We start from the raw sequence: 55,238 nt of genomic DNA on the forward strand, positions 1-55,238 counted from the left end.
AACTGCTCCTCGGGGCCGAACAGGATCGCGCGCGTGCGCGAGTGCACGCCGTCCGCTCCGACGACGAGGTCGAACGTCCGCCGACCGCCCCCGCGGAAGGTGACGTCGACCCCGTGGCCGGACTCGTCGAGCGTGTCGACGGAGTCGTGGAACAGGAACTCCACGTCGTCACGGACCACCGCGTGGAGAGCGGCGGTCAGATCCCCGCGCCTCACCTCCAGGTCCCGGCCCGTGCTGCCGCCGGTGACGGTGTGCGGGCTGAGCGAGGCCACCTCTCCCCCGTCCTCGTCGAGGAAGGTGATCCGGCGCAGGTCGATGTGCGCCTCTCGCAGTCGCGGCAGGATCCCCATGCGCCGGACGACCTCCAGTGCGGGGCCGCGCACGTCGACGGGGTAGCCGCCGTCACGCAGCGACCTCGCCTTCTCCACCACCGTGACCGTGTGTCCGCAGCGGTTCAGCCAGTACGCGAGGGCGGGCCCGGCGACGCCTGCCCCGGATATCAGGACCTTGCGCCCCGGTGGGGTGCGCACGCCCCTCGGCGGATCGGTGCGGGTCGTGGTCATTCCTCGACTCCTTTGCTCATGGTGCGGGTGACGAGCAGGGACAGTGCCGTGACGGCGCCGGCTGCGACGAAGCCGGTGACGAAGGCCGACTCGGCCGGGGCCTGTGATCCGGAGGGGGTTCCGGCGGTCAGCAGGGCGCCGCCGGCCTGCGCGCCCACGGCGTAGCCGATCACGCGCGTGACCAGGACCAGGCTGGTGGCGATGCCGGTGTCCGCCTGGTCGACGGACGTGGCGGTGCTGGTGACCAGCGCCGTGACGCACAGACCGCTGGCGAGCGAGATCAGCACCTTGCCGACGACCAGGTGCCAGACCTCGGTGTGCACGGCGGCCAGGGCGGTCAGCGCGACGGCCATGAGGACGATCCCCGCGGTGACCACGGCGCGCGATCCCAGACGCCGCGCCCCGATCCCGCTGACCGGCCCGGCCAGTGCGGCGGCAGCGGCGCCGGGCAGCAGGTAGAGGCCGATCTCGGTGGCACTGGCGCCGAAACCGTAGTCACCGGCGGACACCGCGAACAGCTGCGGGACGAGGTAGACCGCCAGCGAAGTCCCGACGCACGTCGTGAACGTCAGCACGCACGACTTCCACATCGCGGGCCGCGCCAGCATCCGCAGATCGACCATCGGTGAGGTCGCGCGGCGTTCGACGGCCGTCCATCCGGCCACGAAGCCGGCCAGGACCACGACGAGCGCGCCGACCACGACTGGCCGCGAGGCGATGTCGGGCGCCAGAGCCAGCACGAGCATGAGCGTGACGAGGGCGCCGCTCAGCAGGATCAGGCCGGGCCAGTCGATCCCGGTGCCGTCCGGCCGGCCCGGCGGGTCGTGGGGAAACAGCCGGTTCACCAGCACGGTGCCGGCGACGACCGCGATCGTCGGCAGCGCGAACATCCAGTGCCGGGACAGCCCTTCCGCCACGGGCCCGGCCGACAGCGTGCCCGCCATACCGCCCGCGACGAACATCCCGCTGACCACGCCGATGGCCACCTTCGACGCACCGGCGGGGAGGTGCTTGCGCACCAGGATGAACGACAGGGGCAGTGCGCCGACCATCGCCCCCTGCAACACCTGTCCGAGCAGCAGCACCGGCAGGTTCGGCGCCAGGGAGGACACCAGTCCCCCGGCCGAGACGACCGCCATCAGCCGGATCATGACTCGTTTCCCGCCGTAGCGGTCGCCCAGCTTGCCCGCGATCGGTGTGACGAGTGCGCCGGTGATGAGCAGCACGATGCTGAGCAACGCGCCTTCGGCCGGGCTCATGCCGAGTTCGCGCTGGAGGAGCGGGAGCGTCGGCGTCACCACCGACTCGAGGGCACCGGTGGCGACTGCCAACGTGCCCAGGGCGGCGATGGCGGCCTTCCCGATACGGGCCGGCGGAGCCAGGGTTGCGGTCATGGACGTCCTTCCGAGACGGCCGAGCAGATGAGGAGTGCGACCGGTTCGGGAACTACACTACACCGTGCAGTGTAGAACGGTTAGGATGTGGCCATGCCGACCACGAAGACACTGCGCGAGGGCTCCGCGCGGAAGCGGACCGCCATCCTCCAGGCGGCCCGGGAACTGTTCCTCGCCGACGGCTTCGACCGGACCAGCGTCGACGCGATCGCCGCCCGGGCCGACGTGTCCAAGCGGACGGTCTACGACTACTTCGGCGACAAGCAGACGCTGTTGCGGGCCGTCGTCGACGCCATCGCCCAGTCCATGATCAGCACGATCCGGCACACCCTCGACGACACCCTCACCGGGCTCACCGACGCCGCCGAACTCGAGGACGCGCTGGTCGGGTTCTCGCTGCGCATCGCCACCGACATGCTCGGCTCGGCGGAGTACGCCACGCTGCAGCGACTGGTCCGGGCGGAGTCCGGCCACCTGCCGCGGCACGGCTACAACTCCATGGCCGACACGCCCGACGAGGCGATCGCCGAGCGCCTGGCCGCCTTCGCCGCCGCCGGACTGCTCGACGTTCCCGACCCCCGGCTCGCGGCCGACCAGTTCATCGCGCTGACCTTCGGTGTCGCCCTGGACAGGCTCGGTTCGGCGAACGCCGCGGAGGACACCCGCGTCCGGCACCTCATCGTCGAGGGGGTCCGGACCTTCCTGCGGGCCTACCGCAGCAGGTGAGGCGGGCGCGGCGCGCTCTCGCGCCGCCGGTGTCCGGCCGTTGCGCGATGCCGGCCCCGCGGCTGCGACCCGGCCCGCGACCACCTGCGCCGGGCCTGTGCCCACGTGACACGGCAGCGGTGGTGCTCCGAACCCGGAGCACCACCGCTGCCGTGTCCGGGGCCTGACCGCCCGTCAGGGGCGGCCCCGGTCTGACGTCATGGAGCCGCTCGGCTCAGTGGAACTCGTGGATCAGCTCGATCCTGCCGGCGATGTGGGCGTTGAACTCGTCGAGCTCCTCGGCCGGCACCCACAGCTCCTGGATCGTCCGTCCGCCCGCCTGCTGGACCGGATACCTGCGCAGGAAGGCGGACTCGACCTCGAAGCGGGTGACGAAGCCGGCACCGTCGTGCTTGACGTTCCAGTCCCGGGCGATCCTGACCGCGTACTCCTCGTTGAGGACCGGGTAGAAGATCGGCTGCTCGGGAAGGCGGGGCGGCCACGCGCGCCAGTCCAGTGAACGGCCAGTGCTTATGGCCGGTCACCCTCACGCCGTCCGGCAGCGGTCGTCGGCGCTCAGCACTGTGCGCAGCCGCTGGTAGCGGTCGAGGTCCGCCCAGATGTCGTGGTCGGGCGGGGCGGGTGTACGGCGTCCGGTACGCCAGGCCCAGACGCTTGCGGCGATGCCGACGAGCAACGGGATGAGCAGCCACAGCAGTGCGCTCACGGTCCAACCTCCTTCGGACACGGCGCGGGCAGGGCGGCGGGAGCAGACGTCCGTCACGCGGTGACCTGCTTGGGACCCCCACCCGAGATGGCGATCTTGCGGGGCTTGGCGTGTGCGGCCAGCGGGATGCGCAAGGTGAGCACGCCGTTGTCGTAGACCGCCTGGGCGGCGTCGGCGTCCAGGGCGTCGGACAGGGTCAGACGGCGGCTGAACCGGCCGGTGGGACGCTCGGTGAGCACGGGCCTGGCCCCGCCCGGGACCGGGGAAGGACGTTCGGCGCTCAGCAGGAGCGTGCCCCGCTCCACGGTCACCTCGATGCTGGAGCGGTCCATGCCCGGCAGATCGAACTGGACGAAGAGCGCCTCGTCGTCGCGCCAGACGTCCGCCGGGATGACGGTGCCCGCCGTGGCGTTCTGTGCGAGCTGACGCGTGAGCCGGTCCAGATCCCCCAGAGCGCCGGTACGCACAAGCATTCCCCACTTCTCCCTTCGCTCCTGCACGGCGGCCGTTCCGACCGCGGCCGCGACACGCTAGATCCGCCCTTTCCATATAGCCGAAACGCAGGATGATTGACAAGTGGCGACTGGAGCAACTTGATAGGGAACGACTCAAGTTGGGCGGTCGGCCGCGTAGTGCGGCCGGACAGGGACCCCGGGCGGGCGGGGGATCGCGGCCGGTGCCGCACCGGGGCCCTGTCCCACTGCGACGCCCTACGGTTCCGCGGACGGCTGGGGCGTCCGCGCGGCGGTCTGCGGCTGCGGGTGACCGGCGCCGCGCAGCATCGGCGCCGCGTGCCGCTCGGCCCGGTGGCCGCCCTCGGCCGGGACACGGCTGCGGGGTGCCTCGGCGTCGTCCCCGGCCAGCGGAACGGGACGGCGGGCCATGAGGCGTCCGACCCAGCGTCGGCCGCAGTGCTCGCAGGGGGGCGCTCCCTCGGGGGTGTAAGGGGAGGGAACCGGCACGTTGTCGCGGTAGAAGTACTCCCACTCGGCGTCGAGGGCGTCCCGGTAGCGCTGCACGTCGTAGTCGACGCTCCAGCGGTGCCAGCACGAGCCGCAGGTGAACTCGACACGTTCGACAGCGAGCTCGGTGATCACTGCGCAACACCTCCTGTCCGTCTGGTGGGCCACACCACTGCTATACCCACCCCGTACTTGACAACGCAAGGCTCAAGTCTTGGTGCGGGGCCCGGCCGGGCCGAGGCGGAAACCCCAGCTCAGCGTGGGTGCCGCCACGCGGTCCTGCCGACTCCTTCAGGCGATGCGGGCCGTTCCGAACCAGCGGGTGGGGGTGGTCGTCCAGGTGCCTTGCGGCCGCCGGTTGAGTGACTTGCGGCCGACCGGGCGGCGTCGGCTGGGCCGCCGCTCCGGGTCACCCCGCGGGCTCGATGCGGAGAGCGGCCGTGGTGGCGCGGATGTCGACGACCCGCAGGCTCATTGCGTCGTTGACGGTCGCCGCGGGTCCCTCGCCGCGGCGCAGCGTCACGCCGCCGCCGTCCGAGGACACGCCGCCGCCACCGGAGCAGCCCGAGACGCCGAGGCCCGGCCCTGTCAGCGGCGCGACCCTTCCGAACCTCACCGACGGCCGCCACCGCCACGACCGGGCGCCCGGATGCGACCGCTCGGCGGCCCAGGCGCCACGGTGGTGTCACAGCCACCCGTTGCGGCGGAAGGCCCGGTACAGCAGTCCCGCTCCGAGGGCCATCACGGCCAGCGCGCACGGATAGCCGTAGCGCCAGCTCAGCTCGGGCATGTCCGAGAAGTTCATGCCGTAGATGCCGGCGACCATGGTCGGTACGGCCAGGATGGCCGCCCAGGCGCTGATGCGGCGCATGTCGTCGTTCTGCCAGGTGCCGACCTTCGCCAGGTGGGCGTCCAGGACGGAGCCGAGCAGGTCGTCCAGTGCGCGGACCTCGGTGTCGGTGCGGGTGAGGTGGTCGGCGACATCGCGGAAGTACGGCACCAGTTGCTGCGGCCAGGCCTCGGCGGGCCGGGTGAAGTCGTGCAGGACGGGGACCAGGGGCTGGACGGCGTCGCGGAACTCCACCACCTCCCGCTTGAGCGAGTAGATCTGCTCGGTCAGGTCGTCCCGGGCGGGCGAGAACACGCACCGTTCCAGTTCGGTGAGGTCCGCGCGGACCTGCTGGGCGGCCCGCGCGTAGGCGTCGACGATCACGTCGGTGACCGCGTGGAGGACGCTGGCCGGTCCGAGTCGTGCCATCTGCGGGCTCTCCGCCAGCCGCCGTGCCGCCTCCACGGTCGGGTCGAGCGTGCCGTGCCGGACGGTCAGGGCGAAGGACGGCCCGAGGAAGATCATCACCTCGCCGGTCTCCACGTCCGCGGTCCGCTCGACGAACCACAGGGTCTTCAGCGCGACCGCCAGCACGTCACCGTAGCGCTCCTGCTTCGGCCGCTGGTGTGCTGTCGCGGCGTCCTCGATCGCCAGGGGATGCAGCTTCAGGTACTCCCCCAGCCGCTGCAGTTCGCCCTGGTCCGGTTCGTCCATCCGGATCCAGGCGAACTCGTCCGGCTTCAGCACGGCCAGGCGGTCGAGCGTGACGCGGCACCCGTCCTCCTCCTGACGGCAGTCGAGGATCTCGCAGTCGCCTGTCTGCTCTTGGTAGATCGCGCACTCCATGCCCTCTCGGATGCGCCGGCCACCGCGTTCCATGCACCGACGGCGCACCGGCCCGCGGCTCGTGCGCCGTCTGCACCCGGTGGTCACCAGACCCTCACATCCGCGCGTCTCCGGCCGGGCCAGGGTGGGAACCCGGGCGCGGACACCGACCGGAGGGAACGGGGCTGTGATCGCTGTCGCCGTGCTGCTGCTGCCGGCCCTGGGTGTGCTGCTGTACGCCATGGACCGCATCGAGGACCGGTTGCCGGCCCGACCGCGCGTGCCCCGGCACGCCCGCGGGCGCCACCTGCGCCTGGTCCACGACGCCGGCCCGCCCGACACCGGCGGCGGCCCGGCGCGGCGCCCGGCCCGCCGCTCGCGGCACGCGGCACGGCGGCGCGCGGCGGCGTGACAACGGCTCAGAACCCGCGGTTGAGCGGGGATCCGAGGGTACTCGTCGTCCATGAAGCTGCATCTTCCCGGGCGCAACGAGGACCACGGCAGCCGTGAGACCGCGGAACGTGCGATCCCGCCGCCCGAGGAGGTGGGGCCCGGTCCCGCGGTGGAGCGGCGCGCACCGGACGCGCCGACGAAGCTGCCGAAGCGGGCGTGGGCGGCGGTGCTGAAGGGCAGTCTGCGCGAGTTCCAGGACGACGAACTCACCGACCGGGCGGCCGCGCTGACGTACTACGGCCTGCTGTCGCTGTTCCCGGCCCTGCTGGTCCTGGTGTCGCTGCTCGGCCTCACCGGCCGCTCCGCCACGGACACGGTGGTGGACAACCTGGAACAGCTCGCACCGGGCTCCGTCCGCGACATCATCGCCGACGCTGTCACGCAGTTGCAGGACAACGCCGGCGTGGGATCCGTCATGGCCCTCGTCGGCATCGTCCTGGCGGTGTGGTCGGCCTCCGGGTACGTGGCCGCGTTCATGCGCGCGGCCAACCGGGTGTTCGACATGCCGGAGGGACGCCCGGTGTGGAAGATCCTCCCCGTGCGGGTCGGGCTGACGGTCGCCCTGATGGTGCTCGCGGTGGCCAGCGCCCTGATCGTGGTCTTCACCGGCGCCCTGGCGCGGCAGGCGGGGACGGCCCTCGGCATCGGCGACACGGCGCTGACCGTCTGGTCGATCGCCAAGTGGCCCGTGCTGGTGGTCCTGGTGACGGTCATGATCGCGCTGCTGTACTGGGCCAGCCCGAACGCCAAGGTCAAGGGGTTCCGGTGGATCACGCCCGGCAGCTTCCTGGCCCTGGTCATCTGGATGGCCGCGTCCGCGGCCTTCGCCTTCTACGTGGCCAACTTCGCCTCCTACAACAAGACGTACGGCACGATGGCGGGTGTCATCGTCTTCCTGGTCTGGCTGTGGATCAGCAACCTCGCGATCCTCCTCGGCCTGCAGTTCGACGCGGAGATCGTCCGGCAGCGGTCGATCGCGGGCGGCCTGCCCCCGGACAAGGAGCCCTACACCGAGCCGCGCGACACCAGGGCGTGGACCGAGAAGGACGTGCGCCGGCTGGACGAGGCGTGAGCGGCGCCGCCGACGACGACCCCGCCCGCGACGATCCGGCCGCTTCAGGAGCCGCGTTCGGGATAACCGCATTCCATGAAGGTGCTGACCGGATTGTTCGAAGCTGATCGGGTTCTGACCCAGCGGGCGGCGTCCCGCATCCCGCGTGGATGCGCGAAGGTGCTGTCGGCGGTGGAGGAGTCCGCGGAGAGTACGAAACTGTGGTGCGGAGCCGCCGTCGTGATGGCCTCGTTCGGCGGATGGCGGGGCCGCAAGGCGGCCGCGGCCGGGCTGGGGGCGGTGGTGGTGGCGCAGTTGACGTCGAACGGCCTGTGCAAGCAGCTCGCGGACCGCCCGAGGCCGCCCGTGGAATGGATCCCGCACGACGAGGTGGCCGACCGGCCCGACTCCTCCTCCTTTCCCTCCGGGCACACCGCGGCCGCGGTCGCCTTCACCGCCGCGGTCGCCCCGATCTGGCCCGTGGCGGGCGCGGTGTGCGCCGTTCCGGCGGCCGCGGTGGCCCTGGAGCGGGTGCAGTCGGGCGCCCACTATCCCAGCGACGTCGTCGCGGGCGCCGCGATCGGGCTGGCCGGGGCCTGGCTCGTACGCCGCGCCCCGCGCCTGGCCGTGCGGAACCTGTTGTAGCGGTCCCTGTCAGAGGGCACGCGAAGTCCTGACAGGGACCGTGGGAAGGTCCCTGTCAGGGGAGGTGGAGCGGTACCGAGGTGCGCTGCCGGGGCAGCGTCACCAATAGTGCCGGCGGCCCGCGACCGCGTGTCCCATGGAGCCCATGATCCACAGGACGGCGCCGACGACCGCGAGGATGAGCCCGATCGTCCACAGGACCGATATGCCGGTGACCAAGCCGATTACCAAGAGGATGATGCCGAGGAGGAGCATGACCGCCTCCAGTGCGTAGGAATGGCTCTCTCATCGTGTACCCCGACGTCGCCGCGGGGAACGGCCTTGTCCGCACATTCCCGAACCGGGCCCCGGCGGATGCCGGGGTCCGGGTGGCGCGAGGCCCGCGGCGCCGCCCGGTCAGTGCCCGGCGGCCGCTTTCACCAGGGCCACCGCCACACCGATCACCGCGTCCGCGAGGCCGGCCGCCACCGCCGTCAGGGTGCCGCCGCCCATGCGCAGCCCACCCAGGCAGCCCCACAGGAAGAGGGAGACCACGCCGACACCGGCCGCGGTCAGCAGGGCGGCGTGCAGGGACAGGACGTCCAGTGCTGCGAGAGCGATCAGCACGGCCGGGCCCACGGCGCAGGACAGCAGGGGACTGCTGACGTACAGCATGCGGCGCAGTTCGCGGCCGGTGGCGAAGCGGCGACGGACGGTGCGGTGGGCCTGCTGGTCGGCGACGAACGCCGCGAGCCACAGCCCGAGAGCCGTCGTCACCACCGTGGCGACGGCGCCGAGGGCACCCACTTCGCCGAGAGACAGACCGACCACCACGGCGATCATCGTGATCGTCGCGTAGATCCGTTCCTTGAGGCGGTCCGCCAGCACACCGGCCCGCGCGCCGGGCACCGGATCCGCTCGCCGGTCGTCCGCCACCTGGTTGCCCCTCACGTGTCCCGGGACGCGCCGCCGGGCGTCCCGGCTCGGTCGTCACGGCGCACGCCGTGCGCCACCCCGGTCAGGACTACCAGCATGCACCGGGCCGCCGCCCGGAACCGGCACCCGCGGCCTCGCGGCGGCCGGCTACCTCGCCGTCCGGGAGGCGGTGTCGCTGCGGGGGGCCTCGGTCAGGGCGATGCGGGCGGTGATGCGCTTGCCGACCGCCTCCTGCTCCATGACGAGGTTCTCGGTGACCGCCTTGACGATCTCCAGGCCGTGCTGGCCGATTCTGCCGGGGTCGGCCGCCCGGGCCGTGGGGACCGTGGGATCACTGTCCCAGACGACGATCTCCACCGCGCGGGTGGTGAGGCGCAGCTCCATCTGGACGGGGCCGGGGGCGTACTTGCGGGCGTTGGTGACGAGCTCGCTGACCACGAGCTGGGTGAGGTCCTTCGCGCGTGCCGGCACGGGCACGCGGTGGTCGTCGCCCGCCTGGTCGAGGAAGGCGGCCGCGTGATGCCGGGCGTCCGCGATGGAGCGGTCCTCCGCGCCCAGGGCGTAACCGGCCCGCATCACGTGCTCGTCCGGCGTCGTACAGTCGTCACCGTCGCCATCAGATCCCATCGGTCTCGTCCTCACTGCCCGTCATGCGCGCGCCAGTACCCCACCGCGGCCGGTGCATGCAGCACGGAGGGGGCACGAAATCGCCACCCGGGTGCATCCGACCGCGTCCGTGGGGCAGAATCACCCGCGCGTCCTGCCCCGAGGGGGCAAGCCTAGATTGCAGTCGAGGAGACCGTGGCCCACACCGAGCAAGCCGACCGGCCCAGCCGGCTCTCCGCGGACCATCGCGTGGTCGAGGGGGTCCGTGTCGTCACCCTGCGGGGCGAGATCGACCACGACGTCCAGGACGTGCTCAGGGGAGCCCTGCTGGGTGCGGACGGGGCCGCACCGGCCCGGATCGTCGCCGACCTCAGCGGTGTGACGTTCATGGACTCCAGCGGCATCAACGTCTTCGTCGCCGCCCACCAGCAGGTGAGCAACGAGGACGGATGGGTGCGCATCGCCGGCGCCCAGCAGTCCGTGCTGCGTGTGCTGCAGCTGGTTGGTGTGGACACGCTGATCCCCTGCCACCCCACCACCGAGCAGGCCCTGACCGCCTGACCGCTCCCCCGGCCCCACGAGTGAGGTTTCTCTCATGAACGGGACGGGCCGGGGGCCGGGATCGCCACGTCGGCCAGGCCCCGCGGGTTCGAGGTGTGTCACCGAGGCGTGTCACCGACGAGAGGGTCGTGCCGCCGCCCGGTGGCCCCGCCCCGCGCGGTCCGGCGCCGAGGCCACTGATCGCTGTTCCGCAGCGCCCCGGACCAGCCCGCTGCCGGGGACCCCGGCAGCCGGTGGCGGGCGCCGCCCTGGGGGCGATGGCGCCAAGGGGGCGGCGGGCATACTGAGTTCATGTCAGACGCTCAGGAAGAGCACCCGAGGAAGAACGCGGTGCGGGTCAACGAGTCCGGCGTGCTCGAGTACTTCGACGGCGAGCGTTGGGCACCGTACCGGGACCTGCCCGACGACGACCCCGGTCCGCTCGGCGTCGTCTTCCGCGGAGAGGACCGGTGAGCCCCGTCCCACCGGCCGGACCCCCCGACGCGGGCGTGCTGGAGGCTCTGCCCTCTCCCCTGGACTCCGTCGCTGACAGCCGGGAGGCCGCGCGGTGGACCCTCGCGGCCAGTGGTGCCGTCGGCGCCCTGCTGCTCGGCGGCGGGCCCCTGCTCGCCGTCGGGAGGATCACGGACTGGGTGCACGCGGCCTGGGCCGGAGGCGGACTGGTCCTGGCACTGCTCGGTGTCGCCTGGGCGGTGTGGCAGACCAGCGAGGTCCTCGTGCCGCCGCTGACCACGCCCGACGTCCTCACCTCCCCCGCCCTGCGCGGGCTGCGCGAGCGGTTCGAGGCCGCGCCCGGCTACTACTTCGGCGCGCTGGCCGACGACGTCGAGGACCTCCTGCGCCACCGTCAGCTCGCCACCGAGATCAGCCGGCGGCTGGCGACGGCCGAACCCGCCGAGCGCCTGGCGCTGGAACGCGGTCTGGCCACGGCCCGGCGCAACATCGCACGCACCGATCCCTACCTGCGGTGGCTGCTGGCGACCGCGCACGCCTGGCTCGTCCGGGAGAAGCTCCGCACGGCACGGCGGCACACGTTCGCGTCCGCCCTGCTCGTGATCACGGGTGCCGTCGTGTTCCTCGGCGCGACGGCCCGCTGACCTCACCGCGCCGCGGGCGCCCGTGCCGGACAGGCGCCCGCGGCGGGCATCCGCACCCACCGTGGGCAGCCGCGCCCACCGGCGCCTGCGCCCGAGCCGCCCACGACGGCGCGCGGGGCGACCGGACAGCGGGCCGCGCCGCCCTCGTCGTCCTGGTGGGCCGATGGCGGCCGCTCGGGCCGTGCGCGCCTCGTCGAGGGCGCCGGTCCGTCTGCTCGGCCGGACTGTCCGGCGGGGCGGCAGGCACCGGCCGGGTGTCCGCCCGATCCGTATCGCGCCAATGTCATTCCCGGCGCGGGGTGAGGCCGTCGCCGGGCCGCGGCCCGGGCAACGCCCTCTGGCCGCGCGAACCACCTGGGCCGACGCCCGTTCCCCCACTCCCGCACACCCTCGCCACACCGCCTTCACGCCGGGGACACATCCGGCCGCACGGTGAACGGCGCCCGCCGCGCGGGGCAGACGCCGCGGCCGCCCCCTGCCTAGCCTCCCTGGCCATGCGATCACCCCTGATGAGACGCTTCGGCCTCGGTGCCGTCCTCGCCCTCTTCCTCGCCGTCTTCGGCCTGGCTCCCAGCGCGAGCGCGGCCCCCGCATCCGCCGAGCTCACCTTCTCCACCGACAGCGCCACCACCACGCCCGGCGGCACGGTCAACCTGTCGATGACCCTCACCAACAACAACACCTACGACGTCTGGTTCGTGTACCAGACGATCGAACCGACCTGGCTGACCACGCAGCGCCCGGACCTGAAGTACGCCTTCTCCGGCTGCACCCTGGCGACCGCGAACGGCGCCACGCCGTGCTCCGGGACCGGCCCGGCCAACCTGGGCGCCAACTACGGCGCCACCATCCCGCCCGGGCAGAGCCGTACGGTCACCCTGAAGCTGGACATCGCCGCGGACTCCGGCTGCAACGGCAACATCGGCTTCTACTCCTACTTCTACGCCGAGTTCAGCGACTCCACGAACGTCAGCGGCGGTCCCGTCTACACGCCCGTGACGCGAGTGCTCTGCTCCTGACACCGGCCCCCGGAGCCGGCGGCGGTGACCTGAAAGGTGCCCTGCCCAGGTATCCGCCCTGGACTGGACCACTGGAACGACGACCGGCGGGCCCGCGGGGCCCGCCGGTGCGCCGCGAGGGCCCGGACCAGCGGTCCCGGGCCCTGGCGGTCACCGCAGCCGGCTCTCCCCGGCGACCGGACGGCACCGATTCGCCTTCGGCGGCACCCCGTTCGACACCTGCGCTTTTTCGTCATGTTGCGCAACATGACCGCGAAATCTCCACACAGACCTCACTATGTGACGCGAACGGATGCGTGACGAACCGGCTTCTGAGGGGGACGCCGGCGGCACGCGAGGGGGTGCGTCCGCTCCACGGGAGCCGTGCTCACCCCTGCCCGGGGAGGGGAATTCACCGCATGAAGCGGACCATACGCACCACCGTGGTCACGGTGGGCGCGCTCATCGCCGCACTGGGCCTGCCGGCCGGCGCGGCACACGCCGACACCGCGCCCCGTGTCGACCTGCGGGTCCTGGTGGTGAGCGACGGCGGCCCGTCCACCGACGCGATAGCCGCCGAACTGGCCGCGGCCGGCACGCCGTACACCCGGATCGACCTCACCCGGTCCGACCGGACCGTGATCGACGCCGACTTCCTCGCGGACACCGCCGACGGGCGGCCACGCGCCAGGTTCCAGGCCGTCGTCCTGCCCAACGACAACCCGTTCCCGGCCGGTTCCGCCGAGATGGCGGCCCTCGCCGCCTACGAGCGGACGTACGACATCCCCCAGGTCGACGCCTACACCTACGCGCGCCCCGAGGCCGGCCTGCAGTACCCCGTGCACGGCGGCTACTCCGGCAGCATCGACGGCAGGCGGGCCGAGGTGACCGCCGCGGGCAAGGCGGGACCCTTCGGCTACCTCGACGGGACGGTGCCCTTCGAGGACAACGACCCCGCGATCGGCGAGAGTTACGCCTACCTGTCGAAGCCGGTGGCGGGGGCCGACTTCACCCCGTACGTCGAGGCGGCGATCCCCGGACGGCCGGACAAGGGCACGCTGGTGGGCGAGTACCGGCACGACGGGCGGCGCGAGCTGGTCGTGACCTTCGTCTACAACCAGTACCAGCAGCAGTTCCGGCTCCTGGCCCGCGGCATCGTGGAGTGGATGACCGGCGGCGTGCACCTGGGCGCCTCACGCAACTACTTCTCCGTGCACGTGGACGACGTCTTCGCCGCCGACGACCGGTGGAACAGCACGCTCAACTGCACACCCGGCGACGTCGACTGCACGGACCCGAACGCCACCCCCGACCCGATCCGGATGACACCCGCCGACGTCGACCACGCCGTCGCATGGCAGCGCGACAGGGACTTCACCCTCGACTTCGCCTACAACGGCGCCGGCAGCGTCGACCACCGCCAGGACAACAACGGCGCCGACCCCACCGCCGACCGGCTGATCGCGCGGCGGGGCGAGTTCCGGTGGATCAACCACACCTACTCGCACCCCTTCCTCGGCTGCGTGCAGGACACCACCGTGGTGCCCTGGAAGTGCGCGACCAACGCCGACGGCAGCACCAAGTGGATGAGCCGCGACGAGATCTCGGACGAGATCGCCACCAACCGCGTCTGGGGCCAAAGCGCCGGACTGCCGCTGCACGACGACGAGTTGGTCACCGGCGAGCACTCGGGCATGAAGGTGCTGCCGCAGCAGCCCGAGGACAACCCCAACCTGGCGCTCGCCCTCGACGACAACGACATCGCCTGGCTCGGTTCCGACAACTCCCGTGAGCCCGCCCAGCGCCGGGTCGGCCCGGCCACGACCGTCCCCCGCTACCCGATGAACGTCTTCTACAACGCCGGACGGGCCGCCGAACAGGTCGACGAGTACAACTGGATCTACACCAGCCGCGCCCAGGGAGGCAGCGGCATCTGCGAGGACAACCCGCAGACCACCACCTGCCTGCCGGCGCCCCTGGACACCGCCACCGGCTACACGGACCACATCGTGCCGCTGGAGACCCGGATCGCCCTCGGGCACGCCCTGTCCAACGACCCCAGGCCGCACTTCATCCACCAGTCGAACCTCGCCGAGGACCGCATCGCCTATCCCGTCCTCGACGGCGTCCTGGACGGTTACGCGGCCCTGTTCGCCGAGAACACCCCCCTCGTCAATCCGCGGATGCGCGACGTCGGCGCCGAACTGCGGCGCCGGGCCGCCTGGCAGGCCGCAGTCCGGGCCGGGGAGGTCACCGCCCACCGCGTCGGCGGCACGGTGACCGTCGACGCCCCGGACGGTCTCGCCGTCCCCGCGACCCTGCCCGCCGGCACCACCCGGTCGGGCGCCGCGTTCGGCGAGGCGTACGCGGGGGCCGTGTCCGGCTGGACACCCTCCACGGGCACTCCGCTCGCCCTCACGCTCCCGGCCTCCACCCCGGCTCCGGCCGGCGACACCGCCGGACCCGCCCCGGCCACCGCCCCCGCTCCACGGACCCGGGTCCCCGCGGGCGTCAGCGACCCCGTGGGCCACACCGCAGACGGCTGAACGGCGCCGCGCGCGCCCCGCACCGACCGGACGTCCCGGCCGCCCCGCGGCGGCCGGGACCGGCCCGAACCACCCCACACCTCAGCCGTGGAGCACAACGATGGCCGTTCCCCACGGCGCGCGACGCACCGCAGCGACGCGCGTCACCCTGCTCACCGAAGGCACCTACCCGCACAGCCACGGCGGCGTCAGCGTCTGGTGCGATCAGCTCGTCCAGGGCATGCCCGACCTCGCCTTCGACGTCATCGCCGTGACCGGCACCGGACGTGAGCCGGTCGTGTGGGACCTGCCCGCGCACGTCACCGGTGTGCTGTCCGTCCCCATGTGGGGCGCCCCGCCCGAGGGCCGCCCGCCGCGGGGCCGGGCCCGCAACCGACTCGCCGCCGCCTACGAGCGGTTCCTGACCGCCCTGCTCGACCCGCGCGCCGAGGACGGTTTCGCACCCGCCCTGTACGCGCTGGCGCGGGCCGCCTCGGAGGGGACCCTGAGCCCCTTCCTGCGCGGGGACCGGGCCATCGCGATCCTGACCGCGCTGTGGAACCGCCCCGGTCTCGCCGTCCGCGAGGCACGGCCGACCCTGCACGACGCGCTCACCGCGACCGCCCTGCTGGAGCACGCCCTGCGCCCGCTGGCCGCCCCGCCGCCCGTCAGCGGTGTCGCGCACGCGGTCAGCGGCGGGGTCGCCGTGCTGCCGGGCCTCGCGGCCCTGCAGGACCACGGTGTTCCCCTGCTGCTGACCGAGCACGGGGTCTACCTGCGCGAGCGCTACCTCGGTTACCGCACGGCGCCCTACCGCTGGCCGGTGAAGGCGGTCGTCCTCGGGTTCTTCCGGCTGCTCGCGCGGGAGAGCTACCGCCGGGCCGCCCTGATCACCCCGGGCAACCGCTACAACCGGCTCTGGGAGGAGGAGGGCGGCGCCGACCCGGAGTCGATCCGCACCGTGTACAACGGCGTCGATCCCGCCGCGTTCCCGGCGGCCGGGCCCGAACCGGACACGCCCACGCTCAGCTGGGCGGGCCGGGTCGACCCCATCAAGGACCTGGAGACCCTCATCCGCGCCTTCGCCCTGGTGCGCGCCCGCCTCCCGCAGGCGCGACTGCGGCTGTTCGGCGGGACACCGCGCGGTGGGGAGGCATACCGGGAACGCTGCGAGGCCCTGGCCGCCGAGCTCGGGCACGCCGACGCCGTCACCTTCGAAGGGCGCGTCGACGACATCAAGGACGCCTACGCCGCCGGAAACGTCGTGATGCTCTCCAGCATCAGCGAGGGCTTCCCCTTCACCCTGATCGAGGCCATGTCCTGCGGCCGGGCGACCGTCTCCACCGATGTCGGCGGTGTACGCGAGGCCGTCGGTGACACCGGGCTCGTGGTGCCGCCGCGCGATCCCCGGGCGATGGCCACCGCCGCCCTGGAGCTGCTGGGCGATCCCGGGCGGCGCGCTGCCATGGGCGAGGCGGCCCGGCTACGGGTCATCGAGCAGTTCACCCTGCGCCAGACCATCGACACGTTCCGCGCCGTCTACCTGGAACTGGCCGATCCGAAGAAGGAGCCGACGGTCATGCCACCGAGGGTCACGATGGCCGCCCCGGCCGTCGACGGCGCCGGAAGCCTCGCCCTGTGAGCGGGCCGATATCCCTCGAACCCGGGGGCTCCGAACAGGACACGCTGGCCATCCGGCTGGCCGGCACCCGCCCGCCACGCCGCCGGCCGCGCTGGGCCCTGGACGACACCACGCTCGCCATCCGGCTGCCGCGGCACGGACCCGACGAGGAGGCGGTCAGTGAACTCGCCGCCGAACTCGCCGACCGCATAGGCCCCGCGGTCCACCCCTACGAAGTGGCCGCGCTGCTGGAGGCGGAGGGGCTGTCCGCCTCCGTCATCAACGAACGGTACGGCCACCCCAACCTGTTCTCCCTCGCCTCCGCGCTGTACGAACGCGTGCCGCGCACCTTCCCCGAACCCGCCCCGGCGGCCGACCCCTGGCGCCCCGACACCGTGCGCTGTCTGCTGCGCGGCGTGCTGTTCGCCCTGCCGGGCCTGGCCTACCTGCTGGCCGCTCCCCTGTGGGACGCCGGCGGGTACGCCCCCGCCCTCGTCGTGGCCGGACTCGTCTCCTGGGCATGGGGGCAGGCACTCGGTCACCGCGCCCACCTGCGGCTGGCGACCGGACGCCGGGAGGCGGGCCGCACCCTCCTGGCCGGGGCGCCCGCGGGAGCGGCGGTGGCCACGGGGATCGCCGCGCTGCCCGCCGGCGGCGGGCCGGTGACCCTGGTGGCGGCCGCGCAGTCGGCGTACCTGGCCGCCGCCGGAGTGCTGCTGGTGCTGGGGCGCGAGCGGCTGCTGCTGGCCGCGCTCAGCCCGCTGCTCGCGGGCGCCGCCGTCCTGCCCTGGTGGGAGCCCGGCCCCGCGCTCCGGGCCGGGCTGCCCCTGCTGGCGCTGCTCGCCACCCTCGCCGTCACCGGCCGGGTCCTGCGCGGGGTCCTCGCCGTCCCGGCCGTCCCCGCCGTCCCCGGCGCGAGCGGGCCGCGGCTGCTGTGGTCGCTGCCCTACGGCCTGTTCGGGCTGGCCGCCGCGGTGCTGGTGCTGCTGGAGGGACGTGAGGAACCGTACGCGGTGATCGTGCTGACCCTCAGCATGGGGCCCGCGGAGTGGCTGCTGTACCGCTACCGCGGACTGTCGGTCGCCGCGCTGCGTGCCACGGCCACACCCGCCGGGTTCCTGTTGCGCTCGGCCGGCATCCTCGGCCTCTGCCTGCTCGCCTACCTCGCGCCGCTGCTGCCGGCGGCACTCGTGACCGGAGCCGACCCGGTCGCCCTGCTGCTCCTCGCGGCCGTCCTGTGGACCGCGCTGCTGCTCCAGGCGTTCGGGGCGGCCTGGCCGTCGGCCGGGATCTGCCTGGCGGCAGCCGCCGGTGCCGTAGCCGCGGCCCTGCTCCTGCCGTCCCCGGCCGCCGCCCCGGCCCTGCCGCTCTGCTGCGGCGGCGCCGCCCTGTGTCTGGTGGCGTGCGCGCTGCGGCTGCTCGGCAGGCCCGCCCCGCACGCCTGACCCGGTTCCTCCCGCCCACTCCGACCCACCGAAGGGACAACCCAGTTGACCTCCGCACCGCTCGCCGCCGTCACCGGAGCCGAGGGTTTCATCGGTTCGCACCTCACCGAGGCCCTGGTCGCCTCCGGGCACCGCGTCCGCGCCATGGCGCAGTACAACTCCTTCTCCTCCTACGGCTGGCTGGATACCCTGCACCCGGACGTCCTGGACCAGGTGGAGATCGTCCTCGGCGACGTCCGCGACCCCGGTTCCGTCCGCGGCTTCCTCGAAGGCGCCGACACCGCCTACCACCTGGCCGCCCTCATCGCGATCCCCTACTCGTACCAGGCGCCGCACAGCTACGTGGACACCAACGTCACCGGCACCCTCAACGTGCTGGAGGCCGTGCGGGCCCTGGGCACGCCCCGGCTGGTGCACACCTCCACCAGCGAGACGTACGGCACCGCGCGGACCGTGCCCATCACCGAGGACCACCCCATCAACACCCAGTCTCCCTACGCCGCTTCGAAGGCCGGCGGGGACCGGCTGGCCGACAGCTACCACGCCAGCTTCGACACCCCGGTCGTCACGCTGCGGCCGTTCAACACCTTCGGGCCGCGCCAGTCGATGCGGGCGGTCATCCCCACCGTCATCGGGCAGGTCGCCGCCGGGGAGCGCACGATCACCCTCGGGGACCTGCGTCCCACGCGGGACTTCACCTTCGTCGAGGACACCGCCCAGGCGTTCCTCGCGGTCGGTACCGCTCCGGCCGAGAAGGTGGTGGGCCGTACCTTCAACGCCGGTACCGGTGGCGAGATCTCGGTCGGCGACCTGGTCGCGCTGATCGGCAAGGTGATGGACACGCCGGTGGACGTGCGCGAGGACGAGGCGCGCATCCGCCCCGCCAACTCCGAGGTGATGCGGCTGGTCGCCGACGCGAGCCGGCTCGCCGCCGCGACCGGGTGGCAACCCGCCCACACCCTGGAGGAGGGCCTCGCGCGCACGGTGACGTTCTTCCGGGACCCGGCCAACCTCGCGCGCTACAAGACCGGCATCTACAACATCTGACCCCGCGGACCCCGTCGTCACGTCCGCGCCCGTCCACACGGTTCACGCGGTTCACGCACGTCCACGAAGCGTTCACGAAGGAGGAGCCCCATGCACGCAGTGATCCTGGCGGGAGGCAAGGGCGTCCGGCTGCGGCCGTACACCACGGCACTGCCCAAGCCGCTCGTCCCCATAGGCGACCAGCACGCCATCCTGGAGATCGTGCTGCGCCAGCTCTCCACCGCCGGCTTCACCAGCTGCACCATCGCGATCGGCCACCTCGGCGAGATCATCCGCGCCTACGTCGGCGACGGCTCCCAGTGGGGCCTGGCCGTCGACTACGCCACCGAGGAGAGCCCGCTGGGCACCATGGGCCCGCTGCTCACCCTGCGCGACCGCCTGCCCGAGACCTTCCTGGTGATGAACGGCGACGTCCTGACCGACCTCGACTACGCCGACGTCCTGCGCCGGCACCGCGACTCCGGCGCACCGCTGACCATCGCCACGTACGCCCGCAAGGTGCACATCGACTTCGGTGTGCTGACCACCGACGCCAGCAGGGTCGTCGCGTTCACCGAGAAGCCGAGCATGGACTACCGCGTCTCCATGGGCGTCTACGGCCTGTCCCGCTCCACACTGGAGGGGTACACGCCCGGACTCCCCCTGGGCTTCGACGAGTTGGTGCTGGACCTGCTCAAGGCCCGCAACCAGCCGCACGCCTACGAGTTCGACGGCTACTGGCTGGACATCGGCCGCCCGGACGACTACGACCAGGCCAACGCCGAGTTCACCACCCGCAAGTCGCTTCTGCTCAAGGGAGCCTGAGCACGCCATGCGCATCCTCGTCCTGGGTTCCACCGGCTATCTGGGTACCCACGTCGCCGAGCGGCTGCGCGCCCTGCCCGGCGCGACGGTCCTCGGCGGCGGCCGGTCCCCGGCCGCCGACCTCGACGTCGACCTCGCCGTCGTCCGCCCGGAGCAGCTGGCCAAGACCCTCGCGTCGGCCGCGCCCGACACCGTGATCAACTGCGCGGGCGCGACCGGCGGCGACGCCGTCACCCTCGCCGAGGTGAACACCCGCGGGCCCGCCGTCCTCTGCGCCGCGCTGCGCGAGGCGGCCCCCGGGGCCCGGCTGGTGCACCTGGGCTCGGCCGCCGAGTACGGCCCCGGTGTCCCGGACGCCCCGGTGACGGAGTCGGCGGCCACCCGCCCGATCGGCCCCTACGGTGCGACCAAACTCGCCGGCACGGTCGCGGTGACCGCCTCCGGGCTGGACGCGGTGGTGCTGCGGGTGGGCAACCCGGTGGGTGCCGGAGCACCGCCCACCGGGCTGCCCGGCCGGATCGCGGCGCTGCTGCGCGAGGCCGGGTCCGACCCGGAGGCGGTGCTGCGGCTGGGCGACCTGTCCGCCTACCGCGACTTCGTCGACGTGCGCGACGTGGCACGGGCGGCCGTCCTGGCGGCCACGGCCCCCGGCCCGCTGCCGCCGGTCCTCAACATCGGCGGCGGCCGGGCCGTCCCGGTGCGCGACCTGGTGCGGGACCTCGCCGGCCTGGCCGGGTTCCGGGGCCGGATCGAGGAGACCACGTCGGGTTCGGCCCGCTCGGCGCTGGTGTCGTGGCAGTGTTCCGACATCACCGCCGCCGAGCGGGCGCTGGGCTGGCGTCCGGCGCACAGTCTCGGCGACGCCCTGACCGCCCTGTGGGAAGGCGGCCGCACACCGTGACCCTGCTGATCCCGCTGTACGTCCATCCGGCCGAGGACCCGGGCGCCTGGCACCGGCTGATCACCGCCGCTGACCGCACCTACGGCGTCGTGCTCAACCCGGCGAGCGGCCCGGGCGAGGTCCCCGACCCCGCGTTCACCGCAGCGGCCGGTGCGCTGCGGGCCGCGGGAGCCCGTCTGCTGGGCTACGTCGACACCGACTACGGGGTGCGCGACCTCGCCGACATCACCGAGGACGTGCGTCGCCACCGCGAGTGGTACGCGGCGGACGGCTGCTTCCTCGACCGGGTGACGGCGACCGCGGAGGGGCTCGCGGCCTGTCGCCGGCTGGTGCGCACGGCACGCCGGCTGGGCGCCGGCACGGTCGTCCTCAACCCCGGGGTCCATCCGGCTCCGGGGTACGCGCGCCTCGCCGACCTGACCGTCACCTTCGAGGGCCACTGGTCGACGTACGTCTCCGCCTTCAGTCGCCCGGCGTGGACGGCACGCCATCCGCCCGAGCGGCTGTGCCACCTCGTCTACGGCGTGCCCGACGCCCTGGTTCCGCTCGCCGTGCGCACGGCGCACGAGCGGGGGGCGGCGGTGTGCGGGCCGGTGACGGGCGAACCGCCCAACCCCTGGGCGCGGTTGACTCCGGCCCTCACCGGGGCCGGGCGATGAGAAGGAGGCTCCTGCCCCGCGCGGCCCTCCTCGCCGTGCTGACGGCCGCGGCGCTGACGGGCTGCCAGGACGGCGGCGACGACGGCCCCGCCACGGCCGGGCCACGGTGGAAGCCCCGGCCGGGCCTCGCCTGGCAGTGGCAACTCGACGGCAGGGTCGACCCCTCGGCCGACGTGCCCGTGTACGACATCGACGGGTTCGAGAACTCCGCGGCGGACGTGGCCCGGCTGCACCGCGCGGGCCGCAAGGTCATCTGCTACGTCAACGTCGGCGCGTGGGAGGACTTCCGGCCGGACCGGCACGCCTTCCCGCGCTCGGTGCTCGGCGAGCCCAACGGCTGGACGGGCGAACGGTGGCTGGACATCCGGCGGCTGGACGTCCTGCGCCCGATCATGGAACGCCGTTTCGACATGTGCCGCGACAAGGGCTTCGACGCGGTGGAGCCCGATCTGGTGGAGGGCTACGGCAACGACACCGGCTTCCCGCTCACCGCACGCGACCAGCTCGGGTACAACCGCATGATCGCGGCCATCGCCCACGAGCGGGGCCTGTCGGTCGGCCTGAAGAACGACCTGCCCCAGATCCCCCAGCTCGTGTCCCACTTCGACTTCGCGGTCAACGAGGAGTGCGCCCAGTACGACGAGTGCGACGAGCTGTCCCCGTTCATCGAGGCGGGCAAGGCGGTGTTCCACGTGGAGTACGCGGAGCCGCGCAGCGCTTTCTGCGCCGACAGCCGCCGGCTGGGGCTGTCGTCGATGCTGAAGAGACCGGAGCTGGGGGTGTGGCGGAAGCCCTGCTGAGAAGGCCCGCTCACCGCCGGCCGCCCCGGCAGCCACCCGACGTACGGCAGGATGGCGTGATGGATCACCACTTCGTCGGGATACCGGAGTTGACCGGCGTTCCCCGTGTCGCGGTCGTCATCGACGTCATGCGGGCCTTCACGGTGGCCGCCTGGGCCTTTTCGCGCGGGGCCGAGCGGATCGTCCTGGCCTCGACGGTCGATGAGGCACTGGCCCTGAAGGAGAGCCGGCCCGGTTGGCTGGCGCTGAAGGACGGGGCTCCGGCCGAGGGCTTCGACGCCGTCAACTCCCCCGGCCGGCTCAGATCACGCGACTTCACCGGTCGCACGCTGGTGCAGAAGACGACGGCAGGGACGGTCGGCGCCCTGGCCGTCGCCGACGCACCGCTGGTCCTGTGCGCGAGCTTCGTGGTGGCCGGCCCGACAGCGCGGTTCCTCCAGGCCCGTGGACCCGGTCCGGTGACGTTCGTCGTCACCGGCGAGGCGGGCCGCGCCGAAGAGGACCTGGCCTGCGCCGAGTACATCGGCCGGCTCATGGCCGGGGCCCACGTCGAGGCGGCCCCGTACGTCCGTCGTGCGAGGACGTCCCGCGCCGCCGCGGAACTCGCCACGGGCCGGCGGGAGGGCAGCCACCCGGACGACGTCGGTCTCTGCCTGGAGGTCGACAGGTTCCCCTTCGCGATGGTGACCCGCCGGGAGGGACCACTGACGGTCCTGCGCCCGGTCGCGGTGGCTGGCATGGACGGGTAGGGGCCGCTTTGCGGCGCCGCACCGTGGCGATCGGCCCGCTGGCCACTGGTCCTGGGCTCCGTACCGCGAACGGGGCCGGAGCGCGCCGGGAGGCGGTGTCTCACCGGCAGTGTTCCGGCTCCCGCAGGCACGGCAGGTGCCCCTTGCCCCGGATGACCTTCTGGCTCGTGGACTCGTCGAGGTAGGCCAGGAAACCGGCGGCGAGGGAGCCGGCCGGAGGGGGACCGTAGGTGTAGGCGTACTCCACGTCCTTGTACGGGTAGGGGCCCGCGCCCAGGTCGATCCGCGTCTCGTTCGGCCAGTCGCCGTCCAGCGGCACCGTGTTCACCTTGCCGCCGCGCTCCTTGGCGAGACCGACCTCGCTGTAGCCGATGGCGCCCGGTTGTTCCGCGACCTTGTCCAGGACGGCCCGGGTGGAGCCGAGTTCGCAGCGGGTGACCGTGTCACCGGGCCGTGCGGGCGGTCGGCAGTCCAGTGACGTGCTCGGCGCCCGCTCCCAGCCCTTGAGCACCCGGTCCTGGAAGATCTGCCGGGTCCCGGACTCGTCCCCTCGGCTGACCAGGACGATCGGCAGGTCGGCGATCTCCTTCCGGCCGGGGACGACCTCGCCCCAGCGCCGGTACTTGCCCGCGTAGATGTCCCGTACCTCCCCGGGGGACAACCCGCGCGGGCCGAGGTCGACGTCCTTGTGCGCGACGAGGGTGAAGAAGGACAGCGCGACCTCGTTCCCGGTCAGGTTCCAGCGCTCGCCCATCGGCCCGTCCGAGAAGGCGATCACGGAGCGGGCCGCGCCAGGTGACCGTTCGCCGAGCTCCGCGAGCTGGGACACCCCGTCCTCGCTGCCGCGCGCCTCGACGGAGATGTCGGCGCCCTGGCACTTGTCCTCGTACTGCTCGGCGAGCGTCCGGACGACGGGCTCGAAGGCGGTCGAGCCCGTGAGGGTCAACTCGCCCTGCTCGCACTCGATCGGGTTGCCGACGCGCAGCACGATGATGCCGGCGAGGGCGAGCACCGCGAGCGCCAGGGCGCCGCTGAGCAGCCGGGCCGGGAGGCTGAACGTGCGCTGCTTCTCGTCCGGCTTGGGCGCGCTGTTGCGGTGGACCCGGCCGTCCCGCAGACCGCCGATCAGCTTGACCTCCCCTTCGGCCGAGCCCCCGGAGAGCAGCACCAGCAGCTTGAAGTGGTCGCCCGGATTGAGCGGGACGCGCGGGATGGTCACCGTGCTGCCGATGTGCTCGAAGCCGTTGGCGTTGGTGAAGTGACTGTTCAGGTGCTCGATGCCGGACGGCTGGGTGACCGAGACGGCCTGGACGGTGCGGCCGGTGAACTCGGCGGTCAGGCCGTGGACTTCGGACGAGGTGTAGTCGTTGTCGGCGACGCTCTGCGAACCGTCGTTCTCGATGCGCAGCAGCACCAGCGACGCGTCGGCCATGTTCGGTACGTCGAAGTCGCCGAGGCGGGGGTTGGACGAGCCGTCGCCTATGGGGCTGTCCATCTGCACCCGGTAGCCGATCAGCTTGCGGCGCGGCACCCGGCGGTCGTAGAGGAACATCGCGATGGGCACGAGGAGACCGAGGACGGACGTGCCGATGGCGATGACGTTCTCGAAGCTCAGCCACCCCACTGGTGGTCCCCCGCCACTCCCAGAGCTCAGATGGTGGGGTCACCGTATGCCTGTCCGAACCGCCCGTCACGGTTGTGGCGCGAGTGTTCCTTGTCCGTTCAACTCGTGGCGGGCCGTCGAGCGGGTGGGACAGCTCCGTGTCGGGGCAGACGGAGCAGCATGCCTGAAATGATCCAAGCCGGCGGCTGGGGAATGGTGGCCGGCTCCGCCCTGCTGCTCGGAGCGCTGCTCGGCTACCGGCTGCGCGTCCCCCAGAAGGTCATCGCCCTGGTGATGGCCTTCGGCGCGGGTGTGCTGCTGTCGGCCGTGTCCTTCGAACTGGTCGGTGAAGCCTACGAAGAGGCCGGACTCGCCCCGGCGGCCCTCGGAACGCTGGCCGGGGCCCTGGCCTACACGGCCGGCAACGTGTGGCTGGCGCGCCGCGGGGCCCGGCATCGCAAGCGGTCCGGCCACCACCCGGCGCAGGCGCAGCCCTCCGAGGAGCGGGACAAGGGCTCGGGGCTGGCGCTGGCGCTGGGCGCGCTGCTCGACGGTGTCCCCGAGTCCGCCGTCATCGGGGTCGGCCTGCTCAACGGCGGCGCCGTCAGCGCGGTCACCGTGGCGGCGGTGTTCATCAGCAACATCCCCGAGGGGCTGTCCAGTTCGGCCGGCATGAGGAAGGCCGGGCGCGGCAAGGGCTACGTCTTCGGCGTGTGGGGGGCGATCGCCGCCGCGAGCGCGCTCTCCGCCGTCCTGGGTTACGCCGTGGTCGGGGGCTTCTCGACGGCCGTGATCGCGGCGGTGACGGCTGTGGCCGCGGGCGCGATCCTGGCGATGATCGCCGACACGATGATCCCCGAGGCCTTCCAGGAAGCCCACCTGGCCATCGGACTGGTGACCGTCAGCGGCTTCCTGGTCTCGTTCGCCCTGTCCCACGCCTGACCGGCCCCGAGGGGCCGCACCCATTGCCTTCACGTCAGCCATTGCAACGATGGCCCCCTACGCGGACTGTTGCGTTACGAACGCCCATTGCAATGATTTCCCCACTCTGAGCTACACAGATAGCGAGAATGCATCATAAATGAGTTGCCCGATTCATAAACGCAACGTAGCGTTTCACAATGTCGAAACGGCGTGGGCGATCGGGGGATCATGGATACAGCACAGGGGCAGCGGAGGGCGGGCCCCGGTGTCCTCACCGCCTTCGCCCGCTTCGTGATCTGCGGCGGCGGAGTGGGGCTCGCCTCCAGCTTCGCCGTGGCGGCCGTCGCCTCCTGGATGCCCTGGATCCTGGCCAACGCCCTGGTCACCACGGCGTCCACGCTCCTCACCACCGAACTGCACGCACGCTTCACCTTCGGCGCGGGCCGGCACGCGACCGCGCGTCAGCACGCCCAGTCGGCCGGATCGGCGGCGGCCGCCTACGCGGTGACCTGCGCGGCGATGCTCGTTCTGCACCGGGTGGCGGCGGCGCCCGGCGCGATGCTCGAACAGGCCGTCTACCTGTCCGCCTCCGCGCTCGCGGGCGTGGCGCGCTTCGCCGTGCTGCGCCTGGTCGTCTTCGCCCGGCAGCAGGCGCGGACCGCGGCCACCGGCCGCGCCGCCCTCCCGCGTCCGCCCCTGGTCCGCGGCGCGGTGACGCCCGGTTCGACGGCGCCGTGCCCCACCGCCTGAACATCCCGGACCGGCCTCCGGCCCGGCGGGGCGTGGCCGGGACCCGGGTACGCGGGATGGGCCGGCAGGCCGAAGGATTCGTCCGGCGTCCTCGACGCCGCCCACGGCGGTAGGGGCCGGAGGTACGGGCCGACCGCGAGGCGGGGCGCCCCACGCGCTTCGAAACATTTCGATGAGGGAACCGAATATTGCGAGAGGGCTTGACGGCGTCCATCGGCCACCTATGATCCTGGATGCTCGACAAGCCGATCGGTGTTCCGTATTTCGCACACACCTCGCGCGCACACCGCATCGACGGGCACAGCGACACGGCTCCACGAGCAGGACACCCCGCACCGCGCACGCCGGAACAGCTCCCCAGCCCCCCACGTCAGCCGGCACGAGGAAGGCACGGATGTCTATGTCATGTCCGCATCACCCCATCGGGCGCCGCCGAGCGCTGGCCGCCGCCTCCGGTCTGGTCACCGGCGCCCTGCTCCCGCTCGCCGGAGCCTCACGCGCCGCCGCGTCCCTGCCCGGCCCGGCGGCCGCCGCCACGTACACCAACCCGGTGATCTGGCAGGACTTCGCGGACATCGACGTCATCCGCGTCGGCGACACGTACTACGCCTCCGCCTCGACCATGCACTACTCGCCGGGCGCACCCGTCCTGCGCTCCTACGACCTCGTCGACTGGGAGATCGCCGGCCACTCCGTGCCCGTCCTGGACTTCGGCCCCAAGTACGACCTGAACGGCGCGCGCGCTTACGTCCGCGGCATCTGGGCCTCGACACTGGCCTACCGCCCGAGCAACCGGACGTTCTACTGGCTCGGGCAGATCGACTTCGCCAGGACGTACGTTTACACCGCCACCGCCGTCGAGGGCCCGTGGAGCCGGCACACGACCATCGGTACGCCCTACTACGACGCCGGACTGCTCGTCGACAGCGACGACACCCTCTACGTGGCGTACGGCAACACCACCATCAGCGTGGCGCAGCTCTCGCCCGACGGCCGCACCCAGGTGCGCAGCCAACCGGTGTTCACCACGCCGTCGAGCGTCGGCACTCTGGAAGGCGCCCGCTTCTACAAGATCAACGGGCAGTACTACATCTTCCTCACCCGCCCCGCGAACGGGCAGTACATCCTGAAGTCGGCGGGCGGTCCCTTCGGCCCCTACACGATGCGGCAGGTGCTGCTCGACCTGCGCGGACCGATCCCCGGCGGTGGCGTGCCGCACCAGGGCGGGCTGGTGCAGACGCCGAGCGGCGCCTGGTACTACCTGGCCTTCGTGGACGCCTACCCCGGCGGCCGCGTGCCCGCCCTGGCGCCGGTCAGCTGGACCCCCGACGGCTGGCCCGTCGTCCAGCTGGTCAACGGCGCCTGGGGCACGTCGTACCCCAGCCCGGTGGTGCCCGCCCCGCCCCGCCAGGTCACTCCCCTCATCGGCGTCGACACCTTCGGCGGCACCGCGCTGTCGCCGAAGTGGGAGTGGAACCACAACCCGGACACCACCAAGTGGTCGGTCGGCAACGGCCTGACGCTGCGGACCGCGACCGTCACCCACGACCTGTACGGGGCCCGCAACACCCTGACGCACCGCATCCAGGGCCCCACCTCCACCGCCACCGTCCAGCTCGACCACTCGGGCATGCGGGACGGTGACCGGGCCGGACTCGCGCTGCTGCGGGACTCGTCCGCGTGGATCGGTGTGAAGCGCGACGGCGGCGCCACGCGGGTGGTGATGGTCGGCGGGCTGACCATGGACGGCAACTGGAACACCACCGGCACCGGCACCGAGCTCGCGAGCGCACCCGTGACCGGCGGCCGGATCTGGCTGCGCGCGCACGCGGACATCCGCCCCGGCTCGCCCCGCCCGGGCACCTTCTCCTACAGCACCGACGGCACCCGCTTCACCCGTCTCGGCCCCGCCTTCTCGATGGGCAACGACTGGCGGTTCTTCATGGGCTACCGCTTCGCCCTCTTCAACCACGCCACACAGGCACTGGGCGGCGCGGTCCGCGTCACGCGGTTCGAGGTGTCCACACCCTGACCGACGGCGTGGGTCGCGCCACCGCACTTGCCACCGGTCCGGGACCCGCCGTCGGCGAGCCGCCGTCGTGGGCCCGCCGGCCGCGCAGCCGCTGCCTCCGGACAGTTCACGTCCGGCCCGCCGACCGGAACGCCAACCGCGTGACGGCCCGGGGCGCGGCGTAAGGACTGCTCCCCCGGACCGAACCCACCTGCTGACCCGGTGGGACCCGCCGCTCCGGCGCGGGACCCACACCGCCACCCCGTCCCCACCAGAGATCGAGGTTCAGCCATGCGCCGCACACTCCGCTCCCTGCTCACGGCTCTCTGCGCCGTGCCGCTGGCGCTCGCCGCCGCGCCGTCCGCGCACGCGGCCGACCCGACCACCCTGACCAACGGGTTCTACGTGGACCCCGACTCCAGCGCCAAGAGGTGGGTGGCCGCCAACCCCCGTGACGGCCGGGCCGCCGCCATCAACGCCTCCATCGCCAACACCCCGATGGCCCGCTGGTTCGGCTCCTGGAGCGGCCCCATCGGCACCGCCACAGGGGCCTACGCGGGAGCGGCGGACCGCGTCGACAAACTGCCCCTGCTCGTCGCCTACAACATCTACCACCGCGACTACTGCGGCGGGCACTCCGCGGGCGGCGCCGCCTCACCGTCCGCCTACGCCGACTGGATCGCCCAGTTCGCCGGCGGGATCGGCAACCGCCCGGCCGTCGTCCTCCTCGAACCCGACTCGCTCGGGGACTACGGCTGCATGAACCAGGCACAGATCGACGAGCGCGAGACCATGCTCAGCGGCGCCCTCGCCCAGTTCAGCCGCCAGGCACCCAACACCTGGGTCTACATGGACGCCGGCAACCCGCGCTGGGCCGACGCGGCGACGATGGCCCGGCGTCTCCACGAAGCCGGGCTCCGACAGGCCCACGGCTTCTCGCTCAACATCTCCAACTACATTCCGACCGCCGAGAACACCGCCTACGGCAACGCCGTCAACCGTGAACTGAGCACCCGCTACGGCTACACTAAGCCGTTCGTCGTGGACACCAGCCGCAACGGCAACGGCTCCGACGGCCAGTGGTGCAACCCCGCGGGCCGCCGGATCGGCACCCCCACCCGGCTGGGCGGAGGTGCCGAGATGCTGTTGTGGATCAAGGTTCCGGGCGAGTCCGACGGCAACTGCGGCGTGGGACAGGGCTCCTCGGCCGGGCAGTTCCTCCCCGAGGTGGCTTACAAGATGATCTACGGCTACTGATCCGGACGCCCCCGGACCAGGTGCGCGGCGAGGAGCTCAAGGGGAAGGGCCGCTCCGACCTCCCCAGGTGTCGCGGCCCTTCCCGTCCAGCGGCAAGCGGTTACCCCGGCACGCCGGTTTCACGCCTCGTTCGCACCGGGACGCGTCCCGCGGGGCGGGCGGGCCGTCCCGTCCGCCCCGTGGCGTGGCTTCCTCCTAGGGGCCGCCCGTCTGCCCGCGTGCTTCGTCCGCGGTGCTCTGCGCGGACCGGCGGGCCTGGTCGGACACCTGGCCGGCCTGCTCCGCCGCCCGGTCCTTGGTCGTGCGGGCGGCTTCGGAGGCGGTGTCGCCGACCTCCTGGACGGCCTGGCGGCCGGCCCGGGTGGCGTCCTCCTTCAGCTGCTGCGCGGACTCCAGCGCGGCCTGCTTCACCGGTTCGACGGCTTGCCCGGCCCGCTGCGCCGCCTGCTCCTCCGCCTGCGAGGTGGGCAGCAGCGAGGCGGTCAGCAGGCCCGCGCCGAAAGCGATCAGGCCCGCGGCGAGCGGGTTGCCCCGGGTCTGCCGCATCGCCTGTTCCGGCGCCTGCCGGACGGCCTCGCCCGCCTGTTCCGCGGTCTGACGCGCGGTGTCCGTGACCTTCCCGGCGGCCTGGCCGGTGGTGTCCTGCACCGAGCGGGCGGCCTGGCGGCCGCGGTCGGCGGTCTGTCCGGTGATCTCCGAAGCGCTGCCCATGACCCGCTCCCTGACGCCGTGCAGTGCCCCGCGGGCGCGCCGGGTCCGGCGCCGTACCACCTGGCGCGGGCGGGCGCGGTCGGCGAGCCGGGAGACGTCCTCCGACAGCCTCTCCCGCGTGGACTCGATGTCGGCCCTTATCCGGTCGGGTGCCGTGCCCATCGCACGTCCTCCTTCAGTGTTTCCATGGTCTGTTCCGGCTTGGGCGACACGGTGCGCATCCGTGCGCGGCCCCGGCGGTAGAGGATCAGGCCGACCACGGCCCACAGCGCGGTGACGATCAGCGCGGCCCAGGCCAGGTCCATGACGTTGCCCAGGCCGAACATCGCCGCCAGTGTCAGCAGGAGGGCCACCATGTAGCCGGCGAAGCCGGCGCCGCCGAACATCCCGGCGGCCTTGCCCGCCTTGGTGGCCTCTTCCCGGACCTCGGCCTTGGCCAGTTCCACCTCCTGCCGGAGCAGCTGCTGCACGTCCGACGTCACCGTCGACAGCAGTTCCCCCAGGGAGCTGTCCTCCTGCCCGCGGTGCTTCGCGGCGCGTGCTCCCGGGGCGTGCGGTGTCAGCGACGACATCTCAGGCCTCCCGGTGTTCCGGCAGCTCCGGTGGCGCCGCCTCCCCGGGCAGGGGCACCGGACCGGGAGCGCCCGGACGTTCGGAGGGGCCCGGGCCGGATCCGTTCGCCTCGCCGCCCGCCTTGCCGCCCGCCTTGCCGCCCGCCTTGGCGAGCCGCCCGATCGCGAAGCCGGCCAGCACCGCGCCGCCGAGGAACGCTCCGGGGCGCCGGCGGGCGAAGTCCTCCAGATCACCGACCAGACCGCCGACTCCCCGCGAGTCCAGGTAGTCGGCGGCGCGGTGGCCGCGGTCCGCCGCCTGGGCCACGAGGCTCCTCGCGGGAGAGTCCCCGTCGGCGCCCTCCGCGAGACCGGACAGGTCGTCCGCCCACTGCCGCATCGCCTGTGCTCCGCGGCGGGCCTGGTTCTCCGCCTCCTCGGCGACCCGCGCCCGCAGGTCGCCGGCCATCGCGCCGGCCTGTGCCCTGGCCTCGCCGGTGACGGCTCTGGCCTGTTCGGCGGCCGTGCCGACGACCTCGCCCGCACCCTGGCGGGCCTGGTCGGCCGTGGCCGCCGCCTCCTGCCTGGCCGTCTGTCCGGCCTGCTGAGCACGACCGGTGCTCACGTTCGTCATCTCACTCATGAGTCCTCTCCCTCGAGGCACCGCCCGTGGTTCTGCTCCTGGGTCCGTTCCGCACGCACCCTCCTCGATTAACCACACCCATCACGCCAAAACGGCAGTAATAGGTATTTTTCGGTCAGGTTGCGTCCGGTCCTGCGGATGCCGGGAGGGGCTCGTCAGTGGCCGCGGCCGGCGGTCCCCTCGGCGGGGGCCAGGACGTGTCCGGCGTGGCGCAGGACATACCGGGCCACGTCCTTCCCGAGCGTGATGCCGGCCTCGTCGGCGGAGCGGGTGTGGATGCCCGACAGGACGCGGGCGTCCACGTTCTCGTCCGACAGCCGTTTCCAGGTGGTGTACGTCCTGGTCACGCCGGGAGCGGTGGGGCTGGTCAGGTCGAAGGGGGCCGTCCGCGGGCCCACGAGCGCCGCCAGCACGGTCTCCGCCGCGCCCGAGTAGGTGGTGTGGCCGCTCGGGTAGTCCGGGTGCGCCGGGGTGGCGTGCAGGGGTGTCCAGCCCGGGTCGGGGTCGATGGCGCCGGTGCGGATCGCCGTCACGGGACGCCAGCGCTCGTACGCGTACTTGCTGTCGGAGGTGGCGATCTGCGTGTCCACCGGCGCCACGTGGAAGAGCGCCACCAGCCGCGCCTGCCCGAACGGCCCCTGGTGCGTGCGGGAGAGGGCCACCCGCAGTGGCTCGGTGTAGAGGGTGAGGGAGGAGCCGAGCCAGAAGGCGGCGGTCTCCGTCTGGTGGGGACTGCGTGCCGTACTGTCCGCGCCGCCGTACGCGCGCACCTCGGCGAGGTCGGTGGCGTAGCGCGCGGAGTCCAGCCCTGGGGGCGGGCCGAGCCGGAACTGGTCCTGCGCCGTGAGGACGAAGGGCTCGGCGAGGCGGTTGCCGTACTGCGCCGCCGGAGCGTGGGCGGGTGGCGTCGGCTGCCACACGCCCGGCGCCGGTGGCCGTACCGGACAGGGCGCGTTGACCGAGCCGGGGTCGAGGCCGTCCCCCTGCCTCGCCGTGAGGAGGAGGTCCGCCTGCCGCTCCCCCGCCGCGATGCCGCGCCGCTCCGCCGGGCCGTCGGGGACGGCGTCGAGCGTCTTCCGGTACGTCGCGTCGAGCTGTTCGGCCCGGCTCGGGACGAGCGCGACCAGCGCGCGGTGCACGGCCGCGGCCAGTGCCGCCTCCTGGTAGGGGCCGCGTGCCACGCCCGCCGGGACGCTCCCGGTGGCGCGGGCCGCGGCGAGCCAGCCGATGGCCCACGTGCGGCTGTTGGTGACCTGGGTGGGCGCCCCCGCGGCCGCGATGGTCTCGGCCGTCGCGTCGTACCAGGTGAGTGCCGTGGTACCGCGGTCGGCCGCGGCGGCCCCGGGCACGGCGACGGACGCGGCCAGCAGCACCGCCGCGCCCATGGCGACGGCGGCCGGGCGGGTTCTGTACGGGTTCACGCGTTCTCCTTCGGCTCGGGTGGGACGCGGTGCCGGGAGCGCGCTCACGGACGCCCCGCGCCGGCGAAGGGCACCTGCGCGGAGGGGACCGCCGGCCGGCCGGCGGGGTGCTGCCACAGTCCGCGCGCCTGGAGCCGGGGCAGGACGCCTTCGCCGAACCAGTACGCCTCCTCCAGGTGCGGATAGCCGGAGAGCACGAACTCCTCGAAGCCCAGGGCCGCGTACTCCAGGATCCGCTCGGCGACCTCGTCGTGGCTGCCGACCAGGGCGGTGCCCGCTCCGCCGCGCACCAGGCCGATGCCGGCCCACAGATTGGGGTGGATCTCCAGGCGCTCGCGGCTGCCGCCGTCGTGCAGGGCGAGCATGCGCCGCTGCCCCTCCGACTCGCTGCGGGCGAGCCCCGCCTGGACCGACGCCACGGTCTGCGGGTCGAAACCGTCCAGCAGCCGGTTCGCCTCCGCCCAGGCCTGCTCGGCGGTGTCACGGGTGATGACGTGCAGCCGGACGCCGAAGCGGAGGGTGCGGCCCTCACGGGCCGCCAGCGCGCGTATCCAGGTGATCTTCTCGGCCACCTGCGCGGGCGGCTCGCCCCAGGTGAGGTACACATCGGCGTGCCGGGCGGCGACCTCTCCGGCGATCGGCGAGGAGCCGCCGAAGTAGACCCGGGGCACGGGGTCGGGCACCCGCGCCAGACGCGCGTCCTCGACCTGGAGGTGCTCGCCGTGCAGGTCGACGGTCTTCCCGGCCCACAACTCGCGTACGACCTGGAGGAATTCGCCGGTGCGGCGGTAGCGGGCGTCCTTGTCGAGGAAGTCGCCGTAGGCCCGCTGCTCGTGGCTCTCGCCGCCGGTGACGACATTGAGCAGCAGGCGCCCGCCCGTCTGGCGCTGGAAGGTGGAGGCCATCTGCGCGGCGAGCGTGGGTGAGACGAAGCCGGGCCGGAAGGCGACGAGGAACTTCAGCCGCTCGGTCCGCTGACTGACCATGGCCGTGGTCAGCCACGCGTCCTCGCACCAGGCGCCGGTCGGGGTGAGGGCGCCGGCGAAGCCGAGGTCCTCGGCGGCGCGGGCGATCTGGCTCAGGTAGCCCACCGTCGGCGGCCGGTCACGGCCGGTCTCCGTCGCCGGGGTGCCGTGGCCGCCGCCGACGACATGGCGGCTGTCGCCGTTGGTGGGCAGGAACCAGTGGAAGGTGAGGGACACGCGGGGGCTCCGATCGGGTGCGCTGGGGATGGTCGGTCAGAGAAGTCCGTGCCGGGGCGGCCTGGTGCCGTTGAGCACGTAGCGGCCGATGTGCTGGACCTTCCAGCGGGCCGGGTCGTGCAGGGAGTGGGTGCGGGCGTCCCGCCAGTGGCGGTGCAGGCCCAGGGGGTCCAGCGCCGAGCGGGTCCCCGCGACCTCGAAGAGCGCGCTGCCCAGGTCCACGGCCGCCTCCCCCGCGGACACCTTGGCGGCGGCCACCGCCACGGAGGCCGCGGCGGCCGAGTCGTCGGTCAGGCCGGCGCGTGCGGTGTCGACCGCGCGGGCGGCCTCGCGCAGCAGCGCCTCGGCCGCGCGGACCCGGATGGCCAGTTCGCCGAACCGCTGGATCAGCAGCGGGTCCTCGGCCGCGGTGGCGTGCCCCTCGTCGACGCTCTCGAACCACGGACGGCTCCTGGCGCGGACGAACTCCACCGCCTCGGCCAGCGCGCCGGCGGCGATCCCGGTGTCGATGGCGGCGTGCAGCAACTGAGCGACGGCGCCGTGCAGTTGCGGCCCACGGAAGGTGAGGTGGTGCGGGACGACCCGGTCGGCGGGGACGGGTACCGACTCCAGGCGGACGGTGCCGCTGGCGGTGGTGCGCTGCCCCATGCCGTCCCAGTCGTCCGTCACGGTGAGCCCCGGGGCGTCGCGGGGCACGTACGCGACGTGCAGGGCGTCGTCCCCGCCGCGGGCGAGGACGGGGATCCAGTCGGCGAACAGGGCGCCGGTGCAGTAGTGCTTGACGCCGTCGAGGACGTACGAGCCGTCCGGCCGCGGCGTGAGCCGGGTGCGGATGTCCTGCACGTGCCTGGTTCCCGCCTCGGACTGGGCGTTGCCGAACCGCTTGCCGGCCAGCACCTCGCCGAAGAAGAACGCCCGCTGCTCGTGCGTCCCCCGCCGGCGCAGCACGTTGACGTACACGAAGTGGCTCTGCGGGATCTGGGCGAGGCTGGCGTCCGCGGTGGCCAGCAGCCGGAAGATCTCGGCGAGCGTGCCCGCGTCGACGTCCGCGCCGCCGAACTCGGCCGGTACGGACACGGCGAGCAGCCCGGACGCCGAGAGCCGTGCCACTTCCGCGTGCGGCAGCCGGCGGCGCGCGTCCCGCTCGGCGGCTTCCTCGCGGAACTCCGCGGCGAGTGCCGCGGCGACGGCGAGCGCCTCACAGCCGTCGGCGATCACGTGTGCGGTGCTCATCCGGTGGCCGCCAGCAGGGTCGTGCGGCCGCCCAGGGCGGCGGAGAACTGGTCCGTGACCTGCGCCAGGGCCTGCGCCGGACCGGGTGCGACGGTCAGGGTGCCGTCGTCGCCCGCGGTGATGTCCTTGTCGAGGGTGAACCAGCCCGGGACGATGTGCGTGGCGCCCATGGAACTCAGCACGGGACGCAGCGCGTAGTCGATGGCCAGGACGTGGGCGACGGAGCCGCCGGTGGCCAGCGGGAGGATCGTCTTGCCGGCCAGTGCGTACTGCGGGAGCAGGTCGAGCAGGGACTTCAGCAGCCCGGAGTAGGCGGCCTTGTAGACGGGGGTGCCGACCACGACCCCGTCCGCCTGCTCGACCAGCGCCGTGGCCCGCGCGATGGCCGGGTGCCGGAAGTCCGCCCCGAGCAGGGCCTCGGCGGGCAGGTCGCGGACGTCGAAGGGGATCACCTCGTGTCCCTGCGCGGTGAGCCGCCGGTCCAGGTGGCGCAGGAGGAGCGCGGTGCGGGAAGTGGCGGAGGGGCTGCCGGAGACGGACAGGATCGTGGCCATGGGAGGGACCTTTCAGGAGTACCAGGTGGGCTGCGGCAGTTCGCCCGTCAGGACGTGGCGGCCGACCTCGCGGCGCTTGTAGGCGACGGGGTCGTGGAGCGTGTGCGTGCGGACGTTGCGCCAGAAGCGGTCGAGGCCTTCGGCGGAGGCGGTGGCGCGGGCTCCGGTCACCTCGAAGACGCGGTTGGTGATCTCCAGGGCGACGTCGGTGGCGCGGGCCTTGACCGCGGCCACCCGCACCTCGAACTCGCCGCGGGCCTGCTCGGTGACCGCGTCGGGGTCGTCGTGCAGCTTCTGGCCCTCGGCGGCCACGGTGTCGGCCAGCGCCTCGACGGCCCACAGCTTGGCGGTGAGGTCGCCGTAGGTGTCGATGACGTACGGCTCGTCCACGGCACGGTCGTGGCCGCCGTGCAGCCAGGGCCGGGACTTGGCGCGGGTGTAGGCGGCGGCGGTCTTCAGGGCGCCGGCCGCGATGCCGAGGTAGAAGCTGACGAAGACGAGCTGGATCGTCGGCACGTTGAGCGTGTTGTACACGCGGGGCCGGAACCGCTTGTCCACGTATCCGGCGGCGGCCGACCAGGGGACGCGTACGGCGTCGAGGGTGACGCCGCCGCTCTCGGTGAGGCGCTGGCCGATGTTGTCCCAGTCATCGTGGAAGGTCAGGCCCTCGCTGCCGGAGGGGACGATGGCGAAGACGTGGTCGTCGGTGCCCTCCAGGACGCCCTCGAGCACGGTGACGTCGGAGACCTTGCTGCCGGTGGAGAAGGTCTTGCGGCCGGTGAAGGTGAGGGTGTCGCCCTCGTCGCGCACCACCACGTCGGCGTCGCGCGGGTTGACGGCGCCGCCGAAGAACCAGCGGTTCCGGGCGGCTTCGGCCTCGACGTGCTCCCACTGCTCGCGGGTGCCGACCAGGCGGGCGGCCCAGTTCCACAGGTAGTGGTAGCCGAGCAGCTGGCCGATGGAGCCGTCGGCCTGGGCGACCTCGCGGACGACACGGTAGGCGGTGGGCCAGTCCTGGCCCCCTCCCCCGTGCTCGACGGGGCCGAGCAGGGTGACCAGGCCGGAGTCCTTCAGGAGCCGGACCTCCTCGTAGGGGGTGGCGCCGGCCTTGTCCCGGGCTGCCGCGTCGGTGGCCAGGACGGCGGCGACCTCCGAGGCCCGGGCGATCCAGCCCTCGGCGTCCTGCGGGAGCGGGGCGGTCTGCCAGTCGGTGCGGGCGACGGTGCTCATGGGGTGTTCCTTTCGTGACGGGACGGCCGGTCAGGCGTGTGCGGCGGCGGACGGCTCGAACTCGGGCTGCTGCGCCTCCAGTTCGCGCACCAGGGGCAGCACCCGCTTGCCGAAGTACTCGACCTCCTCCAGGTAGTGCAGGAAGCCGAGGAGGAGGAGGTCGACGCCGAGCCGCTTGTAGGCGACGATCCGCTCGGCGATCTGCTCGGGCGTGCCGATCAGGCCGGTGCGGAAGCCGTCGTTGTACTGGACGAGGTCCTCGAAGCCGGAGTCCTGCCACATGCCCTTGCCGTCGGCGGTGGACTGACCGGCCTGCCGGACGGCCTCGCGGAAGCCGTGGACGGCGGGCGTGTCGGCCTTGGCGACGATCTCGCGGAGTGTCTCGCGGGCCTCGGCCTCGGTGTCGCGGGCGATGAGGAAGCCGTTGAGGCCGAACCTGGGTGGCCTGCGGCCTGCCTGTGCGGCGGAGGCGCGGACGTCGGTGATCTGCTCGGTGATGCCGTCGAAGTCCTTGCCGTTGCTGAAGTACCAGTCGGAGACGCGGCCGGCCATGGCCCGCGCGGCGGTGGAGTTGCCGCCCTGGAAGATCTCCGGGTGGGGGCGCCCGGGCGTGCCGAGCGGCTTCGGCTTGAGGGAGAAGTCGCGCAACCGGTAGAAGTCCCCGGCGAGTTCGGCGTGGTCCTCGGTCCAGATGCGGCGCAGCGCGGTGATGAACTCCTCGGCGCGGCGGTAACGCTCGTCGTGCTCCAGCCAGGGCTCGCCGAGGGCCGTGAACTCGCCCTTGAACCATCCGCTGACGACGTTGACGGCGAAGCGTCCGCCCGAGAGGTGGTCGGCGGTGGCGCCGAGTTTGGCGAGGACGCCCGGGTGCCACAGGCCCGGGTGGACGGCGGCGATGACCTTGAGCCGCTGCGTGGCGAGGAGCAGGGCGAGGCTGAAGCTGGTCGACTCGTGCTGGTACTCGGCGCCGTAGCTGGCCATGTAGCGGACCTGGCTGAGGGCGTAGTCGAAGCCGTTGTTCTCGGCGAGCACGGCCAGTTCGCGGTTGTAGTCGTAGCCCCAGTCGGTGCGCTGCTCGACGGTGCTGGTGACGAGGCCGCCGCTGACGTTCGGCACCCAGTAGGCGAAGCGGACGGGATCGGTTCCGGGGAATTCGGGCATGGGGAAACTCCTGGCCGGCGAATGCTGCGGGAAAGCGTGAGGGAGGGACTTCCGGAATTCGGGCACGCGCGGTGCCGTACGGCGGAAAAACCACCGTCACAGGAGGACGCGGCCGGGGTGGGAATTCACAAAAGGTGCGGACGGGGGGCGCGGACGCGAGGGTTTCCCTCGGTGCGCTCAGACCCGGCAGCGACAGCGGGAGCTGCAGACACGCGCCAGATCGACGTGGCGTCGCCGCGTGAGGTCCTGTCGCTTCATGTCTCGATCAAAGCAGCGCGGCGTCCGGCCGGTCAAGAATGCCCGGCCTGATTTCACATGCTGGGCTTCGGTATTCACGAGGTTGTGACAGGGATTCCCTTGAACCCGGCGCGGTGCGGTCGGCAGTCTCCTGTCGTGCGCATCGAACAGCTCGAATACATGGCCGCCGTCACCCGCTTCGGATCCCTGCGGCGGGCCGCCGAGGAACTGCACCTGTCCCAGCCGGCGCTCAGCGAGACCGTGCGCAACCTGGAGCGGGAACTCGGCGTGGACCTGCTGGAGCGCAAGCGGTCCGGGGCGAAGATCAGCGACGAGGGGCGGGAACTGCTGCCCCACATCATGGGCGTGCTGGACGCGGTCGACCGGCTGCGGGGCGCGGCCGACGACCAGCACCGCATCAGCCGCATGGTCCGGCTCGGCACGGTCAACACGGCCACCGTCCCGCTGGTCATCCCGACCGTGCGGGAGTTCCGCTCCTGTCACCCGCGCACCCAGGTGGAGTTGGTGGGCGCCCGGCAGTCCGGGATCCACCGCGGGTTGCTGGAGGGCTCGTTCGACCTGGGCCTGGTGAACTACCTGGAGGGCGACGACATGCCGCCCGGATTCGAGAGCACCGAGCTGCTGCGCGGCCGGCCCGTGGTGTGCGTGCGACCCGACAGTCCGCTCGCGGCCCTGGAGGCGGTGGACACGGACCGTCTCCTGGCCGAACCGCTGGTGGTGATGCGCTCCGGCTATGTCATGCATCGGTTCCTGCACCGTCTGCTCCGCGGCCGGACCCCGGTCTTCTCGTACTCCACCGACGGTGCGGAGATGGGGAAGCTGATGGTCGCGGAAGGGCTGGGGGCGACGGTACTGCCGGACTTCAGCGTCGTCGGGGACCCGCTGGAGCGGAGCGGCACCATCACCGTGCGGCCGCTGGCGGAGGGGGCCGCCGAGGTGCTGCTGGTGTTGCAGCGCCGGCAGGCGGGGTCCGTCCCGCGGGCCGTCCGCGACCTGCACGAGCTGTTCGTGCGCAACGCCGGTGCGTACCGGGCCGGTTCGAGCACGTGAGGCGGCGGCCCCTGGAGCTGCTCCAGTCGGTCCGCGGCCCGGCCCGGTGAGCCCACGGCGGCCGTCCACCGCCTCCCGGGCGTCGTCGATCTGTTCGGCGCCGTCTGGCGGCCCGGCGTCGGGCAGCAGGAGCAGGTCGTGGTGCGGGGCGACGCGGGGCTTGCCCAGCAGGTGCGCGCAGGAGAGGCGGTCCGGGGCGCGGCCGGCGGCGGGGGGCCTTCAGGAAGGGGCGCGTCCCGCCCGGCGGGCGGCCGCCGGAGCCGCGCCGGGCCCGGGCGGGGGCGGCCGGGGTGCAAGGCGTCGGCCAAGTCAAGCCGGCCGGCCTGGAAGGAACAGATCCCGCTGCTCGGCCGCCGCCGCGCCGCCCTGGGCGAGCGGGCCCAGGTAGCGGCGCACGCCGCTGACCGTCATGCCCGACGCGAGGGCAGACAGGCCGGCGCCTCGACACGCAGGGCGACCTGTCCCAGCAGGCCGGTCTTTTTGAGGGCACGTCGCCCGCGGGCCCGGGCGGCCCGCGACTCGTCGAACGCGCGGGGAGGGGCACCCGGGTCGTCGAAGGGAAGGAGACGAGATGACCAGCCCAGAGCGTGATCTGTCCACTCCGCTGGAACAGGTCACAGGAGAGAAGGACGTCCACCCGGAGGAAGAAGGGGCACCGCCCGCCGACCGTACCGCCGAGAGCGACGACGGCCGGACGGAACGGGGCGACGCACCGCCGGAAGCCCCCGACGACACGGAAGCTCCCTGAGGCCGCCATGACCGGGGCGGGACGCCGCACGCTCGGCGTCCCGCCCCGGCTCGTGCCCGCGCGCGGGCCGCGGGTGCTCTGTCGGCCGCCCGGGTGAGCGGACGGTGGGGGGCGATAGGCCCAGGCCGGGGGGTGGCACCGATGGATGCGGGGCGCTGTGCCATGCGCCCCGAATCCGATCACCGGTGTGGTGCCGGCACGGCCGCACCCTGCCGGTTCGAAGGGAGCACTCCCCATGCGTAGACGACTGCCGGCCGCCGCCCTGGCGGCGATGACCCTGACCGGCATATCCGCGGCCGAGGCGTTCGCCGACGGGACCGTGAGCAGCCAGGACGAGATGTTCTTGGTGCGCGCGCACCAGGGCAATCTCGCGGAGATCGCGGCCGGTCAAGACGCCCGGAAGAACGCGACGACCGCATGCGTGAAGAACGTCGGCGCGGTGCTGGTGCGCGACCACACCAAACTGGACGCGGACGTGAGGACGCTGGCCGGCAAGCTGAACGTCACACTGCCGGCCTCGCCGTCCCCCGAGCAGAAGAAGGAGCTGGCCGCCGTGCGGGCGAAGGCGGGCAGCCCGGCGTACGACGCGGCGTGGCTCGCCACGCAGGACGCCGCGCACCGCAAGACCCTCGCGCTGATCGACCAGGAGGTCAGGACCGGGAAGAACCCGGAGGTCGTGGCCGCTGCCCGCGCCGCGCGCCCGGTGGTGGCCATGCATCTGGACATGGTCCGAGGCGGCACCTGTCACGGCGCCCATGACGTCGGGAGGGTCCACGCGGGCACCGGAGGCCACCTGGCCGCGGCCGCGGACACTCCCGGAACCGCCGGCATCGCCGCCATGATCGGCGGCGGACTCGTCGCCGCCGGCGGCACCGCCTGGCTGGTGCGCACCCGCCGCCGCCCCGCCGCGGAGAGCCGGACCCCGTGACACGCCACCGGCTGGCCGCCGCCCTCACGACCGCGTGCGGTCTGGGCGCGGCGGCCGCCGGCTGGCTGATCTGCTCGCCCCCGCCGCACCTCGGCGACGCGGGGGCCCTGCCCGCGCACCGCGCCGTCACGGACGGCCGCGCCCGGGCGTCGCCGCCGACCCGCATCCACGGGCCTGCCGGTCTCGACGCCGCCGTCGTACCCGTCGCCGCCCGGGCCGACGGCGCGCTGCGCCTGCCGGAAGACCCGCGCACGGGCGGCTGGTGGGCGCTCGGAGCTCCGGTGGGCGCCCCCGCCGGGACGGCGCTGATCGCGGGACACGTCGACACCGCCGACGAGGGGCCGGGCCCCTTCGCCGCGCTGCACGGCATGCGCCTGGGGGCCCGTGTCGCGGTGACGGGGGCGGACGCCGAGGTGCGTCTGTACCGGGTCGTCGCCCGGCGTACGTACCGGCAGCACGAGCTGCCCAGCGGCCTCTTCACCCGCGCCGGACCGCACCGGCTCGCGCTGGTCACCTGCGCCGGCGCCTACGACCGCGCGGAGGGCCGCTACGAACGCAACCTCGTCCTGTACGCCACGCCGGTCGACGCACCCGGCGGGAGCGGTGCGCGCCCGGGGCTCTCGCCGCCGTGACCCCATTCACGGCGGTCGGCTCCGGATACGTGTCAGGATGGCCCGACGTGTGCGGCCCCCGCGGCGACGGGACGTGACGACGGTCGCCGCCTTAAGAGGCAGGCACACTGGGTAAGCGAAGAATGCGAAAGCGAAACGATCAGTAACCGGAAGTCCTCACCCCTGCCATAGGAAAGATTATGATCATCCCGCTTAGGAATCAGGCGGCAGATGAACACCATCCCCGTGCCGCCGAGTCCGCCCCTCCCCACCCCACGCGTTAGGGGACACACCGTGCTCCAGCTCATCGAACGCGACGGGGACCTGGCGGTGGCCGCTCTCGCGGACGACGTCGACTTCTTCACCAGCTCCGACCTGCGGACCGCCGGCCACCGGCTGCTGGACGACGGCTGCCGCTACCTCGTCCTGGACACCTCACCGCTCGGTTTCATCGACTCCAGCGGCATCACCGTCCTGCTGGCCTTCTGGCAGCGTCTGCACGCCGCGGACGGCGCTCTGGTCCTGGCCGTGCCCGACGAAGGCCTGCGCCGGCGGATGGACGTGCTCGGCCTGGACACCGTCCTGACCATCACGCCGGCACTCGGGGAGGCCGTCACGCGGGCCCGTCAACTCCGGGCAGGGGCCTACTCCCCCGGCCGGCGGTCGGCGCTGCCGGCCGAGTCGGAAAGCGCGTGACGCCGCTCGGCCACCTCGCCCGGCGTGAGGTCCCGGGGCGCGGGCACGGCCGGAGGCCACCGGGTCGCGCCCGGCCGTCGCGGTCACCTCACGCCACCGCGGTGCCCTCCAGTTCGACCATCAGCTCGGGCAGCGCCAGCCGCGTCACCCCGAGCAACGTGGAGGTCGGCGCCACCCCCGCGGCCGCCAACCGCGCCGCCAGCACCCCGTAGTGCTCGAAGAGCAGGTCGACGTCGGTGGTGTACACGGTGAGCCGGACGAGGTGCGCGAGGGACATACCGGCCTCGCCGAGCACGGCCTCCAGGTTGTCGACGGCGAGCGCCAGTTGCGCGGCCATGTCACCGGTGTGCTCGGGCTTGCCGTCGCCGCTCATCGCGGCCTGCCCGGAGCAGTACAGGGTCCGGCTCTGACCGGACACGATCTCGCCCTGGCTGTAGCCCATCTCCACCGACCAGGACCACGGGTTGACCGTCGATCGTTCCATCGCCACATCAGCTCCATTCGATTCCTCGGGGACACCGTCCGGAGGCCGGGCGGCAGGCACCCGGTCCCGGTCTCACGCCGATCAGCCTCCTCGGGAATGACGACACCCTTCGTCACGTATTCCGCTAGCGTTCCGGCATGCGTGCCGACCGGTTGATCTCGCTGGTGCTGCTGCTGCGCCGACGCGGCCGGATGACCGCGGCCGCGCTGGCCCGCGAGCTGGAGGTGTCCACCCGCACCGTGCTCCGCGACATCGAGGCCCTGTCCGCGGCCGGGGTCCCGGTCTACGCCGAGCGCGGCCGGCGCGGCGGTTTCGCGTTGCTGCCCGACTTCCGCACCGACCTCACCGGACTCCACCACGACGAGGCCCTGGCCCTGCTGGTCGCCGGATTCGGGCGCGGGGAGCAGGTGTTCGGCCTGGGCTCCGCCCTCGCCTCGGCCATGCGCAAGGTGGTCGACGCGCTGCCCGAGCGTCATCGGTCCGCCGCGAGCGACGGAGCCGGCCGCATGCTCATCGGCGCCGAGACCGACCTGCTCTCCCGCCCGGCCATCGACGCGGTGCCCGGCACGACGATGGTCACGGTGCGGCGCGCGGTGCTCGCCGGCCACAAGCTGCGCATCCACTACGCGGCCGCGGACCAGGCGCCGCGGTGGCGCACCGTGGACCCGATCGGCCTGGTCACCGTGCGCGACCGGGGCTACCTGCTGGCCACGCGGTCGGGCGCGGACCGTACGTACCGGCTGTCGCGGATGCTGGCCGCCGAGGAGCTCCCCGAAGCGGCGGAGCGGCCGGACGAGGTGGACCTGGACCGGATGTGGCGGGAACGCTGCGCGCGGTTCCTGGCCGGCGGCGATCACCTCACCGTGCTGGCACGGGTGGACCCCGCCCGGCGGGAGGAGCTGGTGGGCACCGCACTGGCCGTCCGCGCCGAGGAGCCCGAGGCGGACGGCCGGCTGCGACTGGAAGTGACCTTCCAGGATCCCCGGCACGCCGAATGGGCGCTGTGGCAGCTCGCCACGGACGTGGAAGTCCTGGCCCCGCAGTCGTTGCGCACCTGCCTGCGCGACCGCGCCGCCGCGATCGTCTCCCGTTACGCCGGGCCGCCCTGAGCATCGCGCGACGGCGGGAGACCCCGCTGCGCGCTCCACGGCTCACCCGGCGCTCCGAGGCGCTCGTCGCGGCCGCGGGAGCGGAACGTGCGGCGGTAGGCGGCGGGGGGCACGCCGACCGTGCGGTGGAAGTGCCGGCGCAGGGTCGTGGCGGTGCCCATGCCCGTGGCCGTCGCGATGGTGTCGACGGTGTCGTCGGTCGTCTCCAGCAACACCTGCGCGTGGCGGATGCGTTGGGTCAGCAGCCACTTCAGGGGGCTGGTGCCCGTCACTGACCTGAAGTGGCGGCCCAGGGTGCGCGAGCTCATCCCGGCCCGGCGGGCCAGGTCCTCCACGGTGAGCGGGCGGTCCAGCCGCTCGATGACCCAGGGGAGGAGTTCGCCGAGCGGGTGGTTGTCCGGTGCCGGGACGGGGGTGGTCACGAACTGGGCCTGGCCGCCGTCCCGGTGGGGCGGCACGACCAGGCTCCGGGCCAGCGTGTTGGCGACCGACGAGCCGTGGTCGAGGCGGACCAGGTGCAGGCACAGGTCCATGGCCGCGGCCTTGCCGGCCGAGGTGAGCACCCGCCCCTCGTCGACGTACAGGACGTCCGGGTCGACCCGGACTCGGGGGTGACGCCGGGCCAGTTCCCCGGTGTGCGCCCAGTGCGTGGTCGCGCGCCTGCCGTCGAGCAGTCCCGCCGCGGCCAGCACGAAGGCGCCCGTGCACAGGGAGGCCACGCGCGCGCCCGCCTCGTGGGCCGCGCGCACCGCCGCCACCAGCTCGGCCGGCGGGTCCCGGTCGATGTCGGCCCAGCCCGGGACGACGACGGTGTCGGCGCGGGCGAGACGGTCGAGTCCCTGGTCGGGCTCCATAAGGAAGCGCCCCGCCCGCACGGCACCCGGCCCGCAGACCGACAGGCGGTACCAGGAACCGGCCGCGCCGGTCACATCGGCTCCGAAGACCTCGCAGGCCAGGGCCAGTTCGAAGGGGAGCATGCCGTCGGTGACGGCCAGCGCGACGGTGGTCATGTCCGGAAGTGTATGGGGTGTGTCGTTCCGGACACTCTCGGCGGCCTGCCGGTGCCGCCAGGATGAGGGGCGACACAGACCGGCGGATCAATCACACGAGGGGGAACCCATGGGATCGGGCCAGAGGGTGGCGGTGTTCGGCGCGTACGGGCACACCGGGCGGTTCGTGGTCGCGGAGCTGCGGGAGCGCGGGTACCTCCCGGTCCTCTCCGGCCGCGACGCCGACCGGCTCACGGCGCTGGCACACGAGACGGGGCTCGACGCCCGCCCGGCCTCCGTCGACGACGCGGCCTCGCTCGACCGCGCGCTGACCGGCACGGCCGCCGTGGTCAACTGCGCGGGGCCCTTCGCCGCGACGGCCGCCCCGGTGATCGAAGCGGCCCTGCGCGCGGGGATCCCCTACCTGGACGTGGCCGCCGAGATCGAGGCCAACCTCGACACCTTCGCGCACTTCGCCGGCCGGACCCGCAAGGCCTCGGCGATCGTCGTCCCGGCGATGGCCTTCTTCGGCGGCCTCGGAGACCTGCTGGCGACCGCCGCGATGGGCGACTGGACCTCGGCGGACGAGGCGCACATCGCCTACGGGCTGAGCGACTGGCACCCCACGGCGGGCACCCGCACCTCGGGCGCCGTCTCCCGCCGGCGCCGTGACGGCCGGCGCATCCGTTACACCGGCGGGCGCCTGGAGTACCGCGACGACGCCCCGCCGGTCCTGGAGTGGGACTTCCCCCGGCCGATGGGTCCCCGTGCCGTCATCGGGGAGTTCACCATGGCCGACGTCGTCACCATCCCCAGCCACCTGCCGGTCCCCGCCGTGTGCACCTACATGACGGTCGAGGCGGCCCGCGACCTCGCGGCCCCGGACACCCCGGCGCCGGCCCCGGTCGACGCGCACGGACGGTCCGCCCAGACCTTCCTGGTGGACGTGGTGGTCCGCGCGGGCGGTGCCGAACGGCGTGCCGTGGCCCGCGGCCGGGACATCTACGCCGTCACCGCACCCCTCGTCGTGGAGGCGCTCGACCGTGTCCTGACCGGACGGACGCGCGCCGTCGGTGTCGTCTCCGCCGGGGAGGCCTTCGACGCGCCCGACTTCCTGCGCGCGCTGTCCCGGCACCTCGACCTGGAGCTGTCCCGGTAGCTCGCGCGCCTCGTGTCGTGAGCGCCCGGCCCGGTACCGGGCCGGGCGCTCACCGGACTGCCGTACCGTCCCCGGTACGACGACGGCTCAGCGGGTCATCGGGGCGACTGGTCGGAGTAGCTGAAGTCGCCCACCGTCCAGGCGCTGACGTCCTCGATCGCGACGCGGTACATCCCGCCCGTCTCCGGGATGCCCACCGTGCCCTGCAGGATGCGGGCGACGTGGAAGTGCAGGTGGGTGGGCGGCCCGTCCGTCGGCCCCTCCTTCCTCTCGGGGGCGAACACGGCGGAGAACTCACGCAGACGGGCGGAGTCCGTCAGCACCTCCGACACCCGCTGCCGCCACACGGCTTCGGGGGCCAGGCGACCGGTGATGACGGCACCACCGGTGACCACCGTCAGGGACATCTGATTGCTCTGCCCGGACTCCACCAGGGAGGCGATGGCAACGATCAGCTCGTCAGGCTTCGACATGGGATCGCATCCTATGCACTCACTCACCCGCTCGGTCGGCCCGGGCACCGGCACGGCGGGGGCGGGACGATGCACGGGCCGGATTCCGGTGTTCCCGTACGCCTGTCCTGTTCGGCCGGATGACGTCTGTTCACGGCGGGGGTGACGCCCCTAGCGTGTGCGGCCTTCGCGTTGTGGGGGTCCCGTGAACGCTCTCCGTGCGGTTGTGCTCTGCCTGGTGATCGTCTGCGCCGCGTTCGTGTCGCCCGCCGCGGCGGTCACGCCCGGCTGGTCCGCGCTGCCGGTGCCACCCGCCGCGGCAGCGCCGGTCACCGTGTCCGACCTCGCCGCGCGCGGGCCGGGCGAGGCGTGGGCGAGTGGCTACGAACACGCCGACGACGGACTGCGGCCGTTGCTGTACCGCTGGGACGGTGCGGCGTGGAGCCGGGAGACGTCCTTTCCCGGTGCCGGAGACCCGGGCTGGCTCGGCACGGTGCAGTTCGTCGGCGAGGAGGTGTGGTTCCTCCGCGACCACGCGGGAGTGAAGGAACTCCTGCGCCGCTCGGCGGGAGGATGGAGCACCGTCCCGCTGCCGCAGACGCTGCGGACGTACCAGGACTTCGCCGCCGTACCGGGTGCCGCCTGGGTGGTGGGCGAGGACGACACCGGCCTGAAGGTGCTGCACTACGACGGCGCCCGCTGGACCCGTCAGCCCACCCCGGACGGTGTGCTGTACCTCATGGGCGTCACCGCGCGGACCGCCACCGACGCCTGGGCCTGGGCGGACACCGCGGCCGGCACCACCGTGCTGCGCTGGGACGGCACGGCGTGGCGCGACGCGAAGGTGCCGCTGCCGCCGGACGGCAACGTGCACACCATCCTGCTGGAGGCGTCCGGGCGGATCACGATCGGCGGCAGCCGGTACACCGACGGCGTGGCCCGCGCCTACCTGATGACAGGCGACGGGCGCGCCTGGCGGACCACCCACCCGCCGCTGGGCGACGCGTCCACCGGGGCCCTGGTGCGCGGCCCCGACGGCGCGCTGTGGCTGCCGGTGCGCAGCGACCGCGCCTTCCAGTCGAAGTACGCGCGGGTGGACGGGCCGCGCACCACGTTCTCCTACGGCCCGCAGCGAAAGGACGCGATCGACGTCAGGCCGCGTGCGCTGGCCCGGGCCGGGTCCTCGCTGCTGTCCTTCGGGACGGTCGAGATCTACGGCTCGAAACCGAACCTGATGAGCGAGCGGCGGGGAGACCGACCATGACACGCCGGTTCGTCGTGGCGGCACTCGCCGCCGCCCTGACCCTCGTGGCCCACCTGGGCACGGCCACCGCCGACACCCGGTCCTGGCAGCACGTCCCCGTCCCGGAGCAGGTGCGCCCCCAGGCCGCCCTGAACGACGCCGTGGCGTTCGGGCCGGACCGGGCCTGGGCGGTGGGAACCGACGCCGTCGGCCGTGAGGCGCCGGGCTTCCCGCTGCTGCTGCGCTGGGACGGGACCGCGTGGCAGCGGCAGAGCCCGCCCGGGGCCGACCGGCAGGGGGAGCTGCTGTCCGTCGCCGGGACCTCCCCGTCCGCCGTCTGGGCGGTCGGCCGTGACCCGGCGGGCGCCAGCCGCCTGCTCCGGTACGACGGCCGCGCCTGGTACGAGAGCCGGGCGCCGCGCGGTGTCGTGCTGACCCGGGCCGTCGCCGGCGGCGGCGAGACCTGGCTGATCGGCTCGCGGGACGGCGCGCAGGCGCTGCTGCGCTGGGACGGGCGCAGCTGGCAGGACGTGCCGGTGCCGCCGGGGTCCGTGTACGGCCTGCACATCCGGGCGGGCGACGACGTGTGGGCCGCGGGCGCCACCGCCGCGGGAGCCGCCGTGTCGCACTGGGACGGGCGGGAGTGGCGGCAGACGGTCGTGCACGGGTTCCCGCGGGCGGCCGTGGGCAGTGTGCTGGCCGTCTCGCCGACCGAGGTGTGGGCGGGCGGAACGGCCGGGTTCATCGGCGGCCCGGCCGGGCGGCCCATCCCGCCCCTGCTGGTCCGCTTCGACGGGCAGGCGTGGAACCGGGTGAGCGTGCCCGCCGACTTCGGCTCGGTCAGCTCGCTGGCCCCGGCCGCGTCCGGTTCGCTGGCCTGGGTCGCGGTGTCCCGCTCGCAGAAGTGGGGCCCGCCGGGCAGCACACCCCCGCTCGTGCCCGGACCGGACTTCCTCGCCTGGAACGGAGAGTCCTTCACCGAGTACGGCGAACCGGCCGTGACCGGGGAGGGCCGTTCACAGGTGCTGCATCTGACACCGGTGCCGGGCACGGAGACGGTGTGGTCGGTCGGTCGCGCCGCCGGGCCGGAGAACACGTTCGCGCCACGCATCCAGCGGTTCGGCTGAAACCCGGACCGCGCCCGGTCCCGCACCCGGCCGGGCTCACGCCGTCGGCCGGGACCGGCCCGGTTCCCGCCGCGGCGCGATCGCCGTACCGGCCACCGGGCGACCGCACGGCACACCTCCGCCGCGAGCACGTCGGCGTCGTCCAGCGCGGCGACCAGGGTGTCCGCGGTGGTGCCGAGCGCGCAGAGAGGAGTGGTGTGTACACGCCCGCGCCGCGGGACCGGGGGGTGCCATGGGGACGTGACGGTGGGGTGGGTGCGCGGCGGGTCAGGGGCGGGGGCGCAGGTCGGGGTCGTGCGGGGGGCGGCCGGTGAGGTTGGTGATCAGCTCCGTGCACAGGTCGCGCAGCTTGATGTTCCGGTGCTGGGAGGCGGAGCGCAGGATGGCGAAGGCCTCGTCCGCGGTGCAGCCGCGCTGGCCGATGACCACCCCCATCGCCTGGTCGATGACGCCGCGCGACTGCATCGCCCGCTGCATCTGCTCGGCGAACGCCTCGGCGTCGGCGATGCGCTGTGCCAGCGCGATCGCCCCGGTGGCCTGGGCGGCCAGGGAGCGCAGGGCACCCAGGTCGGCGCCGTCGAAGGCGTGGGCGGGGCCGCCGTAGATGTTGAGCGCCCCGACGGTGTGGGTCCGGGCGGCGATCGGCAGGGAGACGGAGGAACGGATTCCGCACGCCGCGGCGTAGGCCGGGTAGTCGCCCCAGCGCGATTCCGTGAGCATGTCCTTGACGATGACCTCTTCGCCGGTGCGCGCGGCCTGCAGGCAGGGGCCGTCGTCCTGGCCGTACTGCCTCTCGTCCAGCTTGGGGGCCGGCGGGCCCGCGCTGACCACGGTGACGGGCCGGTGGTCGCGCTCGATCGTCACCCCGGTTCCCTCGGCGGGGGAGAGCTCCAGCGCCGCGTCGGCCAGGGACTGCAGGAATTCCTCCAGCGACTGCGTCTCCAGGAGCCACTCCATGACGGAGGCACCGACGGAAGCGTTGTCGTGGGCGTTGTCAGAGGTCACCGCGTGCTCCTCCAGGTGGCCGTCGGCCCCTCGTAGGCGTCGTGTCGTGGGCCAGGCCTTTGTGTCCACCCTACAGAGCCGGGGGCCGGATGACGTCTGCGGCGCCGGTGCGGATCCGCCGCCCCGAGGTGACGAGGTGACGAGGTGACGAGGTGCGGTCTGGCGACCGGCACCAGACCGCTCGCGGCGCGGCTTGTCGGCCGCAATGCGATCCCGAGGTCGCGGCGGATCCGGCCGCCGGGGGCACGACGTCTGCCCCGTCCCGGCCGCCCGGGACGTCCTCGCGTCCGCCGGCGACGAGGAGACGGCCGCCCCGGCCGAGCACCCGCCGGTCTTCCCGGACGCGCCTACGCGCAGCCGTCTCGCGCTCGCCCGGGGCCACCGTCCGGCGAGCGCTTGGGATCCGCGCAGCGGTTGAACGCGATCGCGGGTGGCGGGGCCCTTTCAGGGTCGTCCCGGGCGGCCGGGACGGTCGGGCGGCCGGATCGGTCGCGGCGGTCGCGGATGGTGTCTCCGCGGCCGCCGTGCGGGCCCGGCCCCGCCGGTCACCGGGTCCGGGAGGCCAGGTACTCCTCGACGCCCGGCGCGGTGTGCGCCTCCTCCACGTTCACCGCGGCGCCGACCGCCTTCGCGTCCGGCTTGTGCACGTACGTCGAGGTGCTGGCGGGCCGCGCCTTGTCGGAGAAGTTCTGCGCGGTGCCGAGACCGACGTCGACCGCGGACTGCGAGCGGTGGGCCTTCACCACGTCCTCGCGGGCGAGACTGCCGCCCTCGCAGGCCTTCTTCAGGTCGTTGCCCAGCAGCTGGGCGGCGTTGTAGCCGGACAGCACGCCCGAGTCGACGAGGGAGCCCGGGTACTTCTTCTGGTAGGAGGCGACCATCTTGCGCACCCCGGGCAGGTCGGAGCTGACCGCGGGCGCGGCGCTGACCACGTTCAGCAGGGCGGCCAGGGCGGGGGCCGCCGGCGTCTTCATCAACTGCGGGGCGTAGCCGGGGGCGCTGCTGACGACGGGCACCTTCAGGCCGCGCGAGGCCGCGACTCCGACCAGGGACGCGGTCTGGGCCGGTCCGGCGCTGATCAGGATCGCCTTCACGCCCTCCTTGCGCAGCGCGGAGACCTGCGCGGACAGATCGGTGTCCGTCGCCTTGATCTTCTGTCCCACGACCTTGACGCCGGCCTTCTTCCCGGCCCACTGGGAGCCTTCGAGCGCGTTTGCGCCGTAGTCGCCCTCGAAGTAGACGTGGCCGATCGTGTCGCCCTTCTTCAGGCCCTTGGTGCGGGTGAGGAAGTCGACCGCGGCGATCATGTCGACGTCGTAGGTGGTGCCCAGGACCTGGACGGAGTCCCGGTCGAGCAGGGAGGCGGCCCAGGCCTGCGGGAAGGTGAGCACCTTGTCCCGCTCGATGTCGTCGAGCAGCGCGGCCATCACGGGCGAGCCGATGACCTGGGGCAGCGCCACGACGTCCGCCGAGAGGTCGGCGTAGGCGGTGACGGCCTTCTGGACGTCGTAGCCGTGGTCCTTGACGACGATCTCGACGCGCCGGCCGCAGATGCCGCCGCGGGCGTTGACCTCGTCCGCCCACATCTGCTGGGCCTGCACGATGCTCTTGCCGAGGGTGGCGTAGGGGCCGGTGAGGTCCGTGAGGGCGCCGAGCCTGATGGTCTTGCCGGTCACCCCGGGTCCGGACTTGACGCCGTCGGCACCGTCGCCGGTGCTGCCGGAGGAGTCCGCCTTGGAGCTGCATCCGGTGGCGGTGAGCAGCAGGGCCGCGAGGGCCGTCGCCAGGAGCGTCCTGGGGCGTACGCGGTGCGCGGGGCGGTGCGTGGGGTTCACGGGGTGGGCTCCTTGGCTCGTGCGGACGGCGCGGGTGAGGGTGTCGGAGAGGTGGCGGCCGCGGGCGGGCGACGGCCCGGGCGGGCGCGCAGGCGGCGGAACAGGCCGTGCAGGCCGTCGGGGGCGAACAGCAGGATCAGGACGATGGCCGCTCCGTAGAGGTAGCGGGCGGCCTCGGTGGGGCCGATCGTGCCGCCGGTGGTGCCGGGGGCGGCCACGAGGGGAAGCTGGTCGGCGTAGCGGGTCATCAGCAGGGGCAGCGCGGTGACGAAGACGGCACCGGCGGTGGCTCCGGCGACCGACCCCAGACCGCCGATGACGATCATGGCGAGGTAGTCCACCGACAGCACGAGGCCGAAGTAGTCGGGCACCACGCGGCGGAAGGAGAGGGCGATCATCACCCCGGCGAGGCCGGCGTACATCGACGAGACGACGAAGGCGGCCGAGCGGTAGCGGGAGACGTCCACGCCCATGACGGCGGCGGCGGTCTCGCTGTCGCGCAGGGCCACCAGGGCGCGCCCGGGACGGCCGCGCAGCAGGCCCCGGGCGGTGAACCAGGTGACCGCGAACAGGGCGAGCCCCAGGTACCACAGCCGTTCCTCGGCGCCGAACGGCACGCCCAGCAGGGTCAGTTCAAAGTCCGCGGAGAAGGAGAAGCCGCCCAGCTCCAGCGGCGGCACGGAGCGGCCGTTGAAGCCGCCGGTGACGGAGTCCGCGGTGAGCAGCACGTGGTGTCCGAGGAAGACCAGGGCCAGGGTGGCGACACCGAGGTAGACACCGCGCACCCGGCCGGCGACGGGGCTGAACAGCCCGCCGGCCGCCCCGGCGAGCAGGACCGCGAGCACGGCGGCCACGGCGGTCGGCAGCCCCGGGCCGGGTTCGCCGGCCAGCCACACGTAGCCGTAGGCGCCCACGGCGAGGAAGAAGGCGTGGCCGAGGGAGAGTTGGCCCGCCGTGCCGGACAGCAGACCGAGGCCCACCGCGCCGACGGCCGCCGCCATCGAGAACAGGCCGATGCGCAGCCAGAACGCGTCGAGGTAGAAGGGCAGCGCGCACAGGACGGTGACGGCGGCGAGGGTCCACCACACGCGTGCGGTGCCGACGCGGATTCCGGAGAGCCGGTCAGACACGGACCGCCGCCTTTCCGCCGAACAGGCCGGTCGGCCGCACCAGCAGGACCAGCACCATCACCGCGTAGGGAGCGACGTCGCCGAAGCCCTCGCCGAGGACGTGCAGGTCGGACTGGTAGCCGGCGACGAGCGCCTCGGTCATGCCGATCAGCAGGCTGCCCGCGAGGGCACCGGGCGGCGAGGCCATGCCGCCCAGGATCGCCGCCGGGAACGCCTTGAGGGCGATCTGGCCGGTGGTGCGCTCCAGGCCGGGCGCGGGGAACGCGGCGAGGAAGACCGCCGCCAGGGCCGCGAGCGCGCCGGCCAGGCACCAGGCGAGGGTGCGGATGCGGACCAGTCGCACGCCCATCAGGGCGGCCGCCTCGACGTCCTCCGCCGAGGCACGCAGCGACAGGCCCCAGGAGGTGTGGCGGAACAGGGCGAAGACACCGGCGATGACCAGGGTGGAGACCACGATCGCGGCGATGCGGCTGTCCGCGACGGTCACCGGTCCCAGCCCGCTGACGGAGTCGCCCCACGGGTCGCCCAGGGAGAGCAGGTCACCGCCGATGCGCCGCGACAGGTCGGTGAGGATGAGGATGTCGACGCCGATGGTGACGATGGTCTGCACGTGGGCGGCGTGCGGGTCGGCCCCGCCGCCGGCCTGGAGCAGGAAGCGGTCCATGGCGCCGGCCACGGCCGCGGTCACCAGGACGGACAGGGCCAGGGCGCCGGGGAAGCCGAGGTCGTCGTGGAGTACGGCGGTGAGGTAGCCGCCGAGCAGGAGCAGGGAGCCGTGGGCGAAGTTCATGACGCCGGAGGCCTTGAAGATGATGACGAAACCGAGGGCCACGAGGGCGTAGACCGCGCCGAGGGCGAAGCCGTTGAAGACGTTGTCCAGGAAGGCCGTCATGCCGCTCCCTCCCGCGCGGAGCCGGTGCCGAGGTAGGCGCGCAGCACCTCGGGGTCGCCGCGGACCTCGTCCGGGGTGCCGTGGGCGATGACGCGGCCGAAGTCGAGGACGGTGACCTCGTCGGCGAGCCGCATCACCAGTCCCATGTCGTGCTCCACCAGCACGACGGACAGGCCGAGTTCGGCGCGCACGGCGTGCACGACCTCCACCGTGCGGGCGCGTTCGGCCGCGTTCATCCCGGCGACCGGCTCGTCGAGCAGCAGGACGCTGGGCTCCAGGCACAGGGCGCGGGCGAACTCCACGCGCTTGCGGTCGCCGTAGGACAGCAGGGCCACGGGGTGGTCGAAGTGCGCGGCCAGGCCGGTGAGTTCGGCGATCTCGCGGGCACGGTCGAGATGGACGCGTTGTTCGCGCCGCGCGTGCGGCAGGCGCAGGGCGCTCGCGGCGAACCCGGCCCGGGACAGGGCGTGGCGGCCGAGCATCAGGTTGTCGGCGACCGTGCCCTGGGTGGTGACGATGTTCTGGAAGGTGCGGGCGACGCCGAGGGCGGCGATGCGGTGCGGGGCGAGCCGGGTGAGGTCGGCGTCGCCCAGGCGTACGGTGCCGGTGGCCGGGCGGCACAGCCCCGACAGCACGTTGAAGCAGGTGGACTTGCCCGCTCCGTTGGGTCCGATGAGCGCGTGGACGGAGCCCGGGGCGACGGTGAACGACACGGCGTCCAGGGCGGTGAGCCCGGCGAACCGGACGGTCACGTCCGTCACGGTGAGTTCGGGTGGTGCGGTGGTGCGGACGGTCACGCGGCTCCCTGCCCCTCGGTTCTTCCGGTGGTCTGCGCGGTGTCGGTGCTGGTCGTCGCGGTGTCTTCGGTGGTCTCGCCGAGGTAGAGCCGCTTCACGGCGTCCGTGCGGGCGAGTTCGTCGGCCGGGCCGGAGAGCCGGACCTCGCCGACCTCCAGGACGTGGGCGGTGTCGGCGAGGGACAGCGCCATCCCGGCGTTCTGCTCGACGAGCAGCACCGCGGTGCCCTGGGCGTTGATCTCGCGGACGACCTCGGCGATCCGGTGGACCATCTGCGGGGCGAGGCCCAGGGAGGGTTCGTCGAGCAGCAGCAGGCGCGGCGCGGCCATCAGGGCGCGGCCGATGGCGAGCATCTGCTGCTCGCCGCCGGAGAGCAGGCCCGCGGCCTGCCGGGTGCGTTCGGCGAGGCGCGGGAAGAGCGCGAACACCCGGTCCCGGGCCTGCGCGACCTGGTCCGGTCGTCGGCGTCCCAGGCCGAGGCCGCCGGTGCGCAGGTTCTCGTCGACCGTGAGCCCGGCGAAGACCCGCCGCCCTTCGGGTACTTGGACGACTCCGGCGCGCACCGCGGCCACCGGGTCGCGTCCGTCGAGTT

Annotated in this window: 59 protein-coding genes and 2 pseudogenes (2 of these 61 only partly in view); 31 read left to right on the forward strand and 30 right to left on the reverse strand. The window is 73.4% G+C overall.

Going from position 1 to position 55,238, the window contains the following annotated elements:
- Together AC07DA_RS19300 and AC07DA_RS19305 are read right to left on the reverse strand one after the other, a co-directional pair.
- A protein-coding gene (locus AC07DA_RS19300) for an FAD-dependent monooxygenase (RefSeq protein ID WP_479129362.1) crosses the window boundary here: on the reverse strand, window positions 1-563 show its 5' end (the start). Its footprint begins 664 nt before the window's first position; 563 of the gene's 1,227 nt are visible here — the first part of the coding sequence; it begins with the start codon at window positions 561-563; its stop codon lies beyond the left edge, outside the window.
- Window positions 560-1,957: an MFS transporter gene (locus tag AC07DA_RS19305; RefSeq protein ID WP_479129363.1), complete on the reverse strand. Its 1,398-nt coding sequence runs from the start codon at window positions 1,955-1,957 to the stop codon at window positions 560-562. Before AC07DA_RS19305 ends, AC07DA_RS19300 begins: the two co-directional genes overlap by 4 nt.
- A 93-nt stretch (window positions 1,958-2,050) precedes the next feature.
- Between AC07DA_RS19305 and AC07DA_RS19310 the strand changes: the two genes are divergently transcribed.
- Window positions 2,051-2,683: a TetR/AcrR family transcriptional regulator gene (locus AC07DA_RS19310; protein ID WP_479129364.1), complete on the forward strand. Its 633-nt coding sequence runs from the start codon at window positions 2,051-2,053 to the stop codon at window positions 2,681-2,683.
- Window positions 2,684-2,897: 214 nt separating this feature from the next.
- Here AC07DA_RS19310 and AC07DA_RS19315 read toward each other — a convergent pair.
- From AC07DA_RS19315 to AC07DA_RS19340, 6 genes and pseudogenes are all read right to left on the reverse strand, one after another.
- Window positions 2,898-3,185 (reverse strand): annotated as a pseudogene (locus AC07DA_RS19315) (hypothetical protein); the annotation flags it as partial.
- Window positions 3,186-3,209: 24 nt separating this feature from the next.
- A complete protein-coding gene (locus AC07DA_RS19320; protein ID WP_479129365.1) occupies window positions 3,210-3,389 on the reverse strand; it encodes a hypothetical protein in 180 nt (59 codons plus the stop codon).
- A 53-nt stretch (window positions 3,390-3,442) separates the two neighbouring features.
- Window positions 3,443-3,862, reverse strand: coding sequence for an Hsp20/alpha crystallin family protein (locus AC07DA_RS19325; protein ID WP_479129366.1), 420 nt, complete (start codon window positions 3,860-3,862; stop codon window positions 3,443-3,445).
- Window positions 3,863-4,099: 237 nt separating this feature from the next.
- Window positions 4,100-4,486, reverse strand: a complete 387-nt coding sequence (locus AC07DA_RS19330; protein ID WP_479129367.1) for a hypothetical protein — start codon at window positions 4,484-4,486, stop codon at window positions 4,100-4,102.
- A 274-nt stretch (window positions 4,487-4,760) separates the two neighbouring features.
- Entirely contained in the window at window positions 4,761-4,967 is a 207-nt protein-coding gene (locus AC07DA_RS19335; protein WP_479129368.1) for a hypothetical protein, read from the reverse strand.
- A 69-nt stretch (window positions 4,968-5,036) separates the two neighbouring features.
- On the reverse strand, window positions 5,037-6,059 hold the full coding sequence (locus AC07DA_RS19340) for a magnesium and cobalt transport protein CorA (RefSeq protein WP_479129369.1): 1,023 nt from the start codon (window positions 6,057-6,059) through the stop codon (window positions 5,037-5,039).
- Window positions 6,060-6,192: 133 nt separating this feature from the next.
- Here AC07DA_RS19340 and AC07DA_RS19345 point away from each other — a divergent pair, with 133 nt between their 5' ends.
- The 3 genes from AC07DA_RS19345 (at window position 6,193) to AC07DA_RS19355 (ending at window position 8,154) form a co-directional block, all read left to right on the forward strand.
- Complete coding sequence (locus AC07DA_RS19345; protein ID WP_479129370.1) at window positions 6,193-6,417, forward strand: hypothetical protein; 225 nt, start codon at window positions 6,193-6,195, stop codon at window positions 6,415-6,417.
- 51 nt (window positions 6,418-6,468) lie between these two features.
- Window positions 6,469-7,530 (forward strand): YihY/virulence factor BrkB family protein, encoded by a 1,062-nt coding sequence (locus AC07DA_RS19350; protein ID WP_479129371.1) that lies wholly within the window; start codon window positions 6,469-6,471, stop codon window positions 7,528-7,530.
- A 75-nt stretch (window positions 7,531-7,605) separates the two neighbouring features.
- Window positions 7,606-8,154 (forward strand): phosphatase PAP2 family protein, encoded by a 549-nt coding sequence (locus AC07DA_RS19355; RefSeq protein ID WP_479129372.1) that lies wholly within the window; start codon window positions 7,606-7,608, stop codon window positions 8,152-8,154.
- A 99-nt stretch (window positions 8,155-8,253) separates the two neighbouring features.
- Here the strand turns inward: AC07DA_RS19355 and AC07DA_RS19360 are convergent, their stop codons facing one another.
- From AC07DA_RS19360 to AC07DA_RS19370, 3 genes are all read right to left on the reverse strand, one after another.
- Complete coding sequence (locus tag AC07DA_RS19360; protein ID WP_479129373.1) at window positions 8,254-8,409, reverse strand: DUF6131 family protein; 156 nt, start codon at window positions 8,407-8,409, stop codon at window positions 8,254-8,256.
- 141 nt (window positions 8,410-8,550) lie between these two features.
- Window positions 8,551-9,084 (reverse strand): hypothetical protein, encoded by a 534-nt coding sequence (locus AC07DA_RS19365; protein WP_479129374.1) that lies wholly within the window; start codon window positions 9,082-9,084, stop codon window positions 8,551-8,553.
- A gap of 132 nt (window positions 9,085-9,216) precedes the next feature.
- Window positions 9,217-9,696, reverse strand: coding sequence for an ATP-binding protein (locus AC07DA_RS19370; protein ID WP_479129375.1), 480 nt, complete (start codon window positions 9,694-9,696; stop codon window positions 9,217-9,219).
- Between the two features lie 174 nt (window positions 9,697-9,870).
- Here AC07DA_RS19370 and AC07DA_RS19375 point away from each other — a divergent pair, with 174 nt between their 5' ends.
- From AC07DA_RS19375 to AC07DA_RS19435, 13 genes are all read left to right on the forward strand, one after another.
- Complete coding sequence (locus tag AC07DA_RS19375) at window positions 9,871-10,236, forward strand: STAS domain-containing protein (RefSeq protein WP_479129376.1); 366 nt, start codon at window positions 9,871-9,873, stop codon at window positions 10,234-10,236.
- 291 nt (window positions 10,237-10,527) lie between these two features.
- Entirely contained in the window at window positions 10,528-10,689 is a 162-nt protein-coding gene (locus tag AC07DA_RS19380) for a hypothetical protein (protein WP_479129377.1), read from the forward strand.
- The gene (locus AC07DA_RS19385; protein ID WP_479129378.1) at window positions 10,686-11,333 is read left to right on the forward strand and encodes a hypothetical protein; all 648 of its coding nucleotides are present in this window, start codon (window positions 10,686-10,688) and stop codon (window positions 11,331-11,333) included. Before AC07DA_RS19380 ends, AC07DA_RS19385 begins: the two co-directional genes overlap by 4 nt.
- Window positions 11,334-11,842: 509 nt before the next feature.
- Window positions 11,843-12,352: a hypothetical protein gene (locus AC07DA_RS19390; protein WP_479129379.1), complete on the forward strand. Its 510-nt coding sequence runs from the start codon at window positions 11,843-11,845 to the stop codon at window positions 12,350-12,352.
- A 398-nt stretch (window positions 12,353-12,750) separates the two neighbouring features.
- The gene (locus AC07DA_RS19395) at window positions 12,751-14,877 is read left to right on the forward strand and encodes a hypothetical protein (RefSeq protein WP_479129380.1); all 2,127 of its coding nucleotides are present in this window, start codon (window positions 12,751-12,753) and stop codon (window positions 14,875-14,877) included.
- Between the two features lie 100 nt (window positions 14,878-14,977).
- Window positions 14,978-16,498 carry a GT4 family glycosyltransferase PelF gene (gene pelF / locus AC07DA_RS19400; protein ID WP_479129381.1) on the forward strand — a complete coding sequence of 507 codons (1,521 nt, stop codon included), beginning with the start codon at window positions 14,978-14,980 and terminating at the stop codon, window positions 16,496-16,498.
- Window positions 16,495-17,922, forward strand: a complete 1,428-nt coding sequence (locus AC07DA_RS19405) for a hypothetical protein (protein WP_479129382.1) — start codon at window positions 16,495-16,497, stop codon at window positions 17,920-17,922. The genes pelF and AC07DA_RS19405 overlap by 4 nt, the downstream gene beginning before the upstream one ends.
- Window positions 17,923-17,967: 45 nt before the next feature.
- Window positions 17,968-18,969: a GDP-mannose 4,6-dehydratase gene (locus tag AC07DA_RS19410; protein ID WP_479129383.1), complete on the forward strand. Its 1,002-nt coding sequence runs from the start codon at window positions 17,968-17,970 to the stop codon at window positions 18,967-18,969.
- Window positions 18,970-19,059: 90 nt separating this feature from the next.
- Window positions 19,060-19,773, forward strand: coding sequence for a nucleotidyltransferase family protein (locus tag AC07DA_RS19415; protein ID WP_479129384.1), 714 nt, complete (start codon window positions 19,060-19,062; stop codon window positions 19,771-19,773).
- A gap of 7 nt (window positions 19,774-19,780) precedes the next feature.
- On the forward strand, window positions 19,781-20,674 hold the full coding sequence (locus AC07DA_RS19420) for an NAD-dependent epimerase/dehydratase family protein (protein WP_479129385.1): 894 nt from the start codon (window positions 19,781-19,783) through the stop codon (window positions 20,672-20,674).
- Window positions 20,671-21,333 (forward strand): spherulation-specific family 4 protein, encoded by a 663-nt coding sequence (locus tag AC07DA_RS19425; RefSeq protein WP_479129386.1) that lies wholly within the window; start codon window positions 20,671-20,673, stop codon window positions 21,331-21,333. The genes AC07DA_RS19420 and AC07DA_RS19425 overlap by 4 nt, the downstream gene beginning before the upstream one ends.
- Entirely contained in the window at window positions 21,330-22,133 is an 804-nt protein-coding gene (locus AC07DA_RS19430; protein ID WP_479129387.1) for an endo alpha-1,4 polygalactosaminidase, read from the forward strand. The genes AC07DA_RS19425 and AC07DA_RS19430 overlap by 4 nt, the downstream gene beginning before the upstream one ends.
- Window positions 22,134-22,192: 59 nt before the next feature.
- Window positions 22,193-22,882 carry a 2-phosphosulfolactate phosphatase gene (locus tag AC07DA_RS19435; RefSeq protein ID WP_479129388.1) on the forward strand — a complete coding sequence of 230 codons (690 nt, stop codon included), beginning with the start codon at window positions 22,193-22,195 and terminating at the stop codon, window positions 22,880-22,882.
- Window positions 22,883-22,982: 100 nt separating this feature from the next.
- Here the strand turns inward: AC07DA_RS19435 and AC07DA_RS19440 are convergent, their stop codons facing one another.
- Window positions 22,983-24,506, reverse strand: a complete 1,524-nt coding sequence (locus AC07DA_RS19440; RefSeq protein ID WP_479129389.1) for a PstS family phosphate ABC transporter substrate-binding protein — start codon at window positions 24,504-24,506, stop codon at window positions 22,983-22,985.
- Window positions 24,507-24,665: 159 nt separating this feature from the next.
- Here AC07DA_RS19440 and AC07DA_RS19445 point away from each other — a divergent pair, with 159 nt between their 5' ends.
- The 4 genes from AC07DA_RS19445 to AC07DA_RS19460 all read left to right on the forward strand — a co-directional run bounded on the left by AC07DA_RS19445 (window position 24,666) and on the right by AC07DA_RS19460 (window position 29,427).
- Window positions 24,666-25,427 carry a ZIP family metal transporter gene (locus AC07DA_RS19445; protein ID WP_479129390.1) on the forward strand — a complete coding sequence of 254 codons (762 nt, stop codon included), beginning with the start codon at window positions 24,666-24,668 and terminating at the stop codon, window positions 25,425-25,427.
- Between the two features lie 210 nt (window positions 25,428-25,637).
- Entirely contained in the window at window positions 25,638-26,159 is a 522-nt protein-coding gene (locus tag AC07DA_RS19450) for a hypothetical protein (protein ID WP_479129391.1), read from the forward strand.
- A gap of 400 nt (window positions 26,160-26,559) precedes the next feature.
- On the forward strand, window positions 26,560-28,191 hold the full coding sequence (locus AC07DA_RS19455; RefSeq protein WP_479129460.1) for a glycoside hydrolase family 43 protein: 1,632 nt from the start codon (window positions 26,560-26,562) through the stop codon (window positions 28,189-28,191).
- A gap of 270 nt (window positions 28,192-28,461) precedes the next feature.
- A complete protein-coding gene (locus AC07DA_RS19460; protein WP_479129392.1) occupies window positions 28,462-29,427 on the forward strand; it encodes a glycoside hydrolase family 6 protein in 966 nt (321 codons plus the stop codon).
- A gap of 195 nt (window positions 29,428-29,622) precedes the next feature.
- Here AC07DA_RS19460 and AC07DA_RS19465 read toward each other — a convergent pair whose 3' ends face one another.
- From AC07DA_RS19465 to sfnG, 9 genes are all read right to left on the reverse strand, one after another.
- A complete protein-coding gene (locus AC07DA_RS19465; protein WP_479129393.1) occupies window positions 29,623-30,300 on the reverse strand; it encodes a DUF3618 domain-containing protein in 678 nt (225 codons plus the stop codon).
- Window positions 30,276-30,710: a phage holin family protein gene (locus tag AC07DA_RS19470; protein WP_479129394.1), complete on the reverse strand. Its 435-nt coding sequence runs from the start codon at window positions 30,708-30,710 to the stop codon at window positions 30,276-30,278. The genes AC07DA_RS19465 and AC07DA_RS19470 overlap by 25 nt, the downstream gene beginning before the upstream one ends.
- A 1-nt stretch (window position 30,711) precedes the next feature.
- Complete coding sequence (locus AC07DA_RS19475) at window positions 30,712-31,332, reverse strand: hypothetical protein (protein WP_479129395.1); 621 nt, start codon at window positions 31,330-31,332, stop codon at window positions 30,712-30,714.
- 155 nt (window positions 31,333-31,487) lie between these two features.
- Window positions 31,488-32,753, reverse strand: a complete 1,266-nt coding sequence (locus AC07DA_RS19480) for a vanadium-dependent haloperoxidase (RefSeq protein ID WP_479129396.1) — start codon at window positions 32,751-32,753, stop codon at window positions 31,488-31,490.
- Between the two features lie 44 nt (window positions 32,754-32,797).
- Window positions 32,798-33,955 (reverse strand): LLM class flavin-dependent oxidoreductase, encoded by a 1,158-nt coding sequence (locus tag AC07DA_RS19485; RefSeq protein WP_479129397.1) that lies wholly within the window; start codon window positions 33,953-33,955, stop codon window positions 32,798-32,800.
- Between the two features lie 36 nt (window positions 33,956-33,991).
- Window positions 33,992-35,188 (reverse strand): SfnB family sulfur acquisition oxidoreductase, encoded by a 1,197-nt coding sequence (locus AC07DA_RS19490; RefSeq protein WP_479129398.1) that lies wholly within the window; start codon window positions 35,186-35,188, stop codon window positions 33,992-33,994.
- The gene (ssuE, locus tag AC07DA_RS19495; protein ID WP_479129399.1) at window positions 35,185-35,742 is read right to left on the reverse strand and encodes an NADPH-dependent FMN reductase; all 558 of its coding nucleotides are present in this window, start codon (window positions 35,740-35,742) and stop codon (window positions 35,185-35,187) included. Before ssuE ends, AC07DA_RS19490 begins: the two co-directional genes overlap by 4 nt.
- 12 nt (window positions 35,743-35,754) lie before the next feature.
- A complete protein-coding gene (locus AC07DA_RS19500; RefSeq protein ID WP_479129400.1) occupies window positions 35,755-36,972 on the reverse strand; it encodes an acyl-CoA dehydrogenase family protein in 1,218 nt (405 codons plus the stop codon).
- 30 nt (window positions 36,973-37,002) lie between these two features.
- Window positions 37,003-38,133 (reverse strand): dimethylsulfone monooxygenase SfnG, encoded by a 1,131-nt coding sequence (gene sfnG / locus AC07DA_RS19505; RefSeq protein ID WP_479129401.1) that lies wholly within the window; start codon window positions 38,131-38,133, stop codon window positions 37,003-37,005.
- Window positions 38,134-38,526: 393 nt separating this feature from the next.
- On the opposite strand from sfnG, the gene AC07DA_RS19510 reads away from it, so the two are divergent.
- From AC07DA_RS19510 to AC07DA_RS19530, 5 genes are all read left to right on the forward strand, one after another.
- Window positions 38,527-39,441, forward strand: coding sequence for a LysR family transcriptional regulator (locus AC07DA_RS19510; RefSeq protein ID WP_479129402.1), 915 nt, complete (start codon window positions 38,527-38,529; stop codon window positions 39,439-39,441).
- A gap of 571 nt (window positions 39,442-40,012) precedes the next feature.
- Window positions 40,013-40,189, forward strand: coding sequence for a hypothetical protein (locus AC07DA_RS19515; RefSeq protein ID WP_479129403.1), 177 nt, complete (start codon window positions 40,013-40,015; stop codon window positions 40,187-40,189).
- Window positions 40,190-40,424: 235 nt separating this feature from the next.
- Window positions 40,425-41,117, forward strand: a complete 693-nt coding sequence (locus tag AC07DA_RS19520) for a DUF4142 domain-containing protein (protein ID WP_479129404.1) — start codon at window positions 40,425-40,427, stop codon at window positions 41,115-41,117.
- Window positions 41,114-41,749 carry a class F sortase gene (locus tag AC07DA_RS19525; protein WP_479129405.1) on the forward strand — a complete coding sequence of 212 codons (636 nt, stop codon included), beginning with the start codon at window positions 41,114-41,116 and terminating at the stop codon, window positions 41,747-41,749. The genes AC07DA_RS19520 and AC07DA_RS19525 overlap by 4 nt, the downstream gene beginning before the upstream one ends.
- Window positions 41,750-42,022: 273 nt before the next feature.
- The gene (locus AC07DA_RS19530) at window positions 42,023-42,424 is read left to right on the forward strand and encodes an STAS domain-containing protein (protein WP_479129406.1); all 402 of its coding nucleotides are present in this window, start codon (window positions 42,023-42,025) and stop codon (window positions 42,422-42,424) included.
- A gap of 88 nt (window positions 42,425-42,512) precedes the next feature.
- Here the strand turns inward: AC07DA_RS19530 and AC07DA_RS19535 are convergent, their stop codons facing one another.
- Complete coding sequence (locus AC07DA_RS19535; protein WP_479129407.1) at window positions 42,513-42,908, reverse strand: RidA family protein; 396 nt, start codon at window positions 42,906-42,908, stop codon at window positions 42,513-42,515.
- Between the two features lie 137 nt (window positions 42,909-43,045).
- Between AC07DA_RS19535 and AC07DA_RS19540 the strand changes: the two genes are divergently transcribed.
- Window positions 43,046-44,017: a helix-turn-helix transcriptional regulator gene (locus AC07DA_RS19540; protein ID WP_479129408.1), complete on the forward strand. Its 972-nt coding sequence runs from the start codon at window positions 43,046-43,048 to the stop codon at window positions 44,015-44,017.
- Here AC07DA_RS19540 and AC07DA_RS19545 read toward each other — a convergent pair.
- The gene (locus AC07DA_RS19545) at window positions 43,999-45,027 is read right to left on the reverse strand and encodes a helix-turn-helix domain-containing protein (RefSeq protein ID WP_479129409.1); all 1,029 of its coding nucleotides are present in this window, start codon (window positions 45,025-45,027) and stop codon (window positions 43,999-44,001) included. The two genes, AC07DA_RS19540 and AC07DA_RS19545, sit on opposite strands and share 19 nt — an antisense overlap.
- A 109-nt stretch (window positions 45,028-45,136) precedes the next feature.
- Here AC07DA_RS19545 and AC07DA_RS19550 point away from each other — a divergent pair, with 109 nt between their 5' ends.
- Window positions 45,137-46,165, forward strand: a complete 1,029-nt coding sequence (locus tag AC07DA_RS19550; RefSeq protein WP_479129410.1) for a saccharopine dehydrogenase family protein — start codon at window positions 45,137-45,139, stop codon at window positions 46,163-46,165.
- 95 nt (window positions 46,166-46,260) lie between these two features.
- Here AC07DA_RS19550 and AC07DA_RS19555 read toward each other — a convergent pair whose 3' ends face one another.
- Window positions 46,261-46,638, reverse strand: coding sequence for a hypothetical protein (locus AC07DA_RS19555; protein WP_479129411.1), 378 nt, complete (start codon window positions 46,636-46,638; stop codon window positions 46,261-46,263).
- A gap of 184 nt (window positions 46,639-46,822) precedes the next feature.
- On the opposite strand from AC07DA_RS19555, the gene AC07DA_RS19560 reads away from it, so the two are divergent.
- Entirely contained in the window at window positions 46,823-47,881 is a 1,059-nt protein-coding gene (locus AC07DA_RS19560; RefSeq protein ID WP_479129412.1) for a hypothetical protein, read from the forward strand.
- Window positions 47,878-48,987, forward strand: a complete 1,110-nt coding sequence (locus AC07DA_RS19565) for a hypothetical protein (RefSeq protein ID WP_479129413.1) — start codon at window positions 47,878-47,880, stop codon at window positions 48,985-48,987. The genes AC07DA_RS19560 and AC07DA_RS19565 overlap by 4 nt, the downstream gene beginning before the upstream one ends.
- Before the next feature lie 267 nt (window positions 48,988-49,254).
- On the opposite strand, the gene AC07DA_RS19570 is transcribed toward AC07DA_RS19565, so the two are convergent.
- Window positions 49,255-49,944 (reverse strand): GAF and ANTAR domain-containing protein, encoded by a 690-nt coding sequence (locus AC07DA_RS19570; RefSeq protein WP_479129461.1) that lies wholly within the window; start codon window positions 49,942-49,944, stop codon window positions 49,255-49,257.
- Between the two features lie 257 nt (window positions 49,945-50,201).
- Between AC07DA_RS19570 and AC07DA_RS19575 the strand changes: the two are divergent.
- Window positions 50,202-50,424 (forward strand): annotated as a pseudogene (locus AC07DA_RS19575) (spermidine/putrescine ABC transporter substrate-binding protein); the annotation flags it as partial.
- Between the two features lie 113 nt (window positions 50,425-50,537).
- Here the strand turns inward: AC07DA_RS19575 and AC07DA_RS19580 are convergent.
- The 5 genes in view from AC07DA_RS19580 to AC07DA_RS19600 are tightly spaced (at most 13 nt apart) and all read right to left on the reverse strand, a layout consistent with a single transcriptional unit that may run on beyond the window.
- On the reverse strand, window positions 50,538-51,827 hold the full coding sequence (locus AC07DA_RS19580) for an ABC transporter substrate-binding protein (protein ID WP_479129414.1): 1,290 nt from the start codon (window positions 51,825-51,827) through the stop codon (window positions 50,538-50,540).
- Window positions 51,824-52,936, reverse strand: coding sequence for a branched-chain amino acid ABC transporter permease (locus tag AC07DA_RS19585; RefSeq protein WP_479129462.1), 1,113 nt, complete (start codon window positions 52,934-52,936; stop codon window positions 51,824-51,826). Before AC07DA_RS19585 ends, AC07DA_RS19580 begins: the two co-directional genes overlap by 4 nt.
- 13 nt (window positions 52,937-52,949) lie before the next feature.
- Window positions 52,950-53,849, reverse strand: a complete 900-nt coding sequence (locus tag AC07DA_RS19590) for a branched-chain amino acid ABC transporter permease (protein WP_479129415.1) — start codon at window positions 53,847-53,849, stop codon at window positions 52,950-52,952.
- Window positions 53,846-54,646, reverse strand: coding sequence for an ABC transporter ATP-binding protein (locus AC07DA_RS19595; protein ID WP_479129416.1), 801 nt, complete (start codon window positions 54,644-54,646; stop codon window positions 53,846-53,848). Before AC07DA_RS19595 ends, AC07DA_RS19590 begins: the two co-directional genes overlap by 4 nt.
- Window positions 54,643-55,238, reverse strand: partial view of an ABC transporter ATP-binding protein gene (locus AC07DA_RS19600; RefSeq protein ID WP_479129417.1) — the 3' portion only. It continues 238 nt past the right edge of the window; only the last 596 of its 834 coding nucleotides appear in the window; its start codon lies beyond the right edge, outside the window; its stop codon occupies window positions 54,643-54,645. Before AC07DA_RS19600 ends, AC07DA_RS19595 begins: the two co-directional genes overlap by 4 nt.

Source organism: Streptomyces sp. NPDC044921, from assembly GCF_056432865.1.

Bases quoted from the DNA above. Each gene is read 5' to 3' on its own strand.
- AC07DA_RS19545 (WP_479129409.1), bottom strand. From the start codon at position 45,027: ATGACCACCGTCGCGCTGGCCGTCACCGACGGCATGCTCCCCTTCGAA.
- AC07DA_RS19350 (WP_479129371.1), top strand. From the start codon at position 6,469: ATGAAGCTGCATCTTCCCGGGCGCAACGAGGACCACGGCAGCCGTGAG.
- ssuE (WP_479129399.1), bottom strand. From the start codon at position 35,742: ATGGCCACGATCCTGTCCGTCTCCGGCAGCCCCTCCGCCACTTCCCGC.
- AC07DA_RS19340 (WP_479129369.1), bottom strand. From the start codon at position 6,059: ATGGAACGCGGTGGCCGGCGCATCCGAGAGGGCATGGAGTGCGCGATC.
- AC07DA_RS19490 (WP_479129398.1), bottom strand. From the start codon at position 35,188: ATGAGCACCGCACACGTGATCGCCGACGGCTGTGAGGCGCTCGCCGTC.
- AC07DA_RS19555 (WP_479129411.1), bottom strand. From the start codon at position 46,638: ATGTCGAAGCCTGACGAGCTGATCGTTGCCATCGCCTCCCTGGTGGAG.
- AC07DA_RS19415 (WP_479129384.1), top strand. From the start codon at position 19,060: ATGCACGCAGTGATCCTGGCGGGAGGCAAGGGCGTCCGGCTGCGGCCG.
- AC07DA_RS19590 (WP_479129415.1), bottom strand. From the start codon at position 53,849: ATGACGGCCTTCCTGGACAACGTCTTCAACGGCTTCGCCCTCGGCGCG.
- AC07DA_RS19540 (WP_479129408.1), top strand. From the start codon at position 43,046: ATGCGTGCCGACCGGTTGATCTCGCTGGTGCTGCTGCTGCGCCGACGC.
- AC07DA_RS19515 (WP_479129403.1), top strand. From the start codon at position 40,013: ATGACCAGCCCAGAGCGTGATCTGTCCACTCCGCTGGAACAGGTCACA.
- AC07DA_RS19460 (WP_479129392.1), top strand. From the start codon at position 28,462: ATGCGCCGCACACTCCGCTCCCTGCTCACGGCTCTCTGCGCCGTGCCG.
- AC07DA_RS19570 (WP_479129461.1), bottom strand. From the start codon at position 49,944: ATGGAGTGGCTCCTGGAGACGCAGTCGCTGGAGGAATTCCTGCAGTCC.
- AC07DA_RS19445 (WP_479129390.1), top strand. From the start codon at position 24,666: ATGCCTGAAATGATCCAAGCCGGCGGCTGGGGAATGGTGGCCGGCTCC.
- AC07DA_RS19310 (WP_479129364.1), top strand. From the start codon at position 2,051: ATGCCGACCACGAAGACACTGCGCGAGGGCTCCGCGCGGAAGCGGACC.
- AC07DA_RS19550 (WP_479129410.1), top strand. From the start codon at position 45,137: ATGGGATCGGGCCAGAGGGTGGCGGTGTTCGGCGCGTACGGGCACACC.
- AC07DA_RS19520 (WP_479129404.1), top strand. From the start codon at position 40,425: ATGCGTAGACGACTGCCGGCCGCCGCCCTGGCGGCGATGACCCTGACC.
- sfnG (WP_479129401.1), bottom strand. From the start codon at position 38,133: ATGCCCGAATTCCCCGGAACCGATCCCGTCCGCTTCGCCTACTGGGTG.
- AC07DA_RS19565 (WP_479129413.1), top strand. From the start codon at position 47,878: ATGACACGCCGGTTCGTCGTGGCGGCACTCGCCGCCGCCCTGACCCTC.
- AC07DA_RS19325 (WP_479129366.1), bottom strand. From the start codon at position 3,862: ATGCTTGTGCGTACCGGCGCTCTGGGGGATCTGGACCGGCTCACGCGT.
- AC07DA_RS19450 (WP_479129391.1), top strand. From the start codon at position 25,638: ATGGATACAGCACAGGGGCAGCGGAGGGCGGGCCCCGGTGTCCTCACC.
- pelF (WP_479129381.1), top strand. From the start codon at position 14,978: ATGGCCGTTCCCCACGGCGCGCGACGCACCGCAGCGACGCGCGTCACC.
- AC07DA_RS19535 (WP_479129407.1), bottom strand. From the start codon at position 42,908: ATGGAACGATCGACGGTCAACCCGTGGTCCTGGTCGGTGGAGATGGGC.
- AC07DA_RS19370 (WP_479129375.1), bottom strand. From the start codon at position 9,696: ATGGGATCTGATGGCGACGGTGACGACTGTACGACGCCGGACGAGCAC.
- AC07DA_RS19475 (WP_479129395.1), bottom strand. From the start codon at position 31,332: ATGAGTGAGATGACGAACGTGAGCACCGGTCGTGCTCAGCAGGCCGGA.
- AC07DA_RS19395 (WP_479129380.1), top strand. From the start codon at position 12,751: ATGAAGCGGACCATACGCACCACCGTGGTCACGGTGGGCGCGCTCATC.
- AC07DA_RS19500 (WP_479129400.1), bottom strand. From the start codon at position 36,972: ATGAGCACCGTCGCCCGCACCGACTGGCAGACCGCCCCGCTCCCGCAG.
- AC07DA_RS19430 (WP_479129387.1), top strand. From the start codon at position 21,330: ATGAGAAGGAGGCTCCTGCCCCGCGCGGCCCTCCTCGCCGTGCTGACG.
- AC07DA_RS19380 (WP_479129377.1), top strand. From the start codon at position 10,528: ATGTCAGACGCTCAGGAAGAGCACCCGAGGAAGAACGCGGTGCGGGTC.
- AC07DA_RS19470 (WP_479129394.1), bottom strand. From the start codon at position 30,710: ATGTCGTCGCTGACACCGCACGCCCCGGGAGCACGCGCCGCGAAGCAC.
- AC07DA_RS19355 (WP_479129372.1), top strand. From the start codon at position 7,606: ATGAAGGTGCTGACCGGATTGTTCGAAGCTGATCGGGTTCTGACCCAG.
- AC07DA_RS19420 (WP_479129385.1), top strand. From the start codon at position 19,781: ATGCGCATCCTCGTCCTGGGTTCCACCGGCTATCTGGGTACCCACGTC.
- AC07DA_RS19465 (WP_479129393.1), bottom strand. From the start codon at position 30,300: ATGGGCACGGCACCCGACCGGATAAGGGCCGACATCGAGTCCACGCGG.
- AC07DA_RS19305 (WP_479129363.1), bottom strand. From the start codon at position 1,957: ATGACCGCAACCCTGGCTCCGCCGGCCCGTATCGGGAAGGCCGCCATC.
- AC07DA_RS19390 (WP_479129379.1), top strand. From the start codon at position 11,843: ATGAGACGCTTCGGCCTCGGTGCCGTCCTCGCCCTCTTCCTCGCCGTC.
- AC07DA_RS19435 (WP_479129388.1), top strand. From the start codon at position 22,193: ATGGATCACCACTTCGTCGGGATACCGGAGTTGACCGGCGTTCCCCGT.
- AC07DA_RS19455 (WP_479129460.1), top strand. From the start codon at position 26,560: ATGTCATGTCCGCATCACCCCATCGGGCGCCGCCGAGCGCTGGCCGCC.
- AC07DA_RS19360 (WP_479129373.1), bottom strand. From the start codon at position 8,409: ATGCTCCTCCTCGGCATCATCCTCTTGGTAATCGGCTTGGTCACCGGC.